52 protein-coding genes (1 of these 52 only partly in view) are annotated in these 56,340 nt (G+C 68.1%); 37 read left to right on the top strand and 15 right to left on the bottom strand.

Annotation, left to right across the window (positions count from 1 at the left end; all coding sequences use genetic code 11):
* From OXS49_RS10330 to OXS49_RS10265, 14 genes are all read left to right on the top strand, one after another.
* Positions 1-925, top strand: the 3' portion of a protein-coding gene (locus OXS49_RS10330; protein WP_267423934.1) for a methyltransferase. It extends 146 nt beyond the left edge of the window; 925 of the gene's 1,071 nt are visible here — the last part of the coding sequence; the start codon falls outside the window, past its left edge; it ends in the stop codon at positions 923-925.
* A 95-nt stretch (positions 926-1,020) separates the two neighbouring features.
* A complete protein-coding gene (gene bchC / locus OXS49_RS10325) occupies positions 1,021-1,959 on the top strand; it encodes a chlorophyll synthesis pathway protein BchC (RefSeq protein WP_267423933.1) in 939 nt (312 codons plus the stop codon).
* A complete protein-coding gene (locus OXS49_RS10320; RefSeq protein WP_244007616.1) occupies positions 1,956-2,960 on the top strand; it encodes a chlorophyllide a reductase iron protein subunit X in 1,005 nt (334 codons plus the stop codon). The genes bchC and OXS49_RS10320 overlap by 4 nt, the downstream gene beginning before the upstream one ends.
* 5 nt (positions 2,961-2,965) lie before the next feature.
* Complete coding sequence (bchY, locus tag OXS49_RS10315) at positions 2,966-4,507, top strand: chlorophyllide a reductase subunit Y (protein ID WP_244007618.1); 1,542 nt, start codon at positions 2,966-2,968, stop codon at positions 4,505-4,507.
* Complete coding sequence (gene bchZ / locus OXS49_RS10310) at positions 4,507-5,973, top strand: chlorophyllide a reductase subunit Z (protein WP_267423932.1); 1,467 nt, start codon at positions 4,507-4,509, stop codon at positions 5,971-5,973. The genes bchY and bchZ overlap by 1 nt, the downstream gene beginning before the upstream one ends.
* Before the next feature lie 35 nt (positions 5,974-6,008).
* On the top strand, positions 6,009-6,230 hold the full coding sequence (locus OXS49_RS10305; protein WP_267423943.1) for a hypothetical protein: 222 nt from the start codon (positions 6,009-6,011) through the stop codon (positions 6,228-6,230).
* A 204-nt stretch (positions 6,231-6,434) separates the two neighbouring features.
* Positions 6,435-6,671 (top strand): light-harvesting antenna LH1, beta subunit, encoded by a 237-nt coding sequence (pufB, locus tag OXS49_RS10300; protein ID WP_243919611.1) that lies wholly within the window; start codon positions 6,435-6,437, stop codon positions 6,669-6,671.
* Between the two features lie 10 nt (positions 6,672-6,681).
* Positions 6,682-6,870: a light-harvesting antenna LH1, alpha subunit gene (gene pufA, locus OXS49_RS10295; protein ID WP_243919609.1), complete on the top strand. Its 189-nt coding sequence runs from the start codon at positions 6,682-6,684 to the stop codon at positions 6,868-6,870.
* A 76-nt stretch (positions 6,871-6,946) separates the two neighbouring features.
* Entirely contained in the window at positions 6,947-7,771 is an 825-nt protein-coding gene (gene pufL, locus OXS49_RS10290; RefSeq protein ID WP_244007622.1) for a photosynthetic reaction center subunit L, read from the top strand.
* 79 nt (positions 7,772-7,850) lie between these two features.
* On the top strand, positions 7,851-8,831 hold the full coding sequence (gene pufM, locus OXS49_RS10285) for a photosynthetic reaction center subunit M (protein WP_244007624.1): 981 nt from the start codon (positions 7,851-7,853) through the stop codon (positions 8,829-8,831).
* Between the two features lie 10 nt (positions 8,832-8,841).
* Positions 8,842-9,954 carry a photosynthetic reaction center cytochrome PufC gene (gene pufC / locus OXS49_RS10280; RefSeq protein WP_267423931.1) on the top strand — a complete coding sequence of 371 codons (1,113 nt, stop codon included), beginning with the start codon at positions 8,842-8,844 and terminating at the stop codon, positions 9,952-9,954.
* 107 nt (positions 9,955-10,061) lie between these two features.
* On the top strand, positions 10,062-10,205 hold the full coding sequence (locus tag OXS49_RS10275) for a DUF3096 domain-containing protein (protein WP_267423930.1): 144 nt from the start codon (positions 10,062-10,064) through the stop codon (positions 10,203-10,205).
* Between the two features lie 165 nt (positions 10,206-10,370).
* Positions 10,371-13,061, top strand: a complete 2,691-nt coding sequence (ppdK, locus tag OXS49_RS10270) for a pyruvate, phosphate dikinase (RefSeq protein ID WP_267423942.1) — start codon at positions 10,371-10,373, stop codon at positions 13,059-13,061.
* A gap of 192 nt (positions 13,062-13,253) precedes the next feature.
* Positions 13,254-13,508 (top strand): hypothetical protein, encoded by a 255-nt coding sequence (locus OXS49_RS10265; protein ID WP_267423929.1) that lies wholly within the window; start codon positions 13,254-13,256, stop codon positions 13,506-13,508.
* A gap of 96 nt (positions 13,509-13,604) precedes the next feature.
* Here the strand turns inward: OXS49_RS10265 and OXS49_RS10260 are convergent, their stop codons facing one another.
* From OXS49_RS10260 to OXS49_RS10250, 3 genes are all read right to left on the bottom strand, one after another.
* Positions 13,605-15,104, bottom strand: coding sequence for a DUF882 domain-containing protein (locus OXS49_RS10260; RefSeq protein WP_267423928.1), 1,500 nt, complete (start codon positions 15,102-15,104; stop codon positions 13,605-13,607).
* A gap of 152 nt (positions 15,105-15,256) precedes the next feature.
* Positions 15,257-17,239: a L,D-transpeptidase family protein gene (locus tag OXS49_RS10255; protein ID WP_267423927.1), complete on the bottom strand. Its 1,983-nt coding sequence runs from the start codon at positions 17,237-17,239 to the stop codon at positions 15,257-15,259.
* A gap of 243 nt (positions 17,240-17,482) precedes the next feature.
* A complete protein-coding gene (locus OXS49_RS10250) occupies positions 17,483-18,967 on the bottom strand; it encodes a sigma-54 dependent transcriptional regulator (protein WP_244007634.1) in 1,485 nt (494 codons plus the stop codon).
* Between the two features lie 247 nt (positions 18,968-19,214).
* Between OXS49_RS10250 and OXS49_RS10245 the strand changes: the two genes are divergently transcribed.
* The 9 genes from OXS49_RS10245 (at position 19,215) to recJ (ending at position 29,096) form a co-directional block, all read left to right on the top strand.
* Positions 19,215-21,077, top strand: coding sequence for a M3 family oligoendopeptidase (locus OXS49_RS10245; RefSeq protein ID WP_267423926.1), 1,863 nt, complete (start codon positions 19,215-19,217; stop codon positions 21,075-21,077).
* A gap of 83 nt (positions 21,078-21,160) precedes the next feature.
* Positions 21,161-21,586 carry a hypothetical protein gene (locus OXS49_RS10240; protein ID WP_267423925.1) on the top strand — a complete coding sequence of 142 codons (426 nt, stop codon included), beginning with the start codon at positions 21,161-21,163 and terminating at the stop codon, positions 21,584-21,586.
* Positions 21,583-21,984 carry a type II toxin-antitoxin system death-on-curing family toxin gene (locus OXS49_RS10235; protein WP_267423924.1) on the top strand — a complete coding sequence of 134 codons (402 nt, stop codon included), beginning with the start codon at positions 21,583-21,585 and terminating at the stop codon, positions 21,982-21,984. Before OXS49_RS10240 ends, OXS49_RS10235 begins: the two co-directional genes overlap by 4 nt.
* Positions 21,985-22,069: 85 nt before the next feature.
* Complete coding sequence (locus tag OXS49_RS10230; RefSeq protein WP_267423923.1) at positions 22,070-23,431, top strand: AarF/ABC1/UbiB kinase family protein; 1,362 nt, start codon at positions 22,070-22,072, stop codon at positions 23,429-23,431.
* 121 nt (positions 23,432-23,552) lie between these two features.
* Complete coding sequence (locus OXS49_RS10225) at positions 23,553-23,846, top strand: aa3-type cytochrome c oxidase subunit IV (RefSeq protein ID WP_267423922.1); 294 nt, start codon at positions 23,553-23,555, stop codon at positions 23,844-23,846.
* A gap of 208 nt (positions 23,847-24,054) precedes the next feature.
* On the top strand, positions 24,055-25,278 hold the full coding sequence (locus OXS49_RS10220) for a Re/Si-specific NAD(P)(+) transhydrogenase subunit alpha (RefSeq protein ID WP_244007644.1): 1,224 nt from the start codon (positions 24,055-24,057) through the stop codon (positions 25,276-25,278).
* A gap of 24 nt (positions 25,279-25,302) precedes the next feature.
* Complete coding sequence (locus tag OXS49_RS10215; protein WP_243919588.1) at positions 25,303-25,758, top strand: proton-translocating transhydrogenase family protein; 456 nt, start codon at positions 25,303-25,305, stop codon at positions 25,756-25,758.
* 4 nt (positions 25,759-25,762) lie between these two features.
* A complete protein-coding gene (locus OXS49_RS10210; RefSeq protein WP_244007647.1) occupies positions 25,763-27,160 on the top strand; it encodes an NAD(P)(+) transhydrogenase (Re/Si-specific) subunit beta in 1,398 nt (465 codons plus the stop codon).
* Positions 27,161-27,281: 121 nt separating this feature from the next.
* Positions 27,282-29,096 (top strand): single-stranded-DNA-specific exonuclease RecJ, encoded by a 1,815-nt coding sequence (gene recJ / locus OXS49_RS10205; RefSeq protein WP_267423918.1) that lies wholly within the window; start codon positions 27,282-27,284, stop codon positions 29,094-29,096.
* 109 nt (positions 29,097-29,205) lie between these two features.
* Here the strand turns inward: recJ and OXS49_RS10200 are convergent, their stop codons facing one another.
* The 4 genes from OXS49_RS10200 to OXS49_RS10185 all read right to left on the bottom strand — a co-directional run bounded on the left by OXS49_RS10200 (position 29,206) and on the right by OXS49_RS10185 (position 32,210).
* Positions 29,206-29,700, bottom strand: a complete 495-nt coding sequence (locus OXS49_RS10200; RefSeq protein ID WP_244000506.1) for a CAP domain-containing protein — start codon at positions 29,698-29,700, stop codon at positions 29,206-29,208.
* A gap of 120 nt (positions 29,701-29,820) precedes the next feature.
* Positions 29,821-30,624, bottom strand: a complete 804-nt coding sequence (locus OXS49_RS10195) for an HD domain-containing phosphohydrolase (protein WP_267423915.1) — start codon at positions 30,622-30,624, stop codon at positions 29,821-29,823.
* 399 nt (positions 30,625-31,023) lie between these two features.
* Positions 31,024-31,176 carry a hypothetical protein gene (locus OXS49_RS10190; protein WP_267423913.1) on the bottom strand — a complete coding sequence of 51 codons (153 nt, stop codon included), beginning with the start codon at positions 31,174-31,176 and terminating at the stop codon, positions 31,024-31,026.
* A gap of 341 nt (positions 31,177-31,517) precedes the next feature.
* Positions 31,518-32,210 carry a GntR family transcriptional regulator gene (locus tag OXS49_RS10185; protein WP_244000510.1) on the bottom strand — a complete coding sequence of 231 codons (693 nt, stop codon included), beginning with the start codon at positions 32,208-32,210 and terminating at the stop codon, positions 31,518-31,520.
* 474 nt (positions 32,211-32,684) lie between these two features.
* On the opposite strand from OXS49_RS10185, the gene oxlT reads away from it, so the two are divergent.
* Together oxlT and OXS49_RS10175 are read left to right on the top strand one after the other, a co-directional pair.
* Positions 32,685-33,962, top strand: coding sequence for an oxalate/formate MFS antiporter (oxlT, locus tag OXS49_RS10180; RefSeq protein WP_244000512.1), 1,278 nt, complete (start codon positions 32,685-32,687; stop codon positions 33,960-33,962).
* 88 nt (positions 33,963-34,050) lie between these two features.
* On the top strand, positions 34,051-34,719 hold the full coding sequence (locus tag OXS49_RS10175; RefSeq protein ID WP_267423909.1) for a class II aldolase/adducin family protein: 669 nt from the start codon (positions 34,051-34,053) through the stop codon (positions 34,717-34,719).
* Between the two features lie 16 nt (positions 34,720-34,735).
* Here the strand turns inward: OXS49_RS10175 and OXS49_RS10170 are convergent, their stop codons facing one another.
* Positions 34,736-35,668 (bottom strand): methionyl-tRNA formyltransferase, encoded by a 933-nt coding sequence (locus OXS49_RS10170; RefSeq protein ID WP_267423907.1) that lies wholly within the window; start codon positions 35,666-35,668, stop codon positions 34,736-34,738.
* Positions 35,669-35,812: 144 nt separating this feature from the next.
* Positions 35,813-37,090: a formyl-CoA transferase gene (frc, locus tag OXS49_RS10165; RefSeq protein WP_267423905.1), complete on the bottom strand. Its 1,278-nt coding sequence runs from the start codon at positions 37,088-37,090 to the stop codon at positions 35,813-35,815.
* 450 nt (positions 37,091-37,540) lie between these two features.
* Here frc and OXS49_RS10160 point away from each other — a divergent pair, with 450 nt between their 5' ends.
* Positions 37,541-37,825 (top strand): hypothetical protein, encoded by a 285-nt coding sequence (locus tag OXS49_RS10160; RefSeq protein WP_244000520.1) that lies wholly within the window; start codon positions 37,541-37,543, stop codon positions 37,823-37,825.
* Positions 37,826-37,831: 6 nt separating this feature from the next.
* Here OXS49_RS10160 and OXS49_RS10155 read toward each other — a convergent pair whose 3' ends face one another.
* Positions 37,832-38,533: a hypothetical protein gene (locus tag OXS49_RS10155; protein WP_244000522.1), complete on the bottom strand. Its 702-nt coding sequence runs from the start codon at positions 38,531-38,533 to the stop codon at positions 37,832-37,834.
* Positions 38,534-38,989: 456 nt separating this feature from the next.
* Between OXS49_RS10155 and OXS49_RS10150 the strand changes: the two genes are divergently transcribed.
* Genes OXS49_RS10150 through OXS49_RS10140 form a run of 3 tightly spaced genes read left to right on the top strand, consistent with a single transcriptional unit; the run spans position 38,990 to position 42,383 of the window.
* On the top strand, positions 38,990-40,873 hold the full coding sequence (locus tag OXS49_RS10150; protein ID WP_267423902.1) for an MHYT domain-containing protein: 1,884 nt from the start codon (positions 38,990-38,992) through the stop codon (positions 40,871-40,873).
* A complete protein-coding gene (locus OXS49_RS10145) occupies positions 40,870-41,322 on the top strand; it encodes a response regulator (protein ID WP_267423900.1) in 453 nt (150 codons plus the stop codon). The genes OXS49_RS10150 and OXS49_RS10145 overlap by 4 nt, the downstream gene beginning before the upstream one ends.
* Positions 41,319-42,383 carry a response regulator gene (locus tag OXS49_RS10140; RefSeq protein ID WP_267423897.1) on the top strand — a complete coding sequence of 355 codons (1,065 nt, stop codon included), beginning with the start codon at positions 41,319-41,321 and terminating at the stop codon, positions 42,381-42,383. Before OXS49_RS10145 ends, OXS49_RS10140 begins: the two co-directional genes overlap by 4 nt.
* Before the next feature lie 9 nt (positions 42,384-42,392).
* Here the strand turns inward: OXS49_RS10140 and OXS49_RS10135 are convergent, their stop codons facing one another.
* On the bottom strand, positions 42,393-42,956 hold the full coding sequence (locus tag OXS49_RS10135) for a TetR/AcrR family transcriptional regulator (protein WP_244000530.1): 564 nt from the start codon (positions 42,954-42,956) through the stop codon (positions 42,393-42,395).
* Between the two features lie 98 nt (positions 42,957-43,054).
* Between OXS49_RS10135 and OXS49_RS10130 the strand changes: the two genes are divergently transcribed.
* The 4 genes from OXS49_RS10130 to OXS49_RS10115 all read left to right on the top strand — a co-directional run bounded on the left by OXS49_RS10130 (position 43,055) and on the right by OXS49_RS10115 (position 48,762).
* Complete coding sequence (locus OXS49_RS10130; protein ID WP_267423894.1) at positions 43,055-44,155, top strand: efflux RND transporter periplasmic adaptor subunit; 1,101 nt, start codon at positions 43,055-43,057, stop codon at positions 44,153-44,155.
* The gene (locus OXS49_RS10125; RefSeq protein ID WP_267423892.1) at positions 44,155-45,255 is read left to right on the top strand and encodes an efflux RND transporter periplasmic adaptor subunit; all 1,101 of its coding nucleotides are present in this window, start codon (positions 44,155-44,157) and stop codon (positions 45,253-45,255) included. Before OXS49_RS10130 ends, OXS49_RS10125 begins: the two co-directional genes overlap by 1 nt.
* Before the next feature lie 123 nt (positions 45,256-45,378).
* Entirely contained in the window at positions 45,379-48,453 is a 3,075-nt protein-coding gene (locus tag OXS49_RS10120) for an efflux RND transporter permease subunit (protein WP_267423890.1), read from the top strand.
* An 87-nt stretch (positions 48,454-48,540) separates the two neighbouring features.
* On the top strand, positions 48,541-48,762 hold the full coding sequence (locus OXS49_RS10115; RefSeq protein WP_244000536.1) for a hypothetical protein: 222 nt from the start codon (positions 48,541-48,543) through the stop codon (positions 48,760-48,762).
* Positions 48,763-48,768: 6 nt separating this feature from the next.
* Here OXS49_RS10115 and OXS49_RS10110 read toward each other — a convergent pair whose 3' ends face one another.
* Complete coding sequence (locus OXS49_RS10110) at positions 48,769-49,146, bottom strand: 4a-hydroxytetrahydrobiopterin dehydratase (protein ID WP_243919550.1); 378 nt, start codon at positions 49,144-49,146, stop codon at positions 48,769-48,771.
* 183 nt (positions 49,147-49,329) lie between these two features.
* Between OXS49_RS10110 and OXS49_RS10105 the strand changes: the two genes are divergently transcribed.
* Genes OXS49_RS10105 through OXS49_RS10095 form a run of 3 tightly spaced genes read left to right on the top strand, consistent with a single transcriptional unit; the run spans position 49,330 to position 51,817 of the window.
* Positions 49,330-50,313, top strand: coding sequence for an ABC transporter substrate-binding protein (locus OXS49_RS10105; protein ID WP_267423887.1), 984 nt, complete (start codon positions 49,330-49,332; stop codon positions 50,311-50,313).
* Positions 50,314-50,364: 51 nt separating this feature from the next.
* Positions 50,365-51,102, top strand: coding sequence for an ABC transporter permease subunit (locus OXS49_RS10100; RefSeq protein WP_267423885.1), 738 nt, complete (start codon positions 50,365-50,367; stop codon positions 51,100-51,102).
* Positions 51,083-51,817, top strand: a complete 735-nt coding sequence (locus tag OXS49_RS10095) for an ATP-binding cassette domain-containing protein (RefSeq protein ID WP_267423883.1) — start codon at positions 51,083-51,085, stop codon at positions 51,815-51,817. The genes OXS49_RS10100 and OXS49_RS10095 overlap by 20 nt, the downstream gene beginning before the upstream one ends.
* Before the next feature lie 11 nt (positions 51,818-51,828).
* Here OXS49_RS10095 and OXS49_RS10090 read toward each other — a convergent pair whose 3' ends face one another.
* Both OXS49_RS10090 and OXS49_RS10085 read right to left on the bottom strand, forming a co-directional pair.
* Positions 51,829-53,760 (bottom strand): hypothetical protein, encoded by a 1,932-nt coding sequence (locus OXS49_RS10090; RefSeq protein ID WP_267423881.1) that lies wholly within the window; start codon positions 53,758-53,760, stop codon positions 51,829-51,831.
* Between the two features lie 153 nt (positions 53,761-53,913).
* Complete coding sequence (locus OXS49_RS10085; RefSeq protein ID WP_243919543.1) at positions 53,914-54,240, bottom strand: iron-sulfur cluster assembly accessory protein; 327 nt, start codon at positions 54,238-54,240, stop codon at positions 53,914-53,916.
* A 151-nt stretch (positions 54,241-54,391) separates the two neighbouring features.
* Here OXS49_RS10085 and OXS49_RS10080 point away from each other — a divergent pair, with 151 nt between their 5' ends.
* Complete coding sequence (locus tag OXS49_RS10080) at positions 54,392-55,639, top strand: deoxyguanosinetriphosphate triphosphohydrolase (RefSeq protein ID WP_267423879.1); 1,248 nt, start codon at positions 54,392-54,394, stop codon at positions 55,637-55,639.
* A gap of 186 nt (positions 55,640-55,825) precedes the next feature.
* On the opposite strand, the gene OXS49_RS10075 is transcribed toward OXS49_RS10080, so the two are convergent.
* A complete protein-coding gene (locus OXS49_RS10075; protein WP_267423877.1) occupies positions 55,826-56,230 on the bottom strand; it encodes a hypothetical protein in 405 nt (134 codons plus the stop codon).
* Between the last annotated feature and the right edge of the window lie 110 nt (positions 56,231-56,340).

The raw sequence follows: 56,340 nt of genomic DNA, 5'->3' as shown, positions 1-56,340 counted from the left end.
GTTCGCGATCCTGGCCGAGGGTCCGGCCTCGATCGACGCGCTGGCCCGCCGACTCGATCTGCCGCCCGACAACGCCCGCCGCCTGCTTCGCGCGGCCGAATCGCTGAGACTGGTGCGGGCGCTGAAGGGCGAGCGGTATGGGCTGGCCGACCTCGGTGCCGCCCTCAACGGAAACCCCGGGATCGCCGGGATGGTCGAACACCACGCGCTCCTCTACGCCGATCTCGCCGACCCGGTGCGCCTCCTTCGGGGTCAGGCCCAGCCGACCGAGCTGTCGGGCTACTGGCCCTACGCATCCGGCACCGCCGCCGAGCCGGACGCCTATGCCCGCTACAGCGCGCTGATGGGCGCCTCGCAGGCCATGATCGCCGAGGATGTGCTCGACGCCTGCGACCTGTCCGGCGCCCGGCAGCTGATGGATGTGGGCGGAGGCGAGGGTGCGTTCCTCCAAGCGGTCGCGGCCCGCCATGCGCATCTCGGCCTGACACTGTTCGATCTGCCTGCCGTCGCGGAGCGCGCGACCGCGCGGCTGTCGCGCGTCGGGCTCGGCAGCCGAATCGCCTGCCGCAGCGGCGACTTCCATGCCGGGCTGCCGCCGGGCGCCGACGCCATATCGCTGGTGCGCATCGTCCACGATCATGACGACTGCCCCGCCCAGGCCCTGCTGGCCGCAGCCCATGCGGCTCTGACTCCCGGCGGTTGCCTGATCCTGGCCGAGCCGATGGCTGGCACACCGGGGGCCGAGCCGGTCGGAGATGCGTATTTCGGTCTCTACCTGCTGGCGATGGGGTCAGGCCGGCCGCGCCGTGCTGACGAGCTCCGCACCATGCTACACGCGGCGGGATTCACCACTATCCGCGAGCCGCGTGCACGCCGTCCCCTCCTCGCACGCGTGCTGATCGCCCAGAAATCGGGCGCCGTGTAGTAAGTGTGACTTGACGCATAGAACTGTCTATCTAGGATGACACTCAACGGCGTCGCTCCCAGCGAGTCGCATAAGACAGGGCGGAATCTCCCATCATGGATGCGCTGGCCGTCATCCTCGAACGACCGGAGCACCTGTCAGTCCAGCGGCTGGCGTTGGAGCCCGCCTGCGCGTCCGACGCGGTGGTCGCGACCACCTGGAGCGGAATCAGCACCGGAACCGAGCGCCTGCTCTGGTCGGGGCGCATGCCGCCGTTCCCCGGGATGGGCTACCCCCTGGTGCCGGGTTATGAATCCGTCGGCACGGTCGTGGAGGCCGATGCCGCCGGCTCGGTCCGGGTCGGCCAGACCGTGTTCGTCCCCGGCGCCCGCTGCTTCGGCGCGGTGCGCGGCCTGTTCGGCGGAGCCGCCTCCCATCTGATCGCACCCGCCGCCCGGCTCGTGCCGGTGGATGGAGCGCTCGGCGATACCGCCTGCCTCCTGGCCCTCGCGGCGACCGCCTATCGGGCGCTCGGCGGGATCCAGCCCGGTGCGACCCCGCTGATCGTCGGGCACGGGGTCCTCGGCCGGCTGCTCGCACGCCTTACCCTGGCCGCCGGCGCGGCGCCGACGGTGTGGGAGACGAACCCGCTGCGCGTCGCGGACGACCACGGCTACACGGTCCTGACGCCTGAGAGCGATCCCCGGCGCGACTACGCGGTGATCACAGATGTCAGCGGCGACGCCTCCGGCCTCGATGCGCTGATCGCCCGGCTGGCCCCCGGCGGCGAGATCGTGCTCGCCGGGTTCTACGAGGCGCCGCTGAGCTTCGCCTTCCCGCCGGCCTTCATGCGTGAGGCCCGGATCCGGATCTCGGCCGAGTTCAAACCGGCGGATCTGGCGGCCGTCACGGCCCTGATCGACGGCGGACGGCTCTCCCTCAACGGGTTGATCACGCACCGCGAAGTCGCGGCCGAGGCCGAGGCCGCCTACCGCACCGCCTTCACCGACCCGGCCTGCCTGAAGATGATCCTCGATTGGAGGGACGCCGCGTGAACGTTCAGCTCGACAAAGCCGCCCTGTCTCAGGCCGCGCAGCTCCGCGCAGAGGCCGCGATCGAACCGGACGCCGTGGTCACCGCGCCGGTGAAGAAAGAGACGCAGATCATCGCGATCTACGGCAAGGGCGGGATCGGCAAGTCGTTCACCCTGGCCAATCTCAGCTACATGATGGCCCAGCAGGGCAAGAAGGTCCTGCTGATCGGCTGCGACCCGAAGAGCGACACGACCTCGCTGCTGTTCGGCGGCAAGGCCTGCCCGACCATCATCGAGACCTCGACCAAGAAGAAGCTCGCCGGCGAGGCGGTCGCCATCGGCGACGTCTGCTTCAAGCGCGACGGCGTCTACGCCATGGAACTCGGCGGCCCGGAGGTCGGGCGCGGCTGCGGCGGACGCGGCATCATCCACGGCTTCGAGCTGCTGGAGAAGCTCGGTTTCCACGAATGGGGCTTCGACTTCGTCCTGCTCGACTTCCTGGGCGACGTGGTCTGCGGCGGCTTCGGCCTGCCGATCGCCCGGGACATGTGCCAGAAGGTCATCGTCGTCGGCTCGAACGACCTGCAATCGCTCTACGTCGCCAACAACGTCTGCTCGGCGGTCGAGTATTTCCGCAAACTCGGCGGCAACGTCGGCGTCGGCGGGCTGGTGATCAACAAGGATGACGGCACCGGCGAGGCCCAGGCCTTCGCGGACGCGGCCGGCATCCCGGTCCTGGCCTCGATCCCGGCCGACGACGACATTCGCCGCAAGAGCGCCAATTACGAGATCATCGGCCGGCCGGAGAGCCGCTGGGGCAGCCTGTTCTCGGATCTCGCCGCCAACGTCGCCACCGCCGCGCCGCACCAGCCGAAGCCGCTCACGCAGGACGAACTGCTCGGCCTGTTCTCCAGCGACGTGACCGGCCGCGACGTGGTGCTGGTGCCGGCGACCCACGAGGACATGTGCGGCGTCGCCCACGTGACCAAGCCGTCCCTCGAAGTCGTGTACGACGAGGTCTGACGCGCATGGCCGTCTCCCTCGACATCGCCGACCTGCGCGCCCGCAAGGCCGCCCCGTCCGACGCACCGTCCATCGACCTCGCCGCCACCAAGAGCGACGGGCTCGGCTGCCACGCCGGCAAAGACGCGATGGTGGCGGCCGCGGAAGCTGCCGGCATGTCCGAGACCCTGGCTCAGCTCCGCAGCGACTATCCGCAAGGTCCGCACGATCAGCCGCAGAGCATGTGCCCGGCCTTCGGCTCGCTCCGGGTCGGGTTGCGAATGCGCCGGACCGCCACGATCCTGTCCGGCTCGGCCTGCTGCGTCTACGGCCTCACCTTCACGTCGCATTTCTACGGCGCGCGGCGCAGCGTCGGCTACGTGCCGTTCAATTCGGAGACGCTGGTCACCGGCAAGCTGTTCGAGGATATCCGCGAAGCGGTCTACGCCACCGCCAAGCCCGAGGATTACGACGCCGTCGTCGTCATCAACCTCTGCGTCCCCACCGCCTCCGGTGTCCCGCTGCGCCTGCTGCCGAAGCAGATCGACGGCGTCCGGGTGATCGGGATCGATGTGCCGGGTTTTGGCGTGCCGACCCACGCCGAGGCCAAGGACGTGCTGGCCGGCGCCATGCTGAAGGTCGCCCGCACGGAGGCCGAGCAGGGCCCGGTGGCCGCGCCGCGCGGCGGACGGTCCGAGCGCCCGAGCGTGGCCCTGCTGGGCGAGGTCTTCCCGGCCGACCCGGTGGTGATCGGATCTCTGCTGGAGCCGCTCGGCCTCTCCGCCGGGCCGGTGGTTCCGACGCGGGAATGGCGCGAACTCTACGCCGCCCTCGATTGCGCCGCCGTGGCGGCGATCCACCCGTTCTACACCGCCTCGATCCGTGAATTCGAGGCGGCCGGCCGACCGATCGTCGGCTCGGCCCCGGTGGGTGTCGACGGCACCGCCGATTGGCTGGACCGGATCGGCGAGGCCTGCGGTGTCGCCCGCGCCACCGTCGAGGCGGCCAAGAACAAGATCCTGCCCGGCATCCGCGGTGCGCTCGCCGCCATGCCGATCAAGGGCCGGATCACGCTGTCGGGCTACGAGGGCTCGGAATTGCTGGTCGCCCGCCTCTTGGTCGAGAGCGGCGCCGAGGTTCCGTATGTCGGGACCGCCTGTCCGCGCACGCCCTGGTCGGAGGCGGATCGCGACTGGTTGGAGGCCCGCGGCACGCAGGTGCGCTACCGGGCGTCCCTGGAAGACGACCTCTACGCCCTCGATTCGCTCAAACCGGATCTCGCCATCGGCACCACCCCGGTGGTGCAGCACGCCAAGGAGCGGGCAACCCCGGCGCTCTACTTCACCAACCTGATCTCGGCGCGCCCGCTGATGGGCGCGGCCGGCGCGGGCTCGCTCGCCACCGTCATCAACGCGGCGCTGGGCAACAAGCCACGGTTCGACGCGATGCGCGACTTCTTCGAGGGCGTCGGCACCGGCCACGCCGCCGGCGTCTGGCAGGATGTGCCGCAGAAGCGCCAGGGACCGAAGATCGAAGGCCCCAAGAAGCCGATCGGGGAGATGGCCTGATGCTGATCCTCGATCACGACAGGGCCGGCGGCTACTGGGGCGCGGTCTACATCTTCACGGCGATCAAGGGCCTGCAGGTCGTCATCGACGGCCCGGTGGGCTGCGAGAACCTGCCGGTCACCTCGGTGCTGCACTACACCGACGCGCTGCCGCCTCATGAGCTGCCGATCGTCGTCACGGGCTTGGCGGAAGAGGAACTCGGCCGGCACGGAACCGAGGGCGCCATGAAGCGCGCCCACGCCACCCTCGATCCGGGCCAGCCCAGCGTGGTCGTCACCGGATCCATCGCCGAGATGATCGGCGGCGGCGTGACCCCCGAGGGCACCGGCCTTCAGCGCTTCCTGCCGCGGACCATCGACGAGGATCAGTGGCAGGCCGCCGACCGGGCGATGCGCTGGCTCTGGCAGGAATACGGCGCCAGGAAATTCGCCAAGAAGGGCATCCCGGCCCGGCCGGAGAAGAAGCCCGGCGAGAAGCCACGGGTGAACCTGATCGGACCGGCCTACGGCACCTTCAACATGCCCTCCGACCTCGCCGAGATCCGGCGGCTGGTCGAGGGGATCGGCGCCGAGGTGAATCTGACCTTCCCGCTGGGCTCGCACCTCGCGGATGTGCCCAAGCTCGTCAACGCCGACGCCAATATCTGCCTCTACCGCGAGTTCGGCCGCCTGCTCTGCGAGGATCTGGAGCGGCCCTACCTGCAGGCGCCGATCGGCGTGCTCTCGACCACCAAGTTCCTGCGCTCGCTGGGTGCGATCCTCGGCCTCGATCCCGAGCCGTTCATCGAGCGCGAGCGCCACACCACGATCAAGCCGATCTGGGACCTCTGGCGCTCGGTGACGCAGGACTTTTTTGGGACAGCGAGCTTCGGCATCGTCGCCACCGAGACCTACGCCCGCGGGGTGCGCCATTTCCTCGAAGACGAGATGGGCCTGCCCTGCCATTTCGCCTTCGGCCGCTCGGCCGGGATGAAGCCCGACAACGCCGCCGTCCGGGCGGCCATCGCGGCCAAGCCGCCGCTGGTGCTGTTCGGTTCGTTCAACGAGCGGATGTACCTCGCCGAGTGCGGCGCCCGGGCGACCTACATCCCGGCCTCGTTCCCCGGCGCGATCATCCGGCGGCACACCGGCACGCCGTTCATGGGCTTCGCCGGTGCGACCTACCTCGTCCAGGAAGTCTGCAACGCCCTGTTCGACACGCTCTTCCACATCCTGCCGCTCGCCCGCGACATGGACAAGGTCGAGGCCACCCCGGCCCGGCAGCACCGCGAGCTGCCCTGGGACGAGGCCGCCCGGCAAGCGCTGGACGCCCTGGTCGAGGCGCAGCCGGTCCTGGCGCGCATCTCCGCCGCCAAACGTCTGCGCGACGCCGCCGAGCGCGCCGCCCGCGATGCCGAATCCGATGCCGTGGCCCCCGCCCATGTGGCGCGCGCCCGTGCCGACTTCGCCGGGGGGATCCCGGCGTGACCCAGCTTCCCCTGTCCCCCGAAGGAGACCTGATGATGCGCACGATGGTCCCGAATGCCCGCCAGCAGCAGGAAGAGATCCAGTTTCGTCTGATCCTGGCGGCGACATACCCGTTCTTCCTCGCCGCCGCCGCCCTCGGGCGCGTCCGGCCGGCCCAGGCCGTGTCGCGGCCGGGCCTCGCGCCCGCGCGCCGCTCCGTCTTCGGCGAGGCCCGCGCCATGGCGGTCCAGGCCATCCCCTTTGCCTTCATGGGCTGAGAGCCTCTCACAAAACTCCCGGGCACCGGGAGTTCTCCCTCTGATCGCGACAGCGCAGCGGGAGGTTGTGAGAGGCTCTGAATGCCCTGTTCGAGATGCTTCCGTCCGGTGACGCGGGGGAAGTCAGGCCGTGACCACCCAGGCTTCACGGCTGTACCCGTCGCGCTTTTCGAGAAGCGCGGCCAACACACGGAGGTCTGAACGATGGCCGGTGGACCCGTTGCAACAGAAAGACCGAGCAGCCTCTCCGGGCTGACGGAACCGGAAGCCAAGGAGTTCCACGCGATCTTCCTGACGAGCTTCCTCATCTTCACGGCAATCGCCGTGGTCGCCCACATCCTCGTCTGGCTGTGGCGTCCGTGGCTGCCCGGACCCCAGGGTTACGCTTCGCTCGAAGGCGTCACCGATGCGGCCCGTGCCCTCGTCTCGATGATCGGCTGAGGAGGATCGCATGCATAAGGTTTGGTTGCTCTTCGATCCGCGTCGAACACTGGTGGCTCTGTTCACCTTCCTGTTCATCCTGGCGCTGCTGATCCACTTCATCTTGCTCTCGACCGACCGGTTCAACTGGCTGGAAGGTCCGAAGGCCAACAAGCAGGCGAACGCCATCACGCTGGCGCTGCCGCAGCTGCCGGCTTGACATCCGGTCTGGACCGCGGCGCGCGAGGGCCGCGGTCACCCTTTTCTTCTCTCGGCCTGATCGAGGAGCCGCCGCCATGGCGATGCTGAGCTTCGAGCGCAAATACAGGATCCGCGGCGGTACGCTGCTCGGCGGCGATCTCTTCGACTTCTGGGTCGGACCGTTCTTCGTCGGCTTCTTCGGCGTCGTCGGGCTGTTCTTCACCGTGCTCGGCACGGCTCTGGTGATCTACGGGGCGGCGATCGGGCCGACCTGGAACGTCTGGCAGATCAACATCGCCCCGCCCGACATCAGCTACGGGCTCAAGCTGGCGCCGCTCAAGGAAGGCGGCCTCTGGCAGATCATCACCTTCTGCGCGCTGGGCTCGTTCGTGTCCTGGGCCCTGCGCGAGGTCGAGATCTGCCGCAAGCTCGGCATCGGCTATCACGTGCCGGCGGCCTTCGGCATGGCGATCTTCGCCTACTTCACCCTGGTGGTGATCCGCCCATTCCTGATGGGCGCCTGGGGCTACGGCTTCCCGTACGGTATCCTCAGTCACCTCGATTGGGTGTCGAACACCGGATATCAGTATCTCCACTTCCACTATAACCCGGCGCACATGCTGGCGGTGACGTTCTTCTTCACCACGACGCTGGCGCTGGCCATGCACGGCGGCCTGATCCTGTCCGCGACCAACCCGGCCAAGGGCGAGACCGTCAAGACGCCGGAGCACGAGGACACGTTCTTCCGCGACACGATCGGCTACTCGATCGGCACGCTCGGCGTGCACCGGCTCGGTCTGTTCCTGGCCCTGGCGGCCGGGTTCTGGAGCGCGGTCTGCATCGTGATCAGCGGCCCGTTCTGGACCCAGGGCTGGCCGCAATGGTGGGGCTGGTGGCTCAACCTACCCGTCTGGGGATGAGCGCGGCGATACGACCGGGACAAGACGCATAACACGGGGCCCGCCGCTCGGGCGCGCGGATCCTCGGGGAGGGCAGGCCATGGCCTATTATCAGAACATCTTCACGGTGGCGCAGGTCCGCCCGCTCGTTCCGGATCACGGCGTTCCGGTGGCGGTCGGCGACCGGGTCGGCAAGCCGTTCAACAGCTACCTGTTCGGGCTGATCGGCAACAGCCAGGTCGGGCCGATCTACATCGGCTACATCGCGGCTTTGTCGATCACCTGCGGGCTGATCGCGTTCGAGATCATCGGGCTCAACATGTGGGCCTCGGTGAACTGGAGCCCGATCCAGTTCGTCCGGCAATTGCCGTGGCTCGCGCTCGAACCGCCGCTGCCCAAATACGGGCTCCGGGTGCTGCCGCCGCTGAACGAGGGCGGCTGGTGGCTGATCGCCGGCTTCTTCCTCACCGCCTCGATCCTGCTCTGGTGGGTCCACCTCTACCGGCGGGCCCGGGCGCTCGGCCTCGGCACCCACGTGCCGTGGGCCTTCGCGTCGGCGATCTGGCTCTACCTCGTCCTCGGCTTCATCCGGCCGGTGCTGATGGGCTCGTGGTCGGAGGCCGTGCCGTTCGGGATCTTCCCGCACCTCGATTGGACCGCGGCGTTCTCGCTCCGCTACGGCAACCTGTTCTACAACCCGTTCCACATGCTCTCGATCACGTTCCTCTACGGATCGACCCTGCTGTTCGCGATGCATGGCGGCACGATCCTGGCCTGCTCGCGCTACGGGGCCGAGCGCGAAATCGACCAGATCGTCGATCGCGGTACCGCCACCGAGCGCGCCGCCCTGTTCTGGCGCTGGACCATGGGCTTCAACGCCACGATGGAGTCGATCCACCGCTGGGCGTGGTGGTTCGCGGTGCTCACCACCCTCACGGGCGGCATCGGCATCCTGCTCACCGGCACCGTGGTCGACAACTGGTACCTCTGGGCGGTCAAGCACCACGTCGCGCCGAACTATCCGCAGGTCTACGGCCCGATCGTGGATCCCGCCCATCTTGCACCCGGCATGAAGCCGTGAGGAGGCCGTCATGAAGACGATTCTGGCGGTTGTCGGTGGGGCGCTCGCCCTCTTCCTCACCATCGCGATGTTCGGCGGCGCAGGCTGGACCCACCCGCCCATGGCGGTCAAGCAGACCGGCTTCCGCGGCACCGGCATGGACCTGATCCGGACCCGGGCCGGCAACGAGGCGCTGTCGGAGGCCAACAGGGCTCCGGCACCGGCCGACCCGGCCGATGCCGGTGGCGACAAGGCCTCGGCGGTCTACGAGAACGTCCAGGTGCTGGGCGATCTCTCGGCCGAGCAGTTCAACCGTGTCATGGTGTCGATGACCGAATGGGTCGCACCGCAGCAGGGCTGTACCTACTGCCACAGCACCGAGAACATGGCCTCCGACGAGCTGTACCAGAAGCGCGTCGCGCGCCGCATGCTCCAGATGACCCAGTACATCAACGCGTCCTGGAAAGAGAACCACGTCCACGGGGCGGGCGTCACCTGCTACACCTGCCACCGGGGCAATCCGGTGCCGGCGAATATCTGGTTCGACCGTCCGGTCCAGGGTGCGGGACGGTTCATCCCGCGCAACAACAGCCAGAACCTCGCCTCGGCGGAAGTCGGCAACACCTCGCTGCCCTACGACGTGTATCAGGCTTTCTATCAGCACAAGGAGACGTCGGAGGACGCGGTCCGGGTCAACGCCACCACGGCGCTCCCGGAGACCAAGGGCAAGCCGATCCAGGATGCGGAGAAGACCTTCGCGATCATGATCAGCATGTCGCAGTCGCTGGGGGTGAACTGCACCTTCTGCCACAACACCCGCTCGGTGGCGCAGTGGGACACGAGCACGCCGAACCGCGTCCATGCCTGGTACGGCATCCGCATGGTCCGGGATCTGAACCAGGACTACATGACGCCGCTGACCTCGACCTTCCCGACCAACCGCCTGGGCGTTCTCGGCGATGCGCCGAAGATCAACTGTGCCACCTGCCACAACGGCGCGAACAAGCCGCTCAACGGCGCCAACGTGATCGGGCCCTACCCCGAGCTGTCGCACCCGACCATCGAGGCCAGCCTGCCCACCGGCGAGGCCAAGGACCCGATTCCGGGGACGCAAACGCCGGCCCTGAAACCCACGAAGCCCTGACGTGAGGGGCGGCGGAGCCCGAGGCTCCGCCGCCCGCAAGCCACAGGGAACCTCCGCGGTTTAGGGGCGTCGATATCGGCGGCCAAGCTCGGCCTCGGGAGGCGCCCGTGACGATCACCATCTCGAACCTCCAGCCGCTCATCGCGATTCTCGCCGGGATCCTGATCCTGGTGATGCCGCGGCTGCTCAATTACATCGTGGCGATCTACCTGATCGTCGTCGGCATCATCGGCTTGGGAATACTGCACTGAGCCGCCGCGCGCCAAAGTTGCCGCGCCACACCTGACAGACCGGCATCGCCGTCATACGGGTGCGCACAACGCCATCGTGCGTTCATCTTGCGTTGCGGTGCGGGATGGTCCAACCCCGCCCATCAGCTCGGCCGGAGCCGGGCATCAGATATGGACGGGATCGACATGGCGACCGGCAGCGCGAAGTGGGTCTACGCCTTCGGCGACGGCAAGGCGGAGGGCAAGTCGCAGATGCGCGACCTGCTCGGCGGCAAGGGCGCCAACCTCGCCGAGATGTCCAACCTCGGCCTGCCGGTTCCCCCTGGCTTCACCATCACGACCGAGGTCTGCACCTACTACTACGACCATGGGCAGTCCTTTCCGCCGGAATTGAAGGATCAGGTTACCAACGCGCTGGCGCAGGTCGGCGCGCATACCGGTCGCAAGTTCGGCGACTCCACCAACCCGCTCCTCGTCTCGGTCCGCTCCGGCGCGCGCGCCTCGATGCCCGGCATGATGGACACGGTGCTGAACCTCGGGCTCAACGACGAGACCGTCCTGGCGCTGGCCAAGGAAGCCGAGGACGAGCGCTTCGCCTACGATTCCTACCGCCGCTTCATCACCATGTACTCGAACGTTGTGCTCGGCGTTGAGCACCACGCCTTCGAAGAGGCGCTGGAGCAGTACAAGGAGGGCAAGGGCTTCGAACTCGACACCGAACTCGGCGCCGCGGACTGGAAGACCCTGATCCAGACCTACAAGACCATCGTACGCACCGAACACGGCTCGGACTTCCCGCAGGGCGCCGATGACCAGCTCTGGGGCGCGATCGGCGCGGTGTTCGACTCGTGGATGATCCCGCGAGCCAAGAAGTACCGGGAGCTGAACAGCATCCCGGAGAGCTGGGGCACGGCCGTCAACGTCCAGGCCATGGTGTTCGGCAACATGGGTGACACCTCCGCCACCGGCGTCGCCTTCACCCGCAACCCGTCGACCGGCGAGAAGGCGCTCTACGGCGAGTTCCTGATCAACGCCCAGGGCGAGGACGTGGTGGCGGGTATCCGCACGCCGCAGAACATCACCGAGAAGGCCCGGATCGAGGCCGAGAGCGACAAGCCTTCCATGGAGAAGGCCATGCCCGAGAGCTTCGCGGAGCTGACCCGGATCTACGGGATCCTGGAGTCGCACTACCGCGACATGCAGGACATGGAGTTCACCATCGAGAAGGGGAAGCTCTGGATGCTCCAGACCCGCAACGGCAAGCGCACGGCGAAGGCCGCTCTGCGCATCGCCGTGGATCTGGCGGGCGAGGGTGTGATCTCCCGGGAGGAGGCGATCGGCCGGGTCGAGCCCGGGGCGCTGGACCAGCTCCTTCACCCGACCATCGACCCGAAGGCCGACCGCAAGGTCATCGCCTCGGGTCTGCCGGCCTCCCCCGGCGCCGCGACCGGTGAGATCGTGTTCAACTCCGAGGACGCCGAGGCTCACCGCAAGGCCGAGCGCAAGTGCATCCTCGTGCGGATCGAGACCTCGCCCGAGGACATCCACGGCATGCACGCCGCCGAGGGCATCCTGACCACCCGTGGCGGCATGACCAGCCACGCGGCCGTGGTCGCCCGCGGCATGGGCAAGCCCTGCGTGTCCGGCGTCGGGTCGATTCGAATCGACTACAAGGCGCAGACCATGACGGTCGGCGGCGTAACGCTGAAGGCCGGCGACAAGATCACCATCGACGGCTCGTCCGGACAGGTCATCCAGGGCGAGGTGAAGATGCTGGAGCCCGAGCTCTCCGGCGACTTCGCCACGCTCATGGAGTGGGCGGACGTGTTCCGCGGCATGAAGGTCCGGGCGAATGCCGACACGCCGACCGATGCGCGGACCGCGCGCAACTTCGGCGCCGAGGGTATCGGCCTCTGCCGCACCGAGCACATGTTCTTCGAGGGCGACCGCATCATCGCGGTGCGCGAGATGATCCTGGCGGACGACGCCGAGGGCCGCCGGGCGGCGCTCGCGAAGATCCTGCCCTACCAGAGGCAGGACTTCGTCGAGCTGTTCACGATCATGTCCGGTTTGCCGGTCACGATCCGCCTGCTCGACCCGCCGCTCCACGAGTTCCTGCCGCACTCCGACGCCGAGGTCGCCGAGGTCGTGAAGGCGACCGGCGTGTCTGAGGAGAAGATCCGGCACCGGACCCGCGAGCTGTCCGAGCACAACCCGATGCTCGGCTTCCGCGGCTGCCGCCTCGCCATCGCGTTCCCGGAGATCGCCGAGATGCAGGCCCGGGCGATCTTCGAGGCCGCCGTGCAGGCTGCGGCCGATACCGGCAGCCCGGTCACGCCCGAGGTGATGGTGCCGCTGGTCTTCACCCGCGCCGAGTTCGACATCGTGAAGGCGCGCATCGACGCCATGGCGAAGGCCGTGGCCGAGGAGAAGGGCGCGACCCTCGACTATCAGGTCGGCACCATGATCGAGCTGCCGCGGGCGGCGCTGAAGGCCGGGGAGATCGCCGAGACGGCCGAATTCTTCTCCTTCGGTACCAACGACCTGACGCAGACGGCGCTCGGCATCTCCCGCGACGACGCCGCGACCTTCCTCGGCCCCTACACCCAGAAGGGGATCCTGCCGGCCGACCCGTTCATCACCATCGACCAGGAAGGCGTGGGCGAGTTGGTGCGGATCGGCGTCGAGCGGGGCCGCAAGACGCGCCCCGATATCAAGCTCGGCATTTGCGGCGAGCATGGCGGCGACCCGGCCTCGATCGGCTTCTGCCATGAGGTCGGGCTCGATTACGTCTCCTGCTCGCCCTACCGGGTGCCTATCGCGCGCCTCGCGGCGGCCCAGGCGTCGCTGGGCAAGGTTTCGGCCAAGGAAGGCTAAGGCCCGAACGGGGAGGGCGCTCGGGTGGCGTCCTCCACAGGTTCTCAACCACGCGCGAGAGGAGCCGCTGAAAAGCCGGCTCTTTCGACGAACTCGACTGCCGATACGGTGTTGACCCATTGAGCCGATGGGTCGGACGTGCCTTTCTTCGATCCGCGGCGGGTTCAGCGTCACCCGTCAGAATCACCGGCCATGATCCAGACCGATTCCACGCCCGTCGGCCTCACCGAACCGCAGGCCATCATCGCGGTGCCGCGTGCTGCCATGCGCGCCTATCTCGCACTCGTGGCGGCACTCGGGGGCATGATGACCGCCGGGATGCTCATGATGTCGGTTGCGACGAACAGCGGCAACGAGGCCGATCGCATCGCAGCGACTCAGGATGACGGTTACGCGGCGACGCTGGTATCGGCGTTGAGCGTCAACCTGTCGAAGCCGCTGCGCTGACGTCTGTATCGCGCTGACGCCGCTCGACGGCCAATCCACACCTGTCTCAGCGGGGAGCGAAGCGTATCGCCTCGACCTCGGCTGGAGTTCAGCAACTCAGCGTCCCCCGGACGCTGCCCGTGTCGCCGATCCGGTGAACCGGGCTGCCGCGAGCTCGTCGCCGGGGCTGCGTGCACTGAACCGCGTCGTCGTGCGCTCCGGCGCAGCAGCCAGGATGGCATCCGGCGCTGCGTCGCGAACGCGGGTCGTGGCGATCCGAACAGGCGCGCCGCGGCTCGCGGGTGCCGCCACCGATCCGGCCGCGACGGTCTCGAACAGGGCACGCAGCTGCAACTTGGCGTCGGCATCCGGGGCGACCAGGGTGCGGGCCCGGACTGGCTCGACGGTCGAGGGTTTCGCCAGCGCACGGATCTCGGTCGCGACCGGAAGGTTGGCCATGCCGCCGTTCAGCGCGGCGAACTGCACCGGGCGCGGCGGTGGCAGCGGCATCGTGAGCGCCGCCACGACGGCGGTGAGGTCCGACGGTCGGCGCGGCGGAAGCGGCGTCACGGCGGCCGCGATGGCCTCCTCGGCCTTCGAGGCCGGGGGTGCGGCAGTGAGCAGGGCCTTCGCATCCACATTTCTGGCATCCGGCGCCTTCGCAAGCTCGCGCTGGACGAGAGAGCCGCGCAGGGCGTCGTCGGCAGCGGGCGCGGCGTAGGCGAGGGCGGAGCGGGTCCCGACCGTATCCTGCGGATCTGCACTCGCCACGGCGATAACGGGGGCGCGACGCGTCTTCGCTACCACGGGCGCAGGCGGCGGTGGAGCGGGCGGCTCGGATCGGCCGCCTCCGAACAGGCTGGCAAGGAAGCCGAATAGGCCCGGTCCGTCCTCCTCTTCGCCACCGCCGGCCATCTGGGTGGTGATGCCGGCGACGGTACCGCCGCGGGCCAGAATCTCGGCCTTCGCCTCCTCGTAGCGCGGGAAGGGGCGGTTGTCGCTCGCGAGGTGGACCGTCTTGCCGTCCGGGAACACGCGGGCAAGCTGATCGTGGGTCATGCGCGGCCACATCCGCACCGAGCCGACATCGAGGTGGATGAACGGCGTGCCCGCATGCGGATACCAGCCCACGCCGCCGCGCTGCATCTGGAGCCCGACCTCGCGGATCCGGTCGATCGGCACGTCCGGCAGGTAGAAGTCCATCGCCTTGCCCAGCATATGCTGGCTGTATTCGGCGACCATCTTCGAGCGGCGGCGCAGCATCGCGTTGGTGCCGGGCGAGCGATAGGCCGAGACGATGTGGATCGCCTGTCCCGAGCCGACCTGCCGATAGGCCTCCCAGACCGTATCGAACAGGCGCGGATCCATCTTGATCGGCTCGTTGATGCGCCAGTCGCGCAGGAGCCAGTTCAGCTGCTCGAGGGCCGCGCGGTCGTAGCGCCCGTCGCGCTTGAACGTGATGGTCGCGCTCTCTTGCGTGTGGGTGTGGTAGATCGTCAGCGCGCGGGTATCGCCGTTGGCGACCGCGTTCTCGGTCTCGGCGGTTCCGGCCAGGATTCCAAGCGCGATTCCCGACAGGGCGAGGGCGAGCTTTCGGAGGGTTGGAAGGCTCGGCACGACGGTCCTGATCCTCTCCAGCCCGCTGCGGCTCGCTCGGAACGTGCCCGGCTATCGGCAGATACGGCTAAAGCTGGACCGTGGCGAAATCGTGCCCGGATGTGTGTCCGCGCACGTGAAAGTTGCGATCTCGGTCGCCGATTGGCCGAAGGCTACCAGTAGCTGCGAGGCCCGGCCGGCTGCGGCGCCGGGGTCCATAGGCCGGGCTCACCGTATTCCGGCGCATCGTCGGCGCGGGCGGCCCGGCGCAGATGGTGCCGTGGCGGAGCAGCCTCTTCGTAGCGACCGGTGGGCCATTCGTCGGCCACCTGCCGATGGGCGGGGCGGCGCTGGGCGGTGTGAACCTTCGGAGGTGCCGGAACGGCCTCGGCCTTGCGGCGGGGCGCTTCGTCCGGCAGCCGGGCGATCGCCGCCCCGCCGCCGCCGGGCAGCCCGAGGGCCGCCCGCATCGGCGCGTCGTAGCCGTAGAGATCGGGCAGCGTGCGGTAGGTGCCGCTGTCATCCATGTAGGCCGTGAAATAGGCGAGGTGGACCGGAAGCTTCTCGGGCAGCCGGAGCGTGCGCTCGCCCTTGCCGATCAGCTTCTTGAGGCGTTCCTCGGACCAGTCCGGCAACACCGCGTCGGCGAGGCGGAACGGGTCGTCCACGCGCACGCAGCCGTGGCTGAAGTCGCGCTTGGCAGCGGAGAACAGCGAGCGGTTCGGCGTGTCGTGCAGGTAGACCGCGTGCTGATTCGGGAACATGAACTTGATGAAGCCCAGCGCATTGCGCTCCCCCGGGGGCTGGCGCAGCGAGATGTGCCCGCCGCGGCGGACCACCTCGTAGCCGCCCCAGGTCTTGCCGCCGTAGCCGGCGAGCTTCGGCGCCATCGTCTTGAGGATCGAGGGCGGCACGTACCAGGACGGGTTGACGACCGCGTATTCCATCAGCCCCGAGAACAGCGGCGTGCGCGAGTCGGGCTTGCCGACGATGACCCGGGCCTCGTCGCGCAGGACGCCGCCGCGATAGGCCCGCAGGCGATATTCCGGCACGTTGACCAGGATGTAGTCGGGGCCGAGATCCCCCGGCAGCCAGCGCCACCGCTCCATGTTGACGATCAGTTCGGCCTCGCTGCCGGTCGGACGCGCGCTCCGGCCGGCATCGGCGAGGGCCAGCACGGTCTGGACGTTCAGGATGCCGGTGGCGGGCAGGCCCCGGCCGCGCTGAAACTTGGACACCGCGTCGGCGACGGTGGAATCGTAGGTGTCCGGCTCGCCGGGGCCCTGGTCGAATGTCCCGGTCGGGCGGCTGTCCAAACCGAAATGCGCGCGCAGCAGCGGAACGCGGGGATCATGCATGCCGAGGCGCAGGGCTGGGCCGGAAGGCAGCCGCAGCGGCTTGACGGCGGCCGGCGCCGGACCGCGCAGGGAAGCGAGCCGGGCCTTGAGTGCGCGGTAGCCCGGCGTGGCCGGATTGTAGCCTTCGAGCACATCGCCGGCCTTCGCACCGGCGTCACCGAGCTTGGTCAGCACGTCGTTCCCCGCCGGCAGGTCGAGATGCGGCGTGATCAGGCGTGAGATCGCGGCGAGATTGACACGGCCACCCCGGGCGTCGCGCGCGTACAGCACGGCCGCTGCGGACAAGCGCAGATCGGCATCCGCGACCGCTTTCTCGTCCGGTTTCCCGGGCAGGTTCGGGATCGTGTAGGCGCTGGCGTCCAGGCCGTCCTCTCCGGCCGCCGTCAGTCGGGCCGCGACGGCTTTGGCGGCCTCGGTCCACGCGCCGTCGGCGATCCACAGGGGCTTGCCGGCGCGGGCTTCGTAGAACGCGCGGATGGCGTCGCGCTCCTTGGTCGTCACGCGCAACAGCAACGGCGCCGGATCGGCGAGGCGGGCCGATACGGCCGCGCCCAGGGGATCGGTCGGGGCCACGGGCGCGGCTGCGGCGGGCGCCGGCTCGGCGGCGGGGGCTTCGGGCTTGTAGTCCGGAAGCGCAGCCGGGGCCGCGTCCGGCGGCGGGGTCGGCGAGGGCGACACCGCGACCGGCGCGGCGACGGAGGTGTCGAGCGCCGCCGTATCGGCAGCCAGAGCGGCCGACGCCACCGTTCCGGTCAAGAGGGCGGCCAACGCCATGAGGCTTGAGCGCGGGACGCGCATCGTGTTCTCCCGGGGAGCGGCGACAGGACCGCACGCGCAGATTGTGATTATCCGCGCAAGCGTGGCGTTCAGCAACCGCAGTCCATCAAGTCGAAGGCTTGGTTGGAGAGGGCCGACCGATCATTGAGCGATCGGATATTTCTGTTTCGAGAATGTTCGATCCGTATTGCGCAGCTGTGTCGAGATTCCGCTGCGCGCGGATGTGGCGTATTCAACCGGTGTGCTAGCGCACGCGCAATCGGCTCAGGCGGCGTCCTCGCTCTTCTCGTCGCCTTCGAGACCGAGGTCCTTCAACTTCCGGTACAGGGTCGACCGGCCGATCCCGAGACGACGCGACACCTCAGACATGCGCTGCCGGTAGAATTGCAGCGCATAGCGGATGATCTCGGCCTCCAGCACATCCATCGGCTTCATCTCGCCGGTCTCCTCGGCGACAAGCGACATGGCGTGCGGATCGCGCACCTCGACCCGAACGATCTCGCGCACGGGTTCCGGGGCATAGGCGGCCATCTGCGCCTGCATGGGGACGGGTGGGATCCGGACGTCGAACCCCTCAACCTGCGCGGCGATCTGCGGAAATTCGGTCACCGTCAGCTCGTCGCCGTCGGCCAGCACCACGGCCCGGAACAGCGCATTCTCCAGCTGCCGGACGTTGCCCGGCCAGGGATAGCGGGTCAGGAGCGCCATCGCCTCGGGGGTGATCGCCCGTACGCGCTTGCTCTCCTCGGCGGAGAAGCGCGCGCAGAAGGAGCGGACGAGATCCGGGATATCCTCCCGGCGCGCCCGCAGGGGCGGCAGGGTCATCGGGAAGACGTTGAGGCGGTAATAGAGATCCTCGCGGAATTTGCCCTGCTTCACCAGATCGAGGAGCGAGCGGTTGGTGGCCGAGACGAGGCGGATATCGACCCGGACCGGACGCTTAGCCCCGACCGGATCGACCTCGCCTTCCTGCAGGGCGCGCAGCAGCTTCACCTGCGCGTCGAGGGGCAGTTCGCCGATCTCGTCGAGGAACAGGGTGCCCCCCGAAGCCTCCACGAACTTGCCGGCATGCTTCTCGGTGGCGCCCGTGAACGCCCCCTTCTCGTGGCCGAACAGGGTCGATTCCACGAGGTTCTCGGGGATCGCCCCGCAATTGACGATCACGAACGGCTTGCCGCGCCGGTCGCCCGATCCCTGGATCGCCCGGGCCAGCACCTCCTTGCCGACGCCGGACTCCCCCTCGATCAGCACCGGGATGTTGGATTTCGCAGCTCGCTCGGCGAGGCGGATGACCCGCTCCATGTCGGGGCTCTTGGAGGCGAGGTCCTTGAAGGTCAGGACGCCGGAGGCGCGGCGGCGCATGCGGCGCACCTCCTCCTCCAGCGTATCGACTCGCAGCGCGTTCTTGATCGAGACCTGCAACCGCTCGGCGCCTGCGGGCTTGACCACGAAATCGACCGCCCCGGCCCGCATGGCCGAGACGACCGCGTCGATCGATCCGTTGGAGGTCTGCACGATGACGGGAGTCGCAAGTCCGCTCTTGCGCATCTCGGCCAGCACGCCGAGTCCGTCGAGCCCCGGCATGACGAGATCGAGGAGCACCACATCGGCACCCTCGGATTTGAGCACGATCAGCGCGTCGGCGCCGTTCTCGACCACGCGGGCCTCGAAGCCGAAGCGGCGCACCGCCGCCTCGGCGAGGCGCCGCTGAACCGGATCGTCGTCCACGATGAGCACGGTGGTGGACATGGCGGCTCCCTGACCGGCACGCGGACCGGGCCGGCGATGCGGGAGCGATCCCGGACACCGGTTCCGATTCGGCAGCTGTTTCGTTTCGAGCCGGAGGGTGAACCACAGACGTAAAGTGCCGCTTAACGACGTTTGCGCGGTCCGGTCGAATCAGGGGCGCGCGCGCCGCCAACCCGCCGCGTTGAACGCGTGGCGGCCCACTCGATATCAGGCTACGGAGCCACCTCCCGTGAAAGGAACGCACGACATGATGCCGAGCCCCACCGCGTCGCCGGTGATCGTCCGCCTGCCCGAAGGCGTGAGCGCCGCGCGCGCCGCCGCGAAGGCGGCCGACCTCGGTGTTCTTCCCGAATGGGACCTGACGGACCTCTATGCCGGCCTCGACGACCCGAATTTCTCCGCCGACATGACCCGGGCCGAGGAGGAGTGCCGCCGCTTCTCCGAGACCTATGCCGGGCGAATCGCCGAGATTGCCGGCGGATCCGACGCCTCCGTGCGCCTGGCCGAGGCCGTACGGGCCTATGAGGGGATCGAGGATCTGCTCGGAAAGCTGATGTCGTTCGCCGGTCTCGTCTATTCCGGGGACACGACCGACGAGGCCAGGGCCAAGTTCTACGGCGACACGCGTGAACGCCTGACCAACGCCTCGGCCGACCTGCTGTTCTTCGCGCTCGAACTGAACCGGGCCGAGGATTCGGTGCTGGACGCCGCGATGGCGCAGGGTCCGCTGGCCCCTTACGCGCCGTGGATCGAAGACCTGCGCCGGGAGAAGCCGCACCAGCTCGACGACCGGACCGAGAAGCTCTTCTTGGAGAAGTCGGTCACCGCGAACGCCTCCTGGGACCGGCTGTTCAACGAGACCATCGCGTCGCTGCGCTTCACCGTGCAGGGCGAGGAGATGCCGCTGGAGCCGACACTCAACAAGCTCCAGGATTCCGACGGTGCGGTCCGCAAGGAGGCTGCCGGCGCGATCAGTTCGGTGCTGCGCGGGCAGCTCCGGGTGTTCACGCTGATCACCAACACGCTCGCGAAGGATAAGGAGATCTCCGACCGCTGGCGCGGTTTCAAGGACGTGGCCGAGGCGCGCCACCTTGCCAACCGCGTCGAGCCCGAGGTGGTCGAGGCGCTGGTCGATGCCGTGCGGACGGCCTATCCGCGCCTGTCGCACCGCTATTACAAGCTGAAGGCCAAGTGGTTCGGGCAGGAGACGCTGCCCTACTGGGATCGCAACGCACCGCTGCCGAAGGTCGAGCAGCGCACGATTCCCTGGAGCGAAGCGCGCGACACGGTGTTGTCAGCCTATGGCACCTTCTCGCCCGAGATGGCGGGTATCGCCAAGCGTTTCTTCGACGAGCGCTGGATCGATGCGCCGACCCGGCCCGGCAAAGCCCCAGGCGCCTTTGCGCACCCGACGGTGCCCTCGGTCCATCCCTACGTGCTGGTCAACTACCAGGGCAAGCCGCGGGACGTGATGACACTCGCCCACGAACTCGGCCACGGCGTCCATCAGGTGCTCGCCGGCCCCAACGGCGCGCTGATGGCGCCGACGCCCCTGACGCTCGCCGAGACCGCGAGCGTGTTCGGCGAGATGCTGACCTTCCGCAAGCTGCTCGCTGCCACGACCGACACGACCCAGCGCCGGGCGATGCTCGCCGCCAAGGTCGAGGACATGATCAACACGGTGGTGCGCCAGATCGCGTTCTACTCGTTCGAGCGGAAGGTCCATCTCGCCCGCGCCGTGGGGGAGCTGACGACCGATCAGATCAACGCCCTGTGGATGTCGGTGCAGGCGGAATCACTCGGACCCGCGATCACCCTGGATGCAGGCTATGAGCCGTACTGGGCCTACATCCCGCACTTCATCCACTCGCCGTTCTACGTCTACGCCTACGCGTTCGGCGACTGCCTCGTGAACTCGCTCTATGGGGTCTATGCAAAGGCCGAGGCGGGCTTTGTCGATCGCTACTTCGCGCTGCTCGCGGCCGGCGGTTCGAAGCCCTACGGCGATCTGCTCGCGCCGTTCGGCCTCGACGCGAAGGATCCGGGCTTCTGGCAGATCGGCCTCGGCATGATCGAGGGGATGATCGTGGAGCTGGAAGGGATGGAATAACGCTCCGTCGCTAGTTGCAACGTAACTCTATGCAACGTTGACAAATCGGCGTGAGCACGCATTTTGGGGCTCAGGAGAGTCCCATGAATGCGAGCCACGCCGCTTTTTTCGAGCGCCCCGAAACGGCGCCTCTGAAAGAGATCGTCACAAATCGCGAGAAGATCCCTCAGTACGAGCTCTTGAGCAGGCTCGACATCCCGGCCGTTCAGGCGGTGGTTTGGGAGATCGAGCCGTTGATCGAGGCGTTCGAGCCGGCGACGCGTAACCACGCGATCCAGTCGACAGGTGCGCTGATCGGCGATCTTCTGACGGCACGCGGCTTTCGCGTTGCACGCGATGCAAAGGGCGAGAAACGTCGGGGTCGCGTCCGCAAGGCACGGTTCGTTAAATCCGGAACGATCTGGGAGCTGCCGGCCGAGCCGAACGACGCGCATGCGACGAAGGTCGCCGCCATTATGGAAGATATTATCGATCGCTACCGGAATACGCTTTCCGAGCTGGCGAAATGAGCGACGATCAATCCGCTTCGGAGCCAGAATGGTTGACCGTCGCAGATATCGTTGATGCGCACGCGAGGCAGCTTCGCATCTTCGGCGGAGCGGCCGGGCTCCGCGATTCCGGCGCCCTGGAGTCTGCACTGGGTCGCCCGATCAATCGATGGCGTGACAAGGAAGCAGAGCTTCCCGAACTGGCAGCCGCCTATGCATTCGGGATTGTGCGGAACCATCCGTTCATGGATGGAAACAAACGTGCCGGTTTCCTGGCCATGGTCGGCTTCCTGATCTTGAACGGTGTACCATTCTCGCCGGACCAAGCCGAAGCGACGGCAATCATCCTCGGCCTTGCCGCCGGCGAGATCGACGAAACCGGACTCACCCGCTGGATCCGGGACAACTGGCCGGCCTGAGCCCCGCGGCGCAGGGCCCCACGCCCCTGGTGTCCGCCCCGGCGGGGCATATCTGCTTCGTGGCAGCAGACGAGCAGATCGAGACATGGCCGAGATCGACCGCGAAGCCAACCGCTTCTCCGCCCGTGCGGGCCGCTATGCCAGCGTCGGTGCCAATGTCGGCGGCGTCGCCGCCCGGATGGCGATGGCCCGGCTGTTCGGCAAGGAGGGGACCACCAACGCCGCCGCCCTGGCGCAGGCGCTGGGCGGTCTGAAGGGCCCGATCATGAAGGTCGCGCAGTTGCTGGCCACCGTGCCGGATCTGCTGCCGCCTGAATACGCAGCCGAGTTGCAGAAGCTTCAGGCCGATGCACCGCCCATGGGCGCAGCCTTTGTCCGGCGGCGGATGCAGTCCGAGCTGGGTGCCGGGTGGCAGGACCGCTTCGGCAGCTTCGACCTGAAGCCGGCCGCCGCGGCCTCCCTGGGCCAGGTTCACCGCGCAACCACAAAGGGCGGCGAGCGGCTTGCCTGCAAGCTGCAATACCCGGACATGCAATCGGCGGTCGAGGCCGATCTGAAGCAGCTCGAGGTCGCTTTCGCGCTCCACCGCCGGATGAATTCCTGGCTCGACACGCGGGAGATCGCGAAGGAGATCGGCGCGCGCGTGCGGGAGGAGCTCGACTACGAGCGCGAGGCCAAGCATGCCGCCCTGTACAGCGCTGTGCTCAAGGATATCGCGGCGGTGCGCGTTCCCGAGGTGTTCCCCGAACTCTCAACGAAGCGCCTGCTGACGCTCGGATGGCTCGACGGCGACAGGATCCTGGGCTTCGCCGATGAGCCGGTCGAGATCCGCAACCGTATCGCTCAGGCGATGTTCAAGGCGTGGTGGCACCCGTTCAGCCGCGCTGCGGTGATCCATGGCGACCCGCATCTCGGCAACTACACGGTGTTCTCCGAGGGTGGTGAGGCCGCCGGCATCAACCTGCTCGACTATGGCTGCGTGCGCATCTTCCATCCGCGATTCGTCGGCGGCGTGGTGAACCTCTACCGGGGGCTGCTGGAGAACGACATGGCGCGCATCGTGCACGCCTACGAGGTCTGGGGTTTCAAGGCCCTCGACAAGGAGAAAATCGAGATCCTAAATATCTGGGCTCGGTTCATCTACGGGCCGCTTCTCGAAGACCGCACCCGCACCGTCGCCGACGGCGTGAAGCCGGGCGAGTACGGCCGACGGCAGGCGTTTGAGGTGCATCAGGCCCTCAAGGAGCGCGGGCCGGTGACTGTCCCGCAGGAATTCGTCTTCATGGACCGCGCCGCCGTTGGTCTTGGCGCCGTCTTTCTCCATTTGCGGTCGGAGCTCAATTACCACAGGTTGTTTGAGGCGGAGATCGAGCACTTTTCGCTGGATGAACTCACGCAGCGTCAGAGCCAAGCCCTGGCCGCTGCTGGGCTTCCGGAGCCCGCCTGAGACGGCCCGCGACCCCTATCGGACGTCGATCAATTGCGTGCGTCCGATTGCGGCAGATAGGCGCTTGCGTTACATCCCACCGTGACCGCAAGAAGTCGCGTCTTAGGGATACGAGCGCACGATGGCTGAGAGTGAGACGGTGGCCGGACACACCTACAGCCCGGCGATGGACGCAAAGACCCACGAGCAGACCTATCGCGGCTTCGTCCGCTTCGTCGAGATCGGCAGCGGGGTCGTTATCTGCTGGGTCCTGGCCCTGGCGATCGGCGGCATTCGCGAAGCGTGGCTCCTGGCCATCCTCAGCGTGATCGCGTCCGGCGCGGCCGGTGCAATCGGTGCGGTGGCCCCGGCCGTCGGATGGCGGGGTCCCGTGGTCGTGGCCATCCTGCTTCTTCTCTACCTCTTCTTTGCCTGAGCGTATTCCGGTCGGTCCATTGGACCGGTCTTGCCGTATCGTGACCCGCTCGCGCCCTGCGAAGCGGCTTACTTGTGCACGGCGTGCAATTAGATTGAGCACAAGTTACATTCCCACCGTTTTCATCGCAGACTTGAAGCTTAGCATCTCGTAAAGCCGCGCGGGTTCGCGCATTCGGAATGCCGAGCTTGTTCAGGGGAATCCGCGCATGCGTATTGCTGTGCTGTCCGAGACGGACTCCGCGGAACCGCGCGTCGCTGCGGTTCCCGAGACTGTCAAGAAATTCAAGGCGTTGGGCGCCGACGTGGTGGTGCAGTCCGGTGCGGGCACGAAGGCCGGCATTCTGGACGACGAATATGAGGCTGCCGGCGCGACGGTCGCGGGAAGCGCCGAAGACGCGGCGCGGGATGCCGACCTCGTGCTGAAGGTCCGTCGGCCGAGCCCCGAGGAACTACCCCTCTTCAAGCGCGACGCCGCCGTGGTGGCCATCATGGACCCCTACGGCAACGAAGATGCCCTCAAAGCGATGGCGGATGCCGGCATCGCGGGCTTCTCGATGGAGCTGATGCCGCGCATCACCCGGGCCCAGGTGATGGACGTGCTGTCGTCCCAGGCGAACCTCGCGGGCTACCGTGCGGTCGTGGACGGTGCCGCCGAGTATGGCCGCGCCATGCCGATGATGATGACCGCCGCCGGCACCGTCCCTGCCGCCCGCGTCTTCGTGATGGGCGTCGGCGTCGCGGGGCTCCAGGCCATCGCCACGGCCCGGCGTCTCGGCGCGGTCGTGACCGCGACCGACGTGCGTCCGGCCACCAAGGAGCAGGTCGAATCGCTCGGCGCCAAGTTCGTCGCCGTCGAGGACGACGAGTTCAAGCAGGCCGAGACCGCGGGCGGCTACGCCAAGGAGATGTCGGAAGGCTATCGCGCCAAGCAGGCGGAGCTTGTGAAGGTCCACATCGCCAAGCAGGACATCGTGATCACCACCGCGCTGATCCCGGGTCGCCCGGCGCCGAAGCTCGTCTCCGAGGAGATGGTGGCCTCGATGAAGCCGGGTTCGGTCCTGATCGATCTTGCGGTCGAGCGCGGTGGCAATGTCGCCGGCGCCAAGCCGGGCGAGATCGTCACCACGGAGCGCGGCGTGAAGATCGTCGGGCATCTCAACGTGCCCGGGCGGCTCGCCGCCACGGCCTCGAGCCTCTACGCGCGCAATCTCTACGCCTTCGTCGAAACGCTGATCGACAAGGAGTCGAAGGCGCTGAACATCAAGTGGGACGATGAGCTGGTGAAGGCCACGAATCTCACCCGCGACGGCGCGGTGGTGCACGCCTCCTTCCAATCCAAGACCGATGGGCCCGCTTCGGAAGCCGCTTCCGTGGGCCTCGCCAAGTCCGAGGCCGGCAAGGGTTCCGCCGCCGCCTCGAGCGCGCACTAAGCTTCCGTCGCGAGGAGTAGCAGAATGGCAACCGTCATCGTCCCTCCCGACCAAGCGGCCGATCAGGCCCGCGTGCTGGCCGACGCCGCCCGCGCCGCCGCCGCGGTGGCGCAGAACGCCGCCAACCAGGCGCAGTTCATCGCCGACGGCATGGGTCACGGTCTCAGCGCAGCCACGGGCGGCGCCGTCGATCCCACCGTCTTCCGGCTCGCGATCTTCGTGCTGGCGATCTTCGTCGGCTACTACGTGGTCTGGTCGGTGACCCCGGCCCTGCACACGCCCCTGATGTCGGTCACCAACGCGATCTCCTCGGTGATCATCGTCGGCGCGATCCTCGCTGTCGGCGTGCCGCTGATCGAGAAGGGAACCGGGATCGCCCGGTTCTTTGGTTTCATCGGCATCGTGCTTGCCAGCGTGAATATCTTCGGGGGCTTCCTCGTCACGCAGCGCATGCTCAGCATGTACAAGAAGAAGGGCTGAGCTCGTGTCAGAGAACATCTCCTCCCTTCTCTATATCGTCTCCGGCGTTCTGTTCATCATGGCGCTGCGGGGGCTCTCGCACCCCACCACCTCCCGGCAGGGCAACCTGTACGGCATGGTCGGCATGGGGCTCGCCATCCTCACCACCCTGGTCGGCCATCCGCCGGCCGGGTTCGGCGCCTGGATCCTGGTGCTGCTCGGCCTCGGAATCGGCGGTGGCGCCGGCGCGGTGATCGCCAAGCGCGTGTCGATGACCGCCATGCCGCAGCTCGTGGCGGCCTTCCACTCGCTGGTCGGCCTCGCGGCGGTGTTCGTGGCGGCCGGCGCCCTCTACGCACCGCAGGCCTTCGGCATCATCGAGAACGGCCACTACCACAAGCAGTCGCTGTTCGAGATGGGCCTGGGCGTCGCCATCGGCGCCATCACGTTCACGGGCTCGGTGATCGCCTTCGCGAAGCTCGACGGCCGGATGTCGGGCAAGCCGATCATGCTGCCGCAGCGCCACCTGATCAACGCGTTGCTGGCCGCCGGCCTCGTGCTGATGCTCGCGCTGTTCATCGGCACCGAGTCGAAGGTCCTGTTCTGGCTGATCATCCTCGCCTCGCTGGTGCTGGGCGGCCTGATCATCATACCGATCGGCGGCGCTGACATGCCGGTGGTCGTGTCGATGCTCAACTCCTACTCGGGTTGGGCGGCGGCCGGCATCGGCTTCACCTTGGGCAATCTCGCGCTGATCATCACCGGCTCGCTGGTCGGCTCCTCGGGCGCGATCCTGTCGTACATCATGTGCCACGCGATGAACCGGTCGTTCATCTCGGTCATCCTCGGCGGCTTCGGCGGCGACACCGCCGCGGCTGGTCCTGGTCAGGTCGAGACGCGGCCGGTGAAGCAGGGCTCGGCAGACGACGCGGCCTACATCATGAAGAACGCCGAGCGGGTCATCATCGTCCCGGGCTACGGCATGGCGGTCGCCCAGGCGCAGCATAGCCTGCGCGAGATGGCCGACATGCTGAAGAAGGAGGGCGTCGATGTGAAGTACGCCATCCACCCGGTGGCGGGCCGCATGCCGGGCCACATGAACGTCCTGCTCGCCGAGGCGAACGTGCCCTACGACGAGGTGTTCGAGCTGGAGGACATCAACGGTGAGTTCCCGCAGGCGGACGTCGCCTTCGTGATCGGCGCCAACGACGTCACCAACCCGGCGGCCAAGACCGACAAGGCCTCGCCGATCTACGGCATGCCGATCCTCGACGTGGAGCGGGCCAAGACCGTGCTGTTCATCAAGCGTGGCATGGGCTCGGGCTATGCGGGCGTCGAGAACGAAGTGTTCTTCCGCGACAACACCATGATGCTGTTCGGGGACGCCAAGAAGGTGGTCGACCAGATCCTCAAGACCTTCTGACGCATCGGGTCCGGCGAGGGTTATCGGGGCGTGCAGCGATGCGCGCCCCGTTTTCGTTCGCAAGGGCGCTGTTGCGGCAGAAGCAGGGATTTTGCGGCGCGGCCGGTGTAGGTTGCCGCCCGTGTCATCCGCAGCGCTCATCACCGATCCGCCAGCCTTCCTGGGTGTTTCTGCCTCCGTGACCGGCCGTCGCTGGCAGGAGCGGTGCGCCAGCACGGCGGTCCAGAACCAGATCGCCAAGATGGTGCAGGCCCATGGGCTGCCGGAGTTGCTGGCCCGCGTCCTCGCTGGCCGTGGCGTGGGACCGGACGACGCGTCCCGCCATCTTGCCCCGCGCCTGCGCGACCTGATGCCAGACCCCGATACGCTGCTCGATATGGATGCCGCCGTCCGTCGCCTCGTCCGCGCCGTGCGCCGCGGCGAGACCGTGGCGGTGTTCGGCGATTACGACGTCGATGGCGCCGCGAGCGCCGCCCTGCTGGCCGGCTATCTGCGCGGCCTCGGCATCCGGTCGCCGATCCACATCCCCGATCGGATCACCGAAGGGTACGGTCCCAATATCGGCGCGATCACTGCGCTTGCGGCGGATGGGGCGACCCTTCTGGTTTGCGTCGATTGCGGGACGAGCGGTCACGCCCCCCTCGAAGAGGCGGAAAAGTCGGGCCTCGACGTCATCGTCCTCGATCATCACGCCGCCGCCGAGGTGCTGCCGCCGGCCCGCGCCGTCGTGAACCCGAACCGCCTCGACGATCTGTCGGGTCTCGGCCATCTCTGCGCGGCCGGCGTGGTGTTCCTGACCCTGGTTGCCCTCAACCGCGCCCTGCGCCACGACGGGTTTTTCGGGCCGAGCCGGCCCGAGCCGGTCCTGACCGATTGCCTCGACCTCGTGGCTTTGGCGACCGTGGCCGACGTGGTGCCGCTCACGGGCTTGAACCGGGCGTTCGTGAACCAGGGTTTGACGGTGATGCGCCATCGTGGCCGGATCGGCCTCGCCGCGCTGCTCGACGCCGCCTCGCTGAGCGAGCCGCCGGAGGCGTGGCATCTCGGCTACGTGCTCGGGCCGCGCATCAATGCCGGCGGACGGATCGGGGATTCGGGGCTCGGCGCCCGGCTGCTCACCACGGCCAATCCGGAGGAGGCCGCGCGCATCGCGGCCGACCTCGATCATCTGAACCGGGAGCGTCAGGCCATCGAGGCGCAGGCCGTCATGGAGGCCGAAGCCGAGATGGACCACGCCGTGACGCGCGATCCCGGACGCGCCGTGCTGGTGGCCGCGAGCGCCGCTTGGCATCCGGGTGTCGTCGGCCTGATCGCGTCGCGGCTGAAGGACCGTTTCAACCGCCCGGCCTTCGCCTTCGCGCTTCGTCCGGACGGCAGCGCCACGGGCTCCGGCCGCTCGATCCCCGGGGCGGATCTCGGGCTCGCGGTACGGGCCTGCGTGGAGGTCGGGATCGCCACCAAGGGGGGTGGGCACGCGATGGCGGCCGGCGTCACCGTCCGGGCCGACGCCATCCCGCGCTTCGAGGCGCACCTCGCCACGCTCCTGGGCGCGAGCGTTACCCTGGCGCGCGCGGCCGATGCCCTGCTGATCGATGGGAGCCTCAGCGCTGGCGGGGCCACAGCCGAAACGGTACGGCTGCTCCAGAAGGCCGGGCCGTTCGGCCAGGGCGCCCCGGAGCCGATCTTCGCGCTGGGCCGCCACCGGCTGGTGGACGCGGGCGTCGTGGGATCAAACCACGTCCGCGCCCGACTGCGCAGCCGCGACGGTCAGGTGGTGGGGGCGATCTGCTTTCGGGCGGCCGAGCGCCCCCTCGGGCTCGCCCTGCTCAACGGCATCGGCCGCGAGATGCACGTGGCCGGCACCCTCTCGTGCGACCGCTGGCGCGGCGCCGAGCGGGCGCAGCTGCGGATCGTCGATGTCGCTTCGGCCGATTGATCCGGCGTTAGAGCCGTGCCCGATCGCGTTGTAATCGCGCACGGCTTTAAGTCTTTGTGTCGACGCGCGTTGTTGCGCCGAACCGGTATCCACTTCGGCGGAGAGCGCTCTAGCCCCCGGCCATCACCAAGGCCCAGAATCGCTTATAGCGCGTGTCCGGCGCATCCACGCGGGCGATGCCGATCCGGCGAATCTGCGGGAGCAGCATGTTCTTGTTGTGCTCCGGGCTGGCCTTCCAGCGGGCGAGCACCTGCTCCAGGGTTTCGGAACCCGCACTCAGGTTCTCGGCCGCCCAGGATTTCGCGAGCCCGACCGAGGCCATGCGCGACGTGAAGCTGCCGCCGATCTCGTGGCTGAGCTGACCGTGGCGGGCATTGTTGCCGGCCTGGAACGCGGCGGCCTTCACCAGCACCGGATCGACCACGACCGGGCTCAGCCCGTTCTGGACACGGTAGGCCGAGATCGCCGCCGCGGCCGCGACCTCGTCGAGCACCGCCGTATGGGTGGTGTTCTCGACCGTTGGCTCCGGCGTGAATGAGAGGCCGCCGCATCCGGTCAGGGTGAGCAGCAGTGCGGCGGCGAGGGGGCGGGTCAGGTTCGGCACGGTCCGGTCGGCAACGCAGAGGGGGAGGGCGCCTCCCTCGGGCCGGCTTGCGGCGAAAGCACGGCGGTCGCGGATCGGCCCAGCCCGTTTGTGCGGGACGTGGCCTGGATGCCACGGCGCTCAGGCCGCCAGGGCGTCGCTTCCAAGCATGACCGGCGCGAACGCGCGGAGGAGATCCGGGTCGAGGTGACCCTGAGCCTCGACCATGATCGCCAGTGCCTCGGGCCCGCTGGCCGGCTGGCGATAGGTCCGCCGCTCGGTCAGCGCCGAGAACACGTCGCAAATGCTCACGATCCGCACGAGATCACTGATGGCGCTGCCTGCGAGACGATCCGGATAGCCCTTTCCGTCGAGGCGCTCGTGGTGATGGCGCACGACGTCGAGGACCTCGGGCTCGAACTCGCCCTGTGTTTTCAGCAGCGTGGCACCGATATCCGGATGACGCTGCATCAACCGGTATTCCTCGGCGTTGAGGGCACCGGGCTTGTTCAGGATGTCGACGGGAATTCGTGACTTGCCGATATCGTGCAGGAGCGCTGCGCGGACCAGACGGTCGAGATCGGCGCGGCCCAGGCCGATCTGGGACCCGAACGTCGCCGCATGGCCGGCGACCCCCAGCGTGTGCTGATAGACCCCGATGTCGTGACGCCAGACCGCCTCGAGCCAAGCGCCGATCCCAACCTCCGACACCGCCGCCAGGACCAGCTCGGTCCCACGGTCGATGTCGGCACGCTGGAGCCCGGCGCCGAGCGCGGCGCTGTCGAACAGGTCCGCAACGATCGCGGTGGCGCCGGTGACGTGCTCTCCGAGCCGTCGGGCGCGCATCTTGGCCGAACGCGTCGCCTCCTCGATCAGGGCGAAGACGTTCGCCAGGACGACCTGACGCGATGTCGTGGCCGGAAGCACACGGAGGTGTGCGCCCATCGGAAACGGTCGCTCGCCGCGTGCGAGGACAAGGCGCGGCACAGGCGGCTTCGCCGTGCGATAGGCCGTTTCAAGCGCGAGGGCTCGATCCGGTGGCGCGTCCAGAATGATGAGATGCGGCCGTTCCGCCGGGAGAGCAGCGCCAGCGTCGACGGCCCGGCAGTCCATCACCAGAGCGATGGCCCGTTCCAGGGCGGCTCGCTCCGAAGGCCGATCGGAGATCAGCAGGACGAAGGGCTGTTCCGCGTATCGCGATGCAGAGCCGAGGGCCACCACGGTTGCTCCCTCGCCCATTGGGTCAACTGTGCGTTGACCCTAACGGGAAGTTGCGAGGAAAGCGTTAACTCTACGCAGTCAGCGCGCTGTCCGCACACAACGGTCCAGCAGGCTCGGTCGAGATTAGGCGAGCTTGGCGGATCCGACAGCGCCGCGCGGCCCGGCGGCGACGGTCTCAGACCCGTTCTCGGGATTCAGTAAATCGGCGAACTTCACCGTCAGGACGGCCTGGCAGATCGCGAACGCTACGAAAATGATGAGGAAGCTGGCGATCATCGTGAAACTCCCGGTCGGCCGTGCGGCTCATGGTGCGACGCAGTAAATGCCATGCCGCTCTGCAATGTGGTATGCCAGATACGGAATGCCGAGCATGCGGCGCATGCATATCGGGTCGCTCGATCGCGAATTTTCTGCGTCCGCGCCTTGCATCATGCGCGCGACGCCGGGCCACCGCGCGACTGCGCGAAACAGCATGCTGCGCTGCGACAATCCTCGCTAGAAGTGTTCAGGGGGGCCCGCAACGGTGGTAAGCGCGATGTCCGACCTCCGTGTCGGCCATCGCGAAGGGTGGCGCGACCACGCGGCGTTTCGGTATCCCGACGCGGGGGGCGATCGCCTCAGTCGAGGTAATCGCCGTAGGTGTCGACGTGCTGGGCGAGGCCGAGACCGTGCTCGCGCACGAGGCGCTCGGCCAGATCGGCATCCCGGGCCTCGAGCGCAGCAATGATGGCGACGTGCTCGCGGATCGAGCGCTCAGCCCGGTCGCCCTGGCGCAGGGCCGTGCTGCGGATCCCGCGGACGTGCATCAGCAGGTTGCTGGTGAGATCCGCGATGGCTTCGCAATGGCCCAGCGCGATGATCCGCTGGTGGAAACGGATGTTGGCGTCCGAATACTCGTCGATATGCTCGGACGGCTGGCCTTCGAAGAATTCGGGGAACGCGTCTCGCAGGCTCCGCAGTTGCGTGTCCGTCGCCCGTGTACAGGCAAGCCGCGCCGCCATGCTCTCCAGCGCCGTCCAGGCGTGGATCATGCTGACGATCTCGTGCTTGTTCTTCTTGATGACGAAGACGCCGCGCCGCGCTTCCGAGCGGACGAAACCTTCCTGCTCAAGCACCGTCAACGCCTCGCGCACGGGCGTGCGACTGACGCCGAGATCTTGCGAGAGCTTGCGCTCGTCGAGCCTCACCTCGTCCGGACGCCCGTAAATATCCATGTTGGTGATGGCCGTCTTTAGCGCCTCGTACGCCAAAGTCCGGAGACTTGAACTGGCAACGATCGGCTTGACGCTCAGCGGTTCGGAGTTCGACATCCCTGGTCCAGCGTCTCACTTGTATCATGGACCGCACGCATTCTCAGTCGTGCGCTTACAAGCGCACTACCCCAAACCTTTTCGAGATCATAGTCGACAGCGGTCGGACCCCACAGACCTGTGACAAGAACAAGCGGCCAGCGCGGCGACGACGCGAAACGTGGCGCAGCGATCGGGATGATCGGCCCACGTCCGTCGCGACACGGTTAATCCCTCGGCGGTAACCTGTATTTTTATGCAGGTTCGATTGACACATGACCGCAAGATAAGCACGATCCTGCTGGCATACCGTCGACCAAAGCAGTCGAAGCGCGGTGACAGCGAGTGTCTTCTTCGCGGAAGACCTCGTTTGATCAACCGTCAAGAATTTTTTGAAGTACGACGGTCGCTTTGTTCTGCCACATCCTGATCGGGCAGGGCATACAGACAGCTCAAATCAACCACCAAAAATATAATTAGCGAGGAGGGAAGCGAATGTCCGAGATCCGCACACCTGTGGGGGGCGGCCGATGGCTGCAACTCGCCTTCGGTGTCGTCTGCATGTGCATGATTGCGAACATGCAGTACGGCTGGACTTTCTTCGTGAACCCGATGCAGGAGCGTCACGGCTGGGATCGGGCCGCGATCCAGGTGGCGTTCACGCTGTTCGTCGTGACCGAGACGTGGCTGGTGCCGATCGAGGGCTGGTTCGTCGACAAGTACGGCCCGCGGATCGTCACCCTGTTCGGCGGCCTGCTGTGCGGCATCGCCTGGGTGATGAACTCCTACGCGGAGTCGCTGACCATGCTCTACGTCGCCGCCGCGATCGGCGGGACCGGCGCCGGTGCGGTCTACGGCACGTGCGTGGGCAATTCCCTCAAGTGGTTCCCGGACCGCCGCGGCCTCGCGGCTGGCATCACCGCCATGGGCTTCGGCGCGGGCTCGGCTCTGACCGTCGTGCCGATCCAGGCGATGATCAAATCGCAGGGCTACGAGGCGGCGTTCTTCTACTTCGGCATCGGCCAAGGCGTGATCGTCATGCTGATTGCCCTGTTCCTGCGCTCCCCGATCAAGGGTCAGGTGCCCGACGTCGCCCGGGTCAGCCAATCGAAGCGCGACTTCAAGCCCGGCGAGATGGTCCGCACCCCGATCTTCTGGGTGATGTACGCGATGTTCGTGATGATGGCGGCCGGCGGCCTGATGGCCACTGCGCAGCTCGGTCCGATCGCCAAGGACTTCAAGATCGCCGACGTGCCGGTCTCGCTGCTGGGTATCACCCTGCCGGCCTTGACCTTCGCGGCCACTCTCGACCGGGTGCTGAACGGCGTCACCCGCCCGTTCTTCGGTTGGGTCTCCGACCATATCGGCCGCGAGAACACGATGTTCATCTCCTTCGCGATCGAGGGGCTGGGCATCTACGCGCTGAGCCAGTTCGGCGAGAACCCGATCGCCTTCGTGCTGCTGACCGGCCTCGTGTTCTTCGCCTGGGGTGAGATCTACTCGCTGTTCCCGGCGACCTGCGGCGACACGTTCGGCTCGAAATACGCGGCCACCAATGCCGGCCTGCTCTACACGGCCAAGGGCACCGCGGCGCTGATCGTGCCCTATACCAGCGTGCTCACCACGATGACCGGGAGCTGGCACACGGTGTTCCTGGTTGCGGCCGGGCTCAACATCCTCGCGGCGTTCCTGGCCCTGTTCGTGCTCAAGCCGATGCGCGCGGCCTACACCAAGAAGCCCGAGACGACCCTGGCGCCGGCCCTCGCGCGCTAGCCGACAACGCCCGCACACGACAGAGCCCGGCGCCTTTACGGCGCCGGGCTTTCTGTTACCCGGGACCGAGATGTGCGGGGACCGGGCCATGGACAACGACGAGCGCAGCGCACGGGAGAGCGTCGTGGCCGCGGCGCGCGAACTCGATGCCCAGGGTCTCAACCGCGGCACCTCGGGCAACGTCTCGGTGCGGTTTCGCGATGGGCTGCTGATCACCCCTTCGGGGGTGCCCACGGCACGGATGCAGCCCGAGGATGTCGTATCCCTCGCGCTCGACGGCACGCATCCGGCAGACCAGAAGCCCTCGTCGGAGTGGCGCTTCCACCGGGACATCCTCGCGTCCCGCCGGGATTGCGGCGCCGTCGTCCACGCGCACCCGGTCTACTGCACCGCTTTCGCGCTGTGCCGGCGGGATATCCCGGCGGTCCACTACATGATCGCGGCCTTCGGCGGGCCCAGCGTCCGGTGCGCGCCGTATGCGCCTTATGGCACCGCCGAGCTGTCGGAACTCGCGCTCGCGGCACTGATCGACCGCAACGCCTGTCTGCTGGCCAATCACGGCATGATCGCCGCCGGGGCGAGCCTGGACAAGGCCCTCTGGCTCGCGGTCGAACTCGAGACGCTGTGCCACCAATATGCGGTCGCGCTCCAGATCGGCACGCCCGCGATCCTGTCCGACCACGAGATCGGCACGACGGTGGACCGCTTCCGCGGTTACGGGCTGAACGCGGCCGGCGGGGCTTCGGAGCCCCGCTAGTACTGCGGTGCAGCCGTCAGCGACCGAGCACCTGCCCTACGGCGAGCCCGGTTTCCCGGGCGTAATCGGCGGCCGAGACCTTCTTGCCGCCCTCCGGCTTGACCTTGCGGATCTCGATCCGGCCGCCCTGCGCGCAGACGCTGAAGCCGTCCTCATCCACGGCGATCACCTCGCCGGGCTTGCCCTTGACGCCGCCCAGGCGGCGAACCGGCCGCAGGCTGGAATCGAAGATCTGCAGCTTCTGGCCGTCCCGGGTGGTCCAGGCGCCAGGCGCAGGGTTGGCCGCACGGATCAGGTTGTAGATCTGCTCGGCATGGGCCGACCAGCGGATCTCGGCCTCCGCGGCGCGGAACCAGCCCTCGTAGGTCGCCGCATCCTCGTCCTGATCGATCTCGACGTGGTGGCCGGCCACCACGAGGTCGGCAGCCTCGAGCATCGCGTCGACACCCATTGGGAAGAGGGCTTCGAAATACACGTCGCCCAGCGTCGCGTCCGCGCCGATCGGGCAGGTCTTCTGGAGGATCACCGGGCCCTCATCGAGGCCGTCGGTGGGCCGGAAAATGGTCAGGCCGGTCTGGAGCTCGCCCCGGGCGATCGGCCAGTTGATCGAGGACGGGCCACGATACCGGGGCAGCAGGCTCGGATGGTACTGGATGGTCCCGTGCTTCGGAATCGTGACGAAGCTCTGCGGCGCGAACTGCAGGACGTAAGCCATGATGCCGATATCGGCGTCGAGGCTGCGCATCGCCGCCTCGGCCTCCGGGCTCTTGAGGCTTGGAAACTGGAAGACCGGAAGCCCCTTCTCCTCGGCCGCGGTCTTCAGCACATCCGGCTTGGCGCCGGGCTTCTCCGGCGCGCAGAACACGCCCGCCACCGTGTCGCCCCGCTTGAGGAACGCCTCGAGAACGGCCTTGCCGAAATCCTGCTGACCGATGAAGGCGATGCGCATGCAATCTCCGGAACGTCGTTGAACCCGCGTCGCGGGATAGGGGAGGGGATCGGCCTCAGCGGCGAGCCGGCGGCCACACCGTTTCGATCCCCTCCATTGCGCTGTCGTGCTCGAACGCCCGCGAGGAGCGGCGCGTCCGTCAGCTTACTCGGCCGCGATCTTCGGAATCACCCCGATCGCCCCCGAATTGGCGATCTCGCCGACCTCCGCATCGGTGTAGCCGAGCACGCTGCGGAGGATCTCCGCCGTGTGCTCGCCAAGCAGCGGCGACCGCGCGACCTCGCTCGGGCTTGCCGAGAGCTTGATCGGGTTTCCGACCGTCAGGTACTTGCCCCGCGTCGGATGATCGACCTCCACGATGGTGCCGGTCTTCCGCAGGGCCTCGTCCTCGGCGATCTCCTTCATCGACAGGATCGGGCCGCAGGGGATGTCGTATTCGTTGAGGGTGTCCATCGCCTCGAACTTCGACACCTTCATCGTCCACGCCTCGATGCGCGTGAAGATCTCGTTGAGATGCGGCAGGCGCGCCTTCGGGGTGGCGTAGTTCGGATCGGTCTTCCAGCCGGGTTCGCCGATGATGTCGCAGATCGGCTCCCACACCGCGGCCTGAGTGATGACGTAGATGTAGGCGTTGGGATCCTGCTCCCAGCCCTTGCAGCGCAGGATACGCCCCGGTTGGCCACCGCCGGAATCGTTGCCGGCGCGCGGGGTCGCCTCGCCGAAGGGGATGCCCTCGCCGAACTGGCTGTACTCCCGGAGCGGCCCATGTTCGAGGCGCTGCTGGTCGCGCAGCTTCACCCGGCAGAGGTTCAGCACGCCGTCCTGCATGGCGCAGTCGACCTTCTGGCCGAGGCCGCTGTGGGTGCGATGGAACAAGGCGGTGACGATGCCGAGCGCGAGGTGCAGGCCGGTGCCGGAATCGCCGATCTGGGCGCCGGTGACCATCGGGATGCCGTCGCGAAAACCGGTGGTGGAGGCGGAGCCGCCCGCACACTGCGCAACGTTCTCGTAGACCTTGCAATCCTCGTAGCGGCCGGGCCCGAAGCCCTTGACCGAGGCCAGGATCATCCGCGGATTGGCCTCGTGGATCTTCTCCCAGGTCAGGCCCATCCGGGCGAGCGCACCGGGGGCGAAGTTCTCGACGAGGACGTCGCATTCCTTGATGAGGCGCCAGAGCACTTCCTTGCCCTTGGCATTCTTCGAATCGAGCGTGATCGAGCGCTTGTTGTGGTTCAGCATCGTGAAATAGAGGCTGTCCACGTCCGGGATGTCCTGGAGCTGCTGACGCGTGGCATCGCCAACCCCTGGCCGCTCGACCTTGATCACGTCGGCGCCGAACCACGCGAGGAGCTGCGTGCAGGTCGGGCCGGATTGAACGTGGGTGAAGTCCAGGATGCGGACGCCTTCGAGGGCCTTTGTCATGATCGGTCTCGGAGTTGAGGACAGTCGTCGGGAATGCGGAGGTCGGCTTTCAGGCCGACCGGGCAGACGGAAGGCGGCAAGCGACCGGCTGTGACACGCGGGACGAGCCATCGGGGCAGTCCGGACCCATCCTCGAACGAATCATGTCTGCACTCCCTCCCATAGCGCGGTGTCGTCGTCTTGCGACACCGTCATGTGGATCCCGGTCAGGTTCCGGTTGTCTGTATACCACATGCCATCGGCGCGATGCGAGGCCTGTTATGACCGGCGGCACAGTGGCGGGTTACGCATCCTAAGATGTCCTGTCGCACGGCTCAACGCGCTGTCGTTGATGAAATCGCACACTGCATCCGACGCCCCTTGGCATCCTTCCGAATGCGGTTCATGATTTCGCCAAAATCGGAGGCTGGCCGGCCAGCCGAGAGTCACGATGCGGTAGGAGGGACGCCCATGCTCGCCAGTACAAGCCTGATCAAATCCTCCTGGATTGCGGTCGACGTCGGCCGCGACCGCGCCGAGCGCGTGCTCGTCGTCGAAACCTATATCGCTGTGAGCCCGCTGGAGCCCAATTTCGACGCCGCCCAGTACGAGCGCGTCCTGTGCTGCGTGCAGAAGGTGCTCAAGACCCATCCGGAGATCGATCGGGCTTCGATCTTGAGCATGCATCGCGGCTCCGGCTGCACCGCCCTGTTCCGCGAGCCGGCGGGAACAGCGGTTCGACCGGCTGCCGCTTAAGCTGGCTCAGGACGTTCCCTCCGCCGGATCGCTCGACGAGTCCGGCGGGGTGAGGGCCACGCGGGCCGCGTGGAACCACCAGAGGGGAATGTCCCGATTGGCCTTGGTCAGCTCCGAGGCCCAACCTTCCTTCGGCATGACGTCGGCACGGTCGGCGAACAGGCGCAGCGCGCTCTCGGCCCGCTCCCGTCGGCAGCGCTCGAGGATCGCGTCCCGTTCGGCCGCGGCGCGGGCTTCCGTCTGCTCGATCAGGCGTCGGGTCGCCAGATCGTCGGCGTCGAACGCGAAGTGCTGCCAGAAACCCTCGGCCTCCCGGGCCACGTCACGCTCGCGCTGCATCTGAGCCAGCGCGGCTTCCGCGCCGTCCCGCGCGGCCTCGGCCGCCTCGGCGCGGGTGAGCAACCGGTTGTTGGCCGCCAGCAATTCCCGCTCCCGCTCGGGCGCCATGCGCTGCCGCCGAAGCACGCGCAGCTCCTCCCCGGCGGCCGCATGCTCCGCCGCGTCCGCGAGCACCCGGGCGAGGGGACCCGCCGCCAGCGCATCGATGCGCCCGAGATAACGCTGCCGCAGCCCCGGATGATCGACGTCGAGGACCGCGTCGTCCCACGCGGGGAGGTCGGGCTGATCGCCACGGTCCCAGGCGTAAAGGGCGCGCGCCAAGGCCCTGCGCAGATCGTCCGGAAACGGCGCCGTGGCGTGTTCGTTCATGGACCTGCATTCGCGACGGGCGATCGGCCCAACCTACAACGCGGTTGAGCGTGGGAAGAGACCATCAGGGGCTTGGCCGCATGAATTTTTCTTGGCCGCGTCATTGTTGCGATTGAACACCTGCTCCGCGAGGCGTCCCTCGGTGATCGCCACTGGAACTGTATGAAAGGTGGCAGTTCGGCTCGACCGTGCGCTGCATCATCGATACCTGTGCAGATCTTGACGGTCATGGATCGGCTGATCGGACAACGACGGTCGTGCTTTCGGCCGATGCATCATCTCATGGCGCGACATCTCTTGGCGCGACGCTGGATTCGGCGGACGACCCCAGCAGCTCGTGAAGCAGAAGCCGTTACACGCGGCCGTCCGCGGAGCCCGCCGCGTTTCTGAGCGTGTGGCGCGCCTTGCAACCGCGGGTTAAATCTGACCCCGCTCCCGACGCGCATCACCGCATCCATGATCCATACGGGCTACAACCCGGCGCTCGTCGCCCTGTCGATCGGCCTCGCGATCTTCGCGTCCTACTCGGCCCTCGATCTCGGCGCGCGTATCCGCGGACCCTCCACCGGACCCCGCTGGGCCTGGGTGGCAAGCTCGGCCCTCGCGATGGGCGGCGGGATCTGGTCGATGCACTTCGTCGGCATGCTGGCCTTCGACATGGGCATGGCCGCCGCCTACGACCTCGGCCTGACCGTTCTTTCGCTCATCATCGCCGTGGTGGTGACCGGTCTGGCCTTCACATGGGTCGCCTACCGGGGCGAGGGCATGGCATCGATCCTCGTCGCCGGGCCGCTGATAGGGCTCGGCGTGGCCGCGATGCACTATACCGGCATGGCTGCGCTGCGGATCCCCGGTGATCTCGCCTACGACCCTGCCATCGTCGCGGTCTCGGTCGCGATCGCGGCGAGCGCCGCCACCATCGCCCTGTGGCTCGCTTTTCGGAACCACGGCGTCGGGCAGAAGCTGCTGGCCGCCGTCATCATGGGGCTCGCCGTTGCCGGGATGCACTACACCGGCATGGCGGCGGCGACCTTCACGGCCGAAGCGCAGGGCGCGCCGCACGCCCATATCGTCATGCTGGCGCCGGGGCAGCAGAACCTGGCGCTTTACGTGGCCGGGGCGACCTTCTTCATCCTGTTCCTGGCGATGCTGGGGGCGTCCCTCGATCAGCAGCGGATCCAGCGGGATCTCCAGGCCAGCGAGGCGCGGTTCCGGGCCGCCGTCCAGGCCGTCCGCGGCGTGCTGTGGACCAACGATGCGGCCGGCCGGATGATCGGCGAGCAGCCGGGCTGGAGCGCAATGACCGGCCAGACCCGTGACGAGTATCAGGGTTACGGCTGGGCCAAGGTGGTCCATCCGGAGGATGCCCAGGCGACCGTGGATGCCTGGAACGAGACCGTGAAAGCCCGGCGCACCTTCATTCACGAGCACCGTGTCCGTACGGTGGACGGGCTCTGGCGCCACTTCGCGATCAGGGCCATTCCCGTTCTCGAAGCAAGCGGCGAGCTCCGTGAATGGGTCGGCGTCCACACCGACATCACCGAGCAGCGGGAGGCCGAGGCCGAGCTCCGGGAATCGAACGAGGAAATCCAGCGCTACGCCTACATCGTCAGCCACGATCTGCGGGCGCCGCTCGTCAACGTCATGGGCTTCACGAGCGAACTGGAAGCGACGCGGCACGAGGTACAAGTCGCCCTGGCCGGACAGCCGCAGGCGGAGCGGATCGACACGGATTTCGGTGAGGCGCTCAGCTTCATCAAGGCCGCGGTGAACCGGATGGAGGGCCTGATTGCCGCGATCCTGAAGCTGTCCCGCGAGGGCCGGCGTCAGTTCCGACCGGAACGGCTCGACATGACGACCCTGCTACACGATCTGTCGGATGCGCACAGACATCAGGCCGAGGCGGCCCGCGCTGTCGTGACGATCGCGCCCGATTTGCCGTCGATCGTCGCCGACCGGCTCGCGATCGAGCAGATTTTCAGCAACCTGCTCGACAACGCCATCAAGTATCTGGATCCGTCCCGGCCCGGGCAGATCGCAGTTACGGCGCAGTCGGCCGGCCCGCGGGGCATCTGCTTCTCGGTCACCGACAACGGGCGCGGCATCGCGGAGCGGGATCACGCCCGCGTCTTCGAACTGTTCCGGCGCTCCGGCACGCAGGATCGGCCCGGCGAGGGCATCGGCCTCGCCCACGTGAAGGCGCTCGTCCGGAGCTTCGGTGGTCGGATCGAGATCCGTTCGCAACTCGGCGTGGGCACGACGTTCAGCGTGACCTTGCCGCGCGGCGCGTCTACAGCTGTCGATCAGGTATCCGAACCGGCGCCGCTTGCCGCCGCATGAGCGTGGAGCGACCCGTGCATCCCGTCAGCATCGTAATGATCGAGGATGACGAGGGGCACGCGCGGCTGATCGAGCGCAACATCCGTCGTGCCGGCGTCAACAACGAGATCGTGCCGTTCCAGGACGGGACCTCGGCCCTGTCCTACCTGCTCGGACCGGACGGATCCGGCGAGGCCAGCGCCCGGCGCCATCTGCTGATCCTGCTCGACCTCAACCTGCCGGACATGACCGGGCTCGACATCCTCGAGAAGGTGAAGGCGAACCCGCACACGCGACGCTCCCCGGTGGTGGTGCTCACCACCACCGACGACAGCCGTGAGATCCAGCGCTGCTATGATCTCGGCGCCAACGTCTACATCACGAAGCCGGTGAACTACGAGGGCTTCGCCAACGCGATCCGCCAGCTCGGGTTGTTCCTGTCGGTGATGGAGGTTCCCCAGAACCCATGACCGCGGACCAAGCCGGCGCGGACGGTGCCGCTCCGGTGGCGCGGATCCTCTACATCGACGACGACCCGGGCCTCGGCCGTCTGGTCCGACGCGCGCTGGAGGCACGCGGCTACGCCGTGGAACTCTGCGCCAACGGCGCCGACGGGCTGGCCCGGCTGGCGCAGGGCGCGATCGACGCGGTGGCGCTCGACCATCACATGCCCGGTCAGACAGGGCTCGACCTGTTGCCAGAGATTCGCGCGCTGCCGCACGCGCCGCCGGTCATCTACGTGACCGGATCGGAGGATTCGCGCGTCGCCGTGGCCGCCCTCAAGGCCGGTGCGGTCGATTATGTGTGGAAGGACGTGCAGGGCCAGTTCCGCGAGCTCCTCGGCGAAGCGGTCGACACCGCGCTTCGTCAGGAGGCGCTGCGCCGGGACAAGGAACGGGCCGAGGCCGAGATGCGCGAGGCCCGCGACCGGGCCGAGCTGATGCTGCGGGAGGTCAACCACCGCGTCGCCAACTCCCTCGCCCTGGTGGCCGCCCTGGCGCATATGCAGCGCAACGCGGTAGCCGATCCGGCCGCCAAGGCCGCGCTCGACGAGATGCAGGCGCGGATCTCGGCCATCGCCGGCATCCACCGCCGGCTCTACACGTCGGAGGATGTCGAATCCGTCGCGCTGGATGCCTATCTCGGCAGCCTGATCGAGGAGTTGCAGGCCGCCATGCGGGCGAGCGGGCGGGATCATGCGATCCGGCTGCGCGCCGAGCCGGTGCATCTCACACCCGACAAGGCCGTCTCGGTCGGCGTCGTGGTCACCGAACTCGTCACCAACGCCTACAAGTACGCCTATCCTCCGGGCACGTCCGGCGAGATCCGGGTCGCGGTGGAGCGGGACGGTGCCGGTACGGTCCGCCTCGCGGTCGAGGATGACGGGGTCGGCTGGACCGGCGAGGGCGAGATCCGTGGCACGGGGCTCGGCTCGCGCATCGTGCGCGCCATGGCGACGAACCTGCGCTCGGCGCTGTCCTATGTCCCGGGCGGGACTGGCACCCGCGCCGTGCTGGCGTTCCGGGCGTAAGGCCTGGGATCAGGCCTCCGAGCGGTCGGCGATGCGCTCCAGGGCGGCGACCATCGGCTGAAGCTCCGTTTCGCCGAGCTGATGGAACCCCAGCGCGCGCCCGATGAACAGCCCGAGGATCGCGAAGAACAGCACGGAGCCCTCGCCGGGGCAGGCGCCCTCGATCCGGCTGAGGCGGCCGAGCTGATCTGCCACGAAGGCCCGGTAATCGTTCAGTGCCTCCGGGGAGTCGAGGGAGGCCAGCAGCAGCGCCCGTGAGGACTCGTCGTCCGCGCAATAATGCCCCCGCACATGCGCCACCATCGCCTTCGGGAGTTGCGACGGGCCGGGCGGGATCGCGGCCTCGCAGGCGGCGATCTCCTCGCGCAGCCGGGCAAGCTCCCGGGCAACCAGCGCGGCGATCAGGGCATCCTTCGAAGCGTAGTGGTGCAGCACGCCGCCCTTGCTCAGCCCCGCCTCGGCCGCGACGGCGTCGATCGTCAGCGCCCGGGCGCTGCCCTTCAGAAGAACGGCAGCGGCCGCTTCGAGGATGATCTCGGGCCGGTCCGCCAACCGCTTGCGCTTGCCCTTCATCGAACACCTGCCTTAAAAACCGACTGGACGGTATGTAACGAGTCGGCTCGAGACGCGCCACGGCATTTTCACGAGTCCGGCCCGGGGTGGTCGACCGCATGACTTCATTGACCGATCGGGTCGTTATCCGACTTCTCTTCGCAATAACCGCGCTCGGCGCCGTCGGGTGCGCCCGTGCGGAGTCTGGTCCCGCCGATGAGCCTGCGCCAGCGCGCGTCCGGATCGTCGAAGCGCGCCGGACGCCGATCGCCTCGGAGGCGGTCCTGACCGGCGACATCCAGCCCCAGGCCCAGGTCAACGTGGCGTTCCGCACGAACGGCAAGGTCGCCGAGCGGCAGGTCGAGGTCGGCGATCATATCGAGGCCGATCAGGTTCTGGCCGTGCTGGAGCCGCTCACCCAGAAAGCGAATCTCGACAACGCCAAGGCCGCGCTCGCTTCGGCGGAGGCGCTGCAGACGCAGGCGAAGATGTCCTTCGAGCGCCAGAAGCAGCTCCTCGCGGGCGGCTTCACCACGCGCTCGACCTACGACAACGCCGAGCAGGAATTGCGGACGACCCAGGCCGCCATCGATTCGGCGCGGGCCGCCCTCGGCACCGCGCAGGAGCAATTCTCGTACACGGAGCTGCGCGCCGGGGTCGCCGGGATCGTGACCAGCCGGAGTTTCGAGGTCGGTCAGGTGGTCCAGTCGGGCCAGACCGTTCTGGTGCTCGCGCAGGACGGCCCGCGGGACGCGGTGTTCAACGTCTACGAGTCGCTGCTGGCCCATCCGCCCGCCGACGGCACGATCGCGGTGGCGCTGCAATCCGACCCGGCCGTTACGGCGATCGGGACGGTCCGCGAGGTCTCCCCGACCGTCGACGCCAAGAGCGGCACCGTCCGAGTCAAGATCGGGCTGCGGACGACGCCGCCCGCCATGGGGCTCGGCGCCGTCGTGGTCGGGCGCGGCCGGTTCGCCCCGCGCGAGTCTGTGGTGCTGCCCTGGTCGGCGCTCTACCGCTACGACGGCCGTCCATCCGTGTGGATCTTCGACCCGGCCAATGGGACCGTGTCGATCCGTCCGGTCGAGATCGACCATTTCGGGCCCGACATCATCGCGCTGAAGCAGGGCGTCGAGCCGGGCGAGCGTGTGGTCGTGGCCGGCATCCAGTTCCTGCGGCCCGGCCAACACGTGGCCGCCGCCGAGATTGCGGGCCCGTGATGCGCGCTTACACCGTTCTCATGACGGCTGCCTTCGCCGTGCTGGGCGGCTGCACCGATCACGGCGACACGGCCGGATCCGCAGAGGCTGCAGCCTCCGTCCGGCCCGTGCTCACCCAGGTCGCGCGCCCGAGCGACACGGTCACCCTCGGACCGTTCGCCGGGACCATCGAGCCGCGTTATCAGGCGCAGCTCGGTTTCCAGATCCCCGGCCGGATGGTCGGGCGGGACGTCACGGTCGGCGACATCGTCAAGAAGGGTCAGCGCCTCGCAGCGCTTGACACCATCGTGTCGCGGTTCGACCTGACCCGCGCCGAGGCCGACCTCGCCGACGCCCGCGCCCAGGCCGAGAACGCGGATTCCGCCGAGGGCCGGACGCGCCGCCTCATGACCGGCAACAGCGTCTCGCAGGCCACCCTCGATCAGGCGGTCGCCCGGCGGGACACCGCGCGGGCGCGGGTCGATCAGGCGCTGGCGAGCCTTCAGAAGGCCCGGGACCAGATGGGCTACACGGAACTCAAGGCCGAGTTCGACGGCGTCGTCACGCAGCGCCTCGCTGAGATCGGGCAGGTGCTGAGCGCGGGCCAGGGCGTGTTCACCGTAGCCCGGCCGGATGGGCGCGAGGCCGTGGTCGACATTCCGGAAGCCTATGTCGGCGCGCTGCCGCCGGATTGCCGGTTCACCGTCGCGCTCCAGAGCGCCCCGGACCTGACCACGACCGGCCGGGTGCGCGAGATCGCACCGCTCGCCGAGGCGGGGACGCGCTCCAAACGCATCCGCATCGCGTTGGACAATCCCGGACCCGCCTTCCGCCTCGGCGCGACCATCGACGTCGCGCTCGCCAGCAAGGTCCGCCCGCGCTTCCTGCTGCCGCCCTCGGCGCTGCTGGAGGAGGGCGACCGCCGCTCGGTCTGGATCGTCGCGCCGGACGGCAAGTCGGTGACGCGGCGCGACGTGACGGCGGCGGCGGAGCGCGACCGGGCGGAGCCGGGCCTGATCGCGATCATCGATGGTCTGAAGGCGGGCGATCGGGTCGTGGTCGCCGGTGTCCACTCGCTCACGGATGGCCAGCCGGTGCGGCTGACGGATGACGCGGTCTAGAGCGCCCTCCGTCGCAGCTGACACCGGTTCGGCGCAAAAGAGTGCGCAAATACAGAGGCTTAGATCCGGGCTCGCTTGCAACGCGATCGGGCACCGTTCTCAGCCGGCGGCACGGGGTTTGGCGTGAAAAGCTTCAATCTGTCCGATTGGGCGCTCGGGCACCGCTCGTTCGTCTGGTTCCTGATGTTCGTCGCGCTGATCGCGGGCGTGATGGCCTATACCCGCCTTGGCCGGGAGGAGGATCCGCCCTTCACGATCAAGACCATGGTGGTGCAGACCACATGGCCGGGCGCGACCATCAAGGAGACCCTCGATCAGGTCACCGACCGGGTCGAGAAGGAGCTGCAGCAGCTCAACGGGCTGGACTATGTCCGCAGCTACACGACGCCGGGTTTCTCCACGGTGTTCGTGCAGTTCCGCGACACGCTGAAGAAGAACGAGATCCAGCCGGCCTTCTATCAGGTGCGCAAGCGCCTCGGCGACATCAAGGGTCAATTCCCCGAGGGCGTGCAGGGTCCATTCTTCAACGACGAGTTCGGCGACGTCTACGGCAACATCTATGCCTTCACGGCCGACGGCCTGACCTACCGGCAGCTGCGCGACTACGTCGAGGGCGTGCGCACCGAAGTGCTGCGCGTGCCCGATATCGGCAAGACCCAGCTGATCGGCACCCAGGCCGAGACGATCTTCCTCGACTTCTCGACCCGCAAGCTCGCCGGCTACGGCATCGACTTCTCGGCCTTGATCAAGGCCCTCCAGGCGCAGAACGCCGTCTCGGCCTCGGGCGTGGTCCAGGCTGGGCCGGAGCGCGTCTCGCTGCGGGTCAGCGGCTCCTTCGCGTCGGAGGCCGCCCTTCAGGGGTTCAATCTGCGGGTGAACGACCGCTTCTTCCGCCTCGCCGACATCGCTGAGATCACCCGCGGCTACGAGGATCCGCCCACCGCCCTGTTCCGGGTGGACGGCAAGCCGGCGATCGGGCTGGCCATCGCGATGCGGCCCGGCGCCAACCTGCTCCATTTCGGTGAGGTGCTGAAGGAGCGGATGCGCCTGATCGAGGCGAAGCTACCGGTCGGCGTCGGCGTCCATCTCGTCTCGGACCAGCCCAAGCAGGTTGAGCACGCGGTCGGCGGCTTCACCGAGGCCCTGGTCGAAGCCATCGTCATCGTGCTTGCTGTAAGCTTCGTCAGTCTCGGCGTGCGGGCCGGGCTGGTGGTCTCGGTGTCGATCCCCCTCGTCCTGGCGATCGTGTTCGTGGTCATGCAGATAATGGACGTCACGCTGCAGCGGATCTCGCTCGGCGCGCTGATCATCGCGCTGGGTCTCCTGGTCGACGACGCCATGATCACCGTGGAGATGATGGTGGCGCGTCTGGAACGCGGCGACACGCTCCTGAAGGCCGCGACCTTCGCCTACACGTCGACGGCCTTCCCGATGTTGACCGGGACCCTGGTCACGGTGGCGGGCTTCCTGCCGATCGGCTTCAACGGCTCGGGCGCGGGCGAGTACACCTACTCGCTGTTCGTGGTCCTCGCCGCTTCGCTGCTGGTCTCATGGGTGGTCGCGGTGCTGTTCGCGCCGCTCATCGGGGTGACGCTCCTTCCCAAGACCATGAAGCACCACAGCGAGAAGGACGGCCTGTTTACGCGGCTGTTCACGGCGGCGCTCCGGGTCGCGATGCGCTGGCACTGGACCACGGTCGTGCTCTGCCTCGCCGTCATGGGGTTGGCGATCGTCGGGATGGGGCATGTGCAGCAGCAGTTCTTCCCGTCCTCTGACAGGTCGGAGGTGCTGGTCGATCTGACCCTGCCGCAGAACGCGACGATCGCCGAGACGCGGGCGCAGATGGACCGCTTCGAGGCCAAGCTGAAAGACGATTCCGATGTGACGAGCTGGTCGTCCTATGTCGGGCAGGGCGCGGTGCGCTTCTACCTGCCGCTCGACCAGCAATTGTCCAACGCGTTCTTCGGGCAGATCGTCATCGTCACGAAGTCCCTGGAGGTGCGCGACCGCGTGATGGGCCGCCTTCAGGCCATCGCCCTGCGCGACTTCGTCGGGACCGACGTGCTGGTGCAGCCGCTCAGCCTCGGGCCGCCCGTCGGCCGACCGGTCCAGTACCGGCTCAGCGGTCCGAATATGGAGACCGTGCGCCACCTCGCCCTCGACCTCGCCAACGTGGTCGGGAGCGATCAGCGCCTCGACGTGCCGACCTTCGATTGGAACGAGCCCGGCAAGGTCCTGCGGATCGAGATCCTGCAGGACAAGGCGCGCCAGCTCGGCGTGTCGAGCCAGGACGTGGCCGGCATCCTGAACGGCATCGAGGGCGGGCAGACGATCACGCAGGTGCGCGATTCGATCTACCTCGTGAATGTGGTCGGCCGCGCCGGGGCCGCCGAGCGTTCCTCGCTCGATACGTTGCAATCGCTGCAGGTCGGGCTCTCGAACGGCACCGTGGTACCGCTCCTCGCCTTTGCGCGGATCGGTTACGACCTGGAACAGCCGATCGTCTGGCGCCGCGACCGGCTGCCCACCGTGACGGTGCGCGCCACCATCCGCGGCGCGACCCAGCCCGCCACCATCGTGGCCGGCCTTCAGCCGGGTATCGACGCCTTCGCGAAGGCGCTGCCCGAGGGCTACGTCCTTCAGACCGGCGGCGCCGTCGAGGAATCGGCCAAGGGGCAGGGCCCGATCGCGGCGGTGGTGCCGGTGATGCTGCTCGCCATGGCGCTGTTGCTGATGATCCAGCTCCAGAGCGTCGGCCGGATGCTGCTCGTCTTCACGGTGGCGCCGCTGGGACTGATCGGCGTGGTGCCGGCGCTGCTGCTGTTCGACAAGCCGATGGGCTTCGTCGCCATCCTGGGGATCCTGGCGCTGATCGGCATCATCATCCGCAACGCCGTCATCCTGGTGAGCCAGATCGAGGAATTCCGGGACGAGGGCATGGAACCGTGGGAGGCCGTCTTCGAAGCGACCCACCACCGGATGCGTCCGATCCTGCTCACGGCCGCAGCGGCGAGCCTGGGCCTGATCCCGATCGCCCGCGAGGTGTTCTGGGGACCCATGGCCTATGCGATGATCGGCGGCATCCTGGCGGCTACCGTCCTGACGCTTCTGTTCCTGCCGGCCCTGTACGTCAGCTGCTACCGGCTCCGGCCGATAGCCGGGAAGCCCGCCCCCGCGTCCATCGCCCTGAAAACGTGATCGGGTTTTCACAGGCTCGGACGCGCGGACCGGCAACCAATCGGCGCGCTGCGCATAGGGTCGGATCGAACGAGGAGTCCGATCCGCATGAACGCGTTCATCGCCGTGGTTCTGGTCTGCGCCAACGGCGTGGCCCAGGAAGCCTGCTCGGACGACCAGGCCCTTGAGGTCCGCAAGATCCGGGTCGCCAACGAACTCGGCTGCGCAACCGGCTGGCAGGAGATCATCGCCCGCACCGAGCGGCGCGACGAGATCGGCAAGAGCGCCTACCTCAAGACCGAGTGCCGCCGGGTGAAGGAGCCGCAGTGACGCCCGCTACTTCTCGTACTTGATGTAGGCGAAGCGCGGATCGGTCGGCGTGCCGTCGAGCCCCTGGCCCTCCAGGCCAGGCTGCCAGGACACGACCTCCTCGATCTTCCTGGCCAGGGCGAAATCCTTGTCGGTGATGCCCTTGGCGGCGTGATTCATCAGGCGCACCTCGACCCAGGCGTAGGACGCCGTGAGGTCGGGATGGTGCCATGCGGCCTCAGCCAGATGGCCGACCGTGTTGATCACCATGAGCGTGCTCTTCCACCCGGAGGTCTTGTAGGTGCGGCGAATCCACCCGTCCTCAAGTCGCCACGCGGGCAGCTCGGCCTTGAGCCGCGCCTCCACGGTCGCCTCGTCCAATACGCCCTCTCGCTGCTCGCTCATGTGCCGCCCCTCCCGCATTCGATCACCGCAAGGTGCCGCCGCATCGGGCCGGGCGCAAGCGTATCGCGCGCGGTGGACGCGGTGGCGCGCGGGCCCTATGACCATTTTCCAATGGCGCCGGGACAAGTCCGCACCCCAGTCTGCCTCGCCTGAAAACTGCAGAAGACCAAGGGAGAAGGCGTGATGCTGTCACGGCGCGCGATGCTCGCCGGGGGCCTGCTGGGCGGCCTCGGCCTTCGGGCGGCGCGGGCCGACACGCCGGTGGTCCGCCTCGGAAGCCTGCCCTTCGGCACCTCGACCTGGGAGGCGGCGGTGATCAAGGCCCGCGGCCTCGACGCAGCCAACGGTTTTCAGCTGGACGCCGTCAAGCTCGCCGGGAACGACGCCGCGCGGATCAGCTTCATCGGCGGGCAGGTCGACACGATCGTGGGCGACCTGCTCTGGGCGGCGCGCCTCGGCAACGATGGGCAGGCGGTGCGCTTCATCCCCTATTCGACGTCGGAAGGCGCTGTGATGGTGCCGGCCGACAGCCCGATCAAGAGCCTGAAGGATCTCGACGGCAAGCGCCTCGGCGTGGCGGGCGGCCCCCTGGACAAGAACTGGCTGCTCCTGAGAGCCCAGGCCAAGGATGTCGCCGGCATCGATCTGGAGCGCGCGGCCGAGATCGCCTACGGCGCGCCGCCGCTGATTACGCTGAAACTCGAGCAGGGCGCGCTCGACGCGGCCCTGACCTACTGGACCTACTGCGCACGCCTCGAAGCCAAGGCGTTCCGCCGCCTGATCGGCGCCGAGGACATCCTGCACGCGCTCGGTGTCCCGGGGGACGTGGCGCTGATCGGCTATCTCTTCCCGGACGCGACCGTGAAGGAGAAGCCGGACGCGGTCGCGGGCTTCTACCGCGCGTCCCGCGCCGCCAAGGACATGCTGGCTCAGGATCCCTCGGCGTGGGAGATCGTGCGGCCCCTGATGGCCGCAGAGAACGACGCGACGTTCGAGGCGTTGAAGCGCGATTTTCTGGCCGGGATCCCGCGCCGCCCCGTGGCGGAGGAGCGTGCCGACGCCGAGAAGCTCTACGCCGTGATGGCGCGGCTCGGCGGGGAACGCCTCGTCGGCAAGGGCAACGGCCTGCCGCCGGACCTCTACTACGACAACGGCCGCAATGGCTGAGGTGTCCGCCCCCCGGGGAGAAGCGAAGCACCGCCGGATCGCCGGATTCGCATGGGCGCGCTGACACGGATCGCGTCCCTGGTGGTCCTCATCGGTGCGTGGCAGGCGATTGCGCTGGAAGCGCATTCGCGCCTGCTGCCGGCACCGATGGCGGTTCTGAGCTTCATCGCACAGGAAGCCGCGCGGGGTGATCTGGCCCATAACGTCGGCATCACGCTGCTGCGCGTGGCGATCTCCTTCGCCATCGCGATGGTGCTCGGCGTCGCGTTGGGCGTCGCCCTCGGCCGCTCGAAGGCCGCAGACCTGACCCTCGACACGCCGCTCCTCGTGCTCCTCAACACGCCGGCCCTCGTTATCACGGTGCTGGCCTATGTCTGGGTCGGCCTCACCGAGACGGCCGCCATCCTGGCGGTGGTGCTCAACAAGCTGCCCAACGTCGCGGTGATCGTGCGTGAGGGCGCCCGCAACCTCGATCCCGGGCTCGACGAGATGGCGCGGGCCTACCGGCTCGACCGCCGGACCTGGGCCCGCGACGTCCTGATCCCGCAGCTTCAGCCCTACATGGTCACCGCGGCGCGGTCGGGCCTGTCGCTCGCCTGGAAGATCGTGCTCGTGGTCGAATTGCTCGGCCGGCCGGACGGTGTCGGCTTCGCGATCAACTACTACTTCGTCCAGAGCACCGACGTGGCCGCGATCATCGGCTACAGCCTCGTCTTCATGGCGGTGATGATCGGCATCGATGTCCTCCTCCTCCAGCGGCTCGAAGCCTATGTCCGTCGCTGGCGCTGAGCCTGTCCTGCAGGTCGCGATCGACTCGAAATGGTATCGGTCGCGCGGCGCCGAACCGGTCGAGGCGGTGCGCAACCTCGCCTTCGGCATCGCGGCGGGCGAGATCGTCTGCCTGATCGGCCCGTCCGGCGCCGGCAAGACCACGACGCTTCGCATCCTCCTCGGCCTCGATACGGCCTTCGAGGGCCGCGTCTCAGGGGCCGAGCAAGCCGGCATCGTGTTCCAGGAGCCGCGATTGCTGCCCTGGCGCAGCGTCGAGCACAACGTCCGTCTGGGCCTTCCCCGGGCACGGCGGGGCCGGGATCTCGACGCTCTATTCGCGCGGCTCGGGCTCACGCCTTGGCGAAGCCGCTACCCGAAGGCGCTCTCGCTCGGGATGCAGCGGCGCGTGGCGCTCGCCCGGGCGCTCGCCGCCGGGCCGCTTGTGCTGGTGCTGGACGAGCCGTTCGTTTCGCTCGACGACGCCGCTGCCGCCGAGCTGCGCGGGCTGGTGGTCGACACGGTCGACGAGACGGGCATGAGCGTCCTGATGGTGACCCACAACGTCGCCGAGGCGATCGGGATCGCCGACCGTCTGCTCCTGGTCTCGCGCCGCCCTGCGAGTCTGGTCGCGGATGTGCCGCTCGACCGGCCGCGCCACGCGCGGGATCGGGCCTGGGCGGAGACAACCCGGGCGACGCTTGCGGCGCGGCACCCGGGAATCATCGCACTTTGAGAGCCTGACCCTCAATTCGCCCTGGCGTCGACGTCCAGGCGATCAAGCACGAGGGCGGGCGAGCGCGCCGCGCCGAGGTCGATGAAGCCGATGCCCGCGGGCTCCTTGGCCTGGGCGTGCAGCACCAGCTTGCCGGGCTTCATCACGAACTGACCCATCGCGGCCCCGATCGCCTTGGCGGCCGGGCCGTTGCCGAGGATGATCGGAACGCCGAGCAGGCTGGCCGTGACGTATTCCTTGCGCAACTCATCCGGCTTGAGACTAAGGTCCTTCGCCTGCGCGGCGAGGAAGCGCTCGAACAGGCCGGCATTCTCGACCGTGAGATCGAGGTTCTTGGCGCTGCCCGAGAACATCAGCAGTGTCGCCGCCGGGAGCGTCCCCGAGAGGAGCTCCGGCCCGATGCCACCCAGCCTTCCCGACAGGCGGATGGTGCCGATCTCGCGCCCCGAAACCGTGATGTCGCGCACCAGCAGATCACGCGCCTTCGCGTCGACCGACGCGTCGGCGACGACGTCGAGGTCGACGTCCCGGTAGCCATAGGCCGGAAGCATTCCGACGATCGGCTGACCGGCCAGCAGATCCGCGGGCAGGCTCAGGCCGGACAGTGTCAGACGGCTGCTGCTCGGTACGCCATCGCTGGGCGGACCGACGGCGAGGGTCGCCTCCCGCAGAGCGACCCGGCGACCCGTCTGCGGTACGACCGTGACCGCCAGGGGATCACCGGCCCGCGGCTCCGACGCCTTCGGATCCGAAGGCTTGCCGGCATTGAGCCGGGCCGCCTCGGGGCCGGACCCACGAACCGGGACCCGTCCGTCCCGCTGGGGCGCATGGTCGGGTGTCGCCTCCGGCGGGAGTTCGATCGCCAGGTCGTTCAAGGTCAGGTTGCCGATCTGCGGTGTCAGGCGGCGCATCTCGGTGTCGGAGAAGCCGGCCCTGGCTGCCGGCTCCCCGGCGATGCCCTGCAGCGCCGCCACCGTGGGAGCCAGCGAGGCACCGGTCAGCGTCAGGCGGGCCAGCTGCGTACGCAGGCTGCCCCGCGACAGGGACAGATCCTCCAGCCGCGTGCCGGCCTCCGGCCCCTCGGACGCGTAGGCGACCCGGCGGATCTCGAACAGCAACGGCCCCTTCGGGTCGGCATCGCTGACGCTGAGGCCCCGCATCTCCAGGCTCCCCACCGTGGTCGCCTCGATCAAGTCGGCCGATGCGGCCGCGACGGCGCGGCGATCGGTGCCATCCTGGAACCCCCCAGCCACAATGGCGAAGGCGCCGTTCCAGCCATCGGGGATCTGTCGGCCGCCCAGATCGCGCCCGTTCAGGCTCGCGATCTTCACGGTGGTCCCACGGGCATCCGCGTAGGTCACATCGGCGACCTGGATGGTTCCGTAGACCCGCTGGATCGGGCCCTTGCCATCCCCGGCGACGGTGTAGAGACGGCTGAGCGCCGCGAGGTCGAGATCCGTGGCGCGCAATTGTCCGTAGGTCCCGGAACCGCGGTTCGGCCCGGAGACCACGCTGACGGTCGCACCCGCGGCCGTGAGCTCACCGACGCGCCCGGCCCGGACATCCCGGGCGACGACGTCGCGGTAGGTCACGGTCTGGCGGTTGTCCCCCGGCCCGACATTCTCGGAGGTGAGCACCGGAACCATCAGGCTGCCGGCATCGAGCCGCGCCAGGCGCTCACTCCAGGGGACCGCCGAGTCCGGGCGCAGGATCGCGGCTAGCTCATCCTTCGAAAGGCGCGTTCCGCTCGCCGTCAGCTTTGGCGCCTTGAGGAGCGTGCCGCCAAGGGGCAGGACGACGTCGGTCACCGTCACGTCCTGAACCGCGGCGGCGCCCTCCTGCGCGGCGAGCGGCGCCGGAAGGACGACAAGGCCGAGCAGCGCCGTGGCACCGGCCGCCACCAAGGCCGACCAGACGGAGGATCGGGCCTTCGGATGGATCATGACAGGGTCCGGACCAGAGCGTTCACGCGAATCCGACAGGCGTGACGCGTTTTGCCGGGCGAGGCAATCGCGCCCGTCGGATCACTGCGCCGAGCCCAGACGGGTGTCGCAAGCCGGCAACGGCCGGGCCTCAGACCCCTCGGCTCGGCGCGTTCACAAGGAGAAGGACGTGCCGCAGCCGCAGGACGCCGTAGCGAGCGGATTCTCGATCTTGAAGGACTGGCCGATCAGGTCGTTCACGAAATCGATCGTCGAGCCGCTCATGTATTCCAGCGACACCGGATCGACCACCACGGTGGCACCGTTGCGCTCGATCGCAAAGTCCTGTGCCTCGCGGCTCCGGACGATGTCGAACGCATAGGAGAAGCCCGAGCAGCCCCCGCCGTTGACGCTGATCCGCAGCGACGAGCCGGCGGGCTCGGCGACCATGATCTCGTTGATGCGCTTGGCGGCGCGATCGGTCAGGGTAATATCAGCCATTGGTCTCACGGCCACGCATTCATTCGGTGGACGCCGCCGGAATGTTGTCCCGGGCGTCATCGCAGACAAGATATGGATCCTGAGCCTGCGCCGCAACGCGTCGGACGAGGAGAGAGCATGACCAGTTTGCGCGAGACAGCGGACGCGTTCCGTGCGGCCTAACGGCGAGCGCTGGCGCGCACCCTACGCGACGGATCCGGCTCGGACCCGGGGTCGGCTGATCGCGGAGGACGGCTCGCCGACGCGCAGCGACTTCCAGCGCGACCGGGACCGGATCATCCACTCGACCGCGTTCCGGCGCCTGAAGCACAAGACGCAGGTCTTCGTGCATCACGAGGGCGACCATTACCGGACCCGGCTGACCCATACCCTGGAGGTCAGCCAGATCGGGCGGGCTTTGGCGCGGGCGCTGGGGCTCGATGAGGATCTCGCGGAGGCGCTGGCGCTGAGCCACGACCTCGGCCACACCTGCTTCGGTCACACCGGCGAGGATGCCCTCGATGCCTGCATGGCCGCGCATGGCGGCTTCGACCACAACGCGCAGGCCCTGCGGATCGTGACGCGGTTGGAGCGGCGCTACGCGGGGTTCGACGGGCTCAACCTCGCCTGGGAGACGCTGGAGGGACTGGTCAAGCACAACGGTCCGCTGCTCGATCCCGAGGGCCGGCCGACGCCGCGCTACAAAGAGCATGGCATCCCCGCTGCGATTCTCGAATACGACGCGCTGAATCCCCTCGATCTGTGGAGTCAGGCTGGTCCGGAGGCGCAAGCCGCGTCGCTCGCCGACGATATCGCCTACGCGGCCCACGATCTCGATGACGGCCTGCGTGCCGGGCTGTTCGAGATCCCGGAGTTGCACTGCGTCCCGTTCCTGGCCGACCTGCTCGGGGAGATCGACCGGCTTCATCCCGGCCTGGAGCCGTCCCGCAAGATTCACGAGCTGGCGCGACGCGTGATCACGCGTTTCGTGGAGGATGTGATCCGCGAGGGCAGCCGCCGGATCGCGGCGCTCGACCCGCGCTGCGTCGAGGACATCCGCGGGGCCGGCGATCCGGTGATCGCCTTCTCGCCGGAGATCGCCGCCGCCGACGCCGACATCATGCGTTTCCTGTGGGGGCGGATGTACCGGCATCCGGGCGTCGTGGCCGTGCGCAAGAAGGCCGACACCATCGTGCGCGACCTGTTCGCGGCGTTCACGACCGATCCGTCCCGCATGCCCGAGGAATGGAGCGCCGGCCTCGCGGGAGCCTCCACCGCCCGGATCGCCCGCCGGGTCGCCGATTACATCGCCGGCATGACCGATACCTACGCGGTGCTGGCCCATCGCAAGCTCTACGACGCGACACCGGATCTGCACTGGGAGTTGCCGAGCCGGGGCTTGCCGCTGGCCGAGCCCTGAAGAATTTCGTGCGGGCGCGGCGCAGCGATCCAGGGCAGCCCTTCGGCGGCAGACGTGGTGTTGACCTTGGTCGCTCAGACCCGAGCGGCGGCGGTACGCAGGCCTGACCGGAAGGCGACCGGGAACGTCCGTTTCCCGGTCAAACCGCGGTTCAGCGACCCAGCAATCGCGCGGCGTCGATCCAGATCAGCAGCCGCAGCCGTAACCGCCGTAAGGGGCCGGATAGCCGTAATCGTAGCCATATCCACCATAGGCCGCAGGGTAGCCGTAGCCGTATCCGCCGTAGCCGCCATAGCCGCCATAGCCGTATCCGCCGTAGAGGCTGCCAGCAGCGAGGCCCAGTCCGAGGCCGAGTCCCGCACCCGCAAGCCCATAGCCGAGGCCGCGTCCGTAGCCGCGACCATGGCCGTAGCCATAGCGACGGCCGTAGAAACCACCCCGATAACCGTAGCCCCCGGCGCGGAACCCGCCGTAGCCGCCGCCATAATGTCCGCCGTGGAACCCGCCGCCCCGGAATCCACCTGCCTCCGCGGCCGGCGCGGCCAGCAAGAGGGCACAAACCGCAGAGCCGACAATCGTCAAAGTCGTCATTGATGCCTCCACGACCGGGGGATTCGCGATCGACCGCAATGACACCGCCTAACGTTCAATGGAACAAGACCTTTTCGGCACCGTCGGTAATCACCGCGCGGGGTGGACTG

The organism is Methylobacterium sp. GC_Met_2 (genome assembly GCF_026540795.1).
Taxonomy (GTDB): Bacteria; Pseudomonadota; Alphaproteobacteria; order Rhizobiales; family Beijerinckiaceae; genus Methylobacterium.
This window is presented reverse-complemented; position numbering and strand designations above follow the sequence as displayed.

What these genes read in the sequence shown, in the direction of transcription:
- OXS49_RS10175 (WP_267423909.1), top strand. Translation starts at nt 34,051, where the DNA reads ATGGACAACGACGAGCGCAGCGCACGGGAGAGCGTCGTGGCCGCGGCG.
- OXS49_RS10250 (WP_244007634.1), bottom strand. Translation starts at nt 18,967, where the DNA reads ATGTCCACCACCGTGCTCATCGTGGACGACGATCCGGTTCAGCGGCGC.
- pufL (WP_244007622.1), top strand. Translation starts at nt 6,947, where the DNA reads ATGGCGATGCTGAGCTTCGAGCGCAAATACAGGATCCGCGGCGGTACG.
- OXS49_RS10190 (WP_267423913.1), bottom strand. Translation starts at nt 31,176, where the DNA reads ATGATCGCCAGCTTCCTCATCATTTTCGTAGCGTTCGCGATCTGCCAG.
- pufC (WP_267423931.1), top strand. Translation starts at nt 8,842, where the DNA reads ATGAAGACGATTCTGGCGGTTGTCGGTGGGGCGCTCGCCCTCTTCCTC.
- OXS49_RS10185 (WP_244000510.1), bottom strand. Translation starts at nt 32,210, where the DNA reads ATGTCGAACTCCGAACCGCTGAGCGTCAAGCCGATCGTTGCCAGTTCA.
- ppdK (WP_267423942.1), top strand. Translation starts at nt 10,371, where the DNA reads ATGGCGACCGGCAGCGCGAAGTGGGTCTACGCCTTCGGCGACGGCAAG.
- OXS49_RS10305 (WP_267423943.1), top strand. Translation starts at nt 6,009, where the DNA reads ATGCGCACGATGGTCCCGAATGCCCGCCAGCAGCAGGAAGAGATCCAG.
- OXS49_RS10105 (WP_267423887.1), top strand. Translation starts at nt 49,330, where the DNA reads ATGCTGTCACGGCGCGCGATGCTCGCCGGGGGCCTGCTGGGCGGCCTC.
- OXS49_RS10100 (WP_267423885.1), top strand. Translation starts at nt 50,365, where the DNA reads ATGGGCGCGCTGACACGGATCGCGTCCCTGGTGGTCCTCATCGGTGCG.
- OXS49_RS10085 (WP_243919543.1), bottom strand. Translation starts at nt 54,240, where the DNA reads ATGGCTGATATTACCCTGACCGATCGCGCCGCCAAGCGCATCAACGAG.
- OXS49_RS10140 (WP_267423897.1), top strand. Translation starts at nt 41,319, where the DNA reads ATGACCGCGGACCAAGCCGGCGCGGACGGTGCCGCTCCGGTGGCGCGG.
- oxlT (WP_244000512.1), top strand. Translation starts at nt 32,685, where the DNA reads ATGTCCGAGATCCGCACACCTGTGGGGGGCGGCCGATGGCTGCAACTC.
- OXS49_RS10160 (WP_244000520.1), top strand. Translation starts at nt 37,541, where the DNA reads ATGCTCGCCAGTACAAGCCTGATCAAATCCTCCTGGATTGCGGTCGAC.
- OXS49_RS10255 (WP_267423927.1), bottom strand. Translation starts at nt 17,239, where the DNA reads ATGCGCGTCCCGCGCTCAAGCCTCATGGCGTTGGCCGCCCTCTTGACC.
- OXS49_RS10125 (WP_267423892.1), top strand. Translation starts at nt 44,155, where the DNA reads ATGCGCGCTTACACCGTTCTCATGACGGCTGCCTTCGCCGTGCTGGGC.
- OXS49_RS10135 (WP_244000530.1), bottom strand. Translation starts at nt 42,956, where the DNA reads ATGAAGGGCAAGCGCAAGCGGTTGGCGGACCGGCCCGAGATCATCCTC.
- OXS49_RS10220 (WP_244007644.1), top strand. Translation starts at nt 24,055, where the DNA reads ATGCGTATTGCTGTGCTGTCCGAGACGGACTCCGCGGAACCGCGCGTC.
- bchC (WP_267423933.1), top strand. Translation starts at nt 1,021, where the DNA reads ATGGATGCGCTGGCCGTCATCCTCGAACGACCGGAGCACCTGTCAGTC.
- OXS49_RS10170 (WP_267423907.1), bottom strand. Translation starts at nt 35,668, where the DNA reads ATGCGCATCGCCTTCATCGGTCAGCAGGATTTCGGCAAGGCCGTTCTC.
- OXS49_RS10155 (WP_244000522.1), bottom strand. Translation starts at nt 38,533, where the DNA reads ATGAACGAACACGCCACGGCGCCGTTTCCGGACGATCTGCGCAGGGCC.
- pufB (WP_243919611.1), top strand. Translation starts at nt 6,435, where the DNA reads ATGGCCGGTGGACCCGTTGCAACAGAAAGACCGAGCAGCCTCTCCGGG.
- OXS49_RS10150 (WP_267423902.1), top strand. Translation starts at nt 38,990, where the DNA reads ATGATCCATACGGGCTACAACCCGGCGCTCGTCGCCCTGTCGATCGGC.
- frc (WP_267423905.1), bottom strand. Translation starts at nt 37,090, where the DNA reads ATGACAAAGGCCCTCGAAGGCGTCCGCATCCTGGACTTCACCCACGTT.
- OXS49_RS10130 (WP_267423894.1), top strand. Translation starts at nt 43,055, where the DNA reads ATGACTTCATTGACCGATCGGGTCGTTATCCGACTTCTCTTCGCAATA.
- OXS49_RS10075 (WP_267423877.1), bottom strand. Translation starts at nt 56,230, where the DNA reads ATGACGACTTTGACGATTGTCGGCTCTGCGGTTTGTGCCCTCTTGCTG.
- OXS49_RS10240 (WP_267423925.1), top strand. Translation starts at nt 21,161, where the DNA reads ATGAATGCGAGCCACGCCGCTTTTTTCGAGCGCCCCGAAACGGCGCCT.
- pufA (WP_243919609.1), top strand. Translation starts at nt 6,682, where the DNA reads ATGCATAAGGTTTGGTTGCTCTTCGATCCGCGTCGAACACTGGTGGCT.
- bchY (WP_244007618.1), top strand. Translation starts at nt 2,966, where the DNA reads ATGGCCGTCTCCCTCGACATCGCCGACCTGCGCGCCCGCAAGGCCGCC.
- OXS49_RS10235 (WP_267423924.1), top strand. Translation starts at nt 21,583, where the DNA reads ATGAGCGACGATCAATCCGCTTCGGAGCCAGAATGGTTGACCGTCGCA.
- OXS49_RS10110 (WP_243919550.1), bottom strand. Translation starts at nt 49,146, where the DNA reads ATGAGCGAGCAGCGAGAGGGCGTATTGGACGAGGCGACCGTGGAGGCG.
- bchZ (WP_267423932.1), top strand. Translation starts at nt 4,507, where the DNA reads ATGCTGATCCTCGATCACGACAGGGCCGGCGGCTACTGGGGCGCGGTC.
- OXS49_RS10215 (WP_243919588.1), top strand. Translation starts at nt 25,303, where the DNA reads ATGGCAACCGTCATCGTCCCTCCCGACCAAGCGGCCGATCAGGCCCGC.
- OXS49_RS10265 (WP_267423929.1), top strand. Translation starts at nt 13,254, where the DNA reads ATGATCCAGACCGATTCCACGCCCGTCGGCCTCACCGAACCGCAGGCC.
- OXS49_RS10145 (WP_267423900.1), top strand. Translation starts at nt 40,870, where the DNA reads ATGAGCGTGGAGCGACCCGTGCATCCCGTCAGCATCGTAATGATCGAG.
- OXS49_RS10225 (WP_267423922.1), top strand. Translation starts at nt 23,553, where the DNA reads ATGGCTGAGAGTGAGACGGTGGCCGGACACACCTACAGCCCGGCGATG.
- OXS49_RS10090 (WP_267423881.1), bottom strand. Translation starts at nt 53,760, where the DNA reads ATGATCCATCCGAAGGCCCGATCCTCCGTCTGGTCGGCCTTGGTGGCG.
- OXS49_RS10195 (WP_267423915.1), bottom strand. Translation starts at nt 30,624, where the DNA reads ATGGGCGCACACCTCCGTGTGCTTCCGGCCACGACATCGCGTCAGGTC.
- OXS49_RS10115 (WP_244000536.1), top strand. Translation starts at nt 48,541, where the DNA reads ATGAACGCGTTCATCGCCGTGGTTCTGGTCTGCGCCAACGGCGTGGCC.
- OXS49_RS10230 (WP_267423923.1), top strand. Translation starts at nt 22,070, where the DNA reads ATGGCCGAGATCGACCGCGAAGCCAACCGCTTCTCCGCCCGTGCGGGC.
- OXS49_RS10095 (WP_267423883.1), top strand. Translation starts at nt 51,083, where the DNA reads ATGTCCGTCGCTGGCGCTGAGCCTGTCCTGCAGGTCGCGATCGACTCG.
- pufM (WP_244007624.1), top strand. Translation starts at nt 7,851, where the DNA reads ATGGCCTATTATCAGAACATCTTCACGGTGGCGCAGGTCCGCCCGCTC.
- OXS49_RS10245 (WP_267423926.1), top strand. Translation starts at nt 19,215, where the DNA reads ATGATGCCGAGCCCCACCGCGTCGCCGGTGATCGTCCGCCTGCCCGAA.